General features: G+C 42.6%; 49 protein-coding genes and 2 tRNA genes (2 of these 51 cut by a window edge). 30 read left to right on the plus strand and 21 right to left on the minus strand.

What is annotated here, in order from left to right; translation table 11 throughout:
* The 3 genes from uvrA to ABDW33_RS10180 form a co-directional block, all read right to left on the minus strand.
* A protein-coding gene (gene uvrA / locus ABDW33_RS10170) for an excinuclease ABC subunit UvrA (protein WP_343689951.1) crosses the window boundary here: on the minus strand, positions 1-661 show its 5' portion. 2,216 nt of this gene lie to the left of the window's left edge; only the first 661 of its 2,877 coding nucleotides appear in the window; its start codon is at positions 659-661; its stop codon lies off the left edge, out of view.
* Positions 662-1,232: 571 nt separating this feature from the next.
* Positions 1,233-2,495 (minus strand): beta-ketoacyl-ACP synthase II, encoded by a 1,263-nt coding sequence (gene fabF, locus ABDW33_RS10175; RefSeq protein WP_343689952.1) that lies wholly within the window; start codon positions 2,493-2,495, stop codon positions 1,233-1,235.
* Positions 2,496-2,780: 285 nt separating this feature from the next.
* Positions 2,781-3,863 carry a fatty acid desaturase gene (locus ABDW33_RS10180; RefSeq protein WP_343689953.1) on the minus strand — a complete coding sequence of 361 codons (1,083 nt, stop codon included), beginning with the start codon at positions 3,861-3,863 and terminating at the stop codon, positions 2,781-2,783.
* 195 nt (positions 3,864-4,058) lie between these two features.
* Here ABDW33_RS10180 and ABDW33_RS10185 point away from each other — a divergent pair.
* Positions 4,059-4,147 (plus strand) — tRNA-Ser (locus tag ABDW33_RS10185).
* A 77-nt stretch (positions 4,148-4,224) separates the two neighbouring features.
* Here ABDW33_RS10185 and ABDW33_RS10190 read toward each other — a convergent pair.
* Positions 4,225-4,893, minus strand: coding sequence for a transposase (locus ABDW33_RS10190; RefSeq protein ID WP_343689954.1), 669 nt, complete (start codon positions 4,891-4,893; stop codon positions 4,225-4,227).
* A 303-nt stretch (positions 4,894-5,196) separates the two neighbouring features.
* On the opposite strand from ABDW33_RS10190, the gene ABDW33_RS10195 reads away from it, so the two are divergent.
* From ABDW33_RS10195 to ABDW33_RS10210, 4 genes are all read left to right on the plus strand, one after another.
* Entirely contained in the window at positions 5,197-5,682 is a 486-nt protein-coding gene (locus tag ABDW33_RS10195) for a hypothetical protein (RefSeq protein WP_343689955.1), read from the plus strand.
* A 633-nt stretch (positions 5,683-6,315) separates the two neighbouring features.
* Entirely contained in the window at positions 6,316-6,543 is a 228-nt protein-coding gene (locus ABDW33_RS10200) for a hypothetical protein (RefSeq protein ID WP_343689956.1), read from the plus strand.
* A gap of 738 nt (positions 6,544-7,281) precedes the next feature.
* Positions 7,282-7,725 carry a hypothetical protein gene (locus tag ABDW33_RS10205; protein ID WP_343689957.1) on the plus strand — a complete coding sequence of 148 codons (444 nt, stop codon included), beginning with the start codon at positions 7,282-7,284 and terminating at the stop codon, positions 7,723-7,725.
* A gap of 10 nt (positions 7,726-7,735) precedes the next feature.
* On the plus strand, positions 7,736-7,894 hold the full coding sequence (locus tag ABDW33_RS10210) for a hypothetical protein (RefSeq protein ID WP_343689958.1): 159 nt from the start codon (positions 7,736-7,738) through the stop codon (positions 7,892-7,894).
* A 1,468-nt stretch (positions 7,895-9,362) separates the two neighbouring features.
* On the opposite strand, the gene ABDW33_RS10215 is transcribed toward ABDW33_RS10210, so the two are convergent.
* Complete coding sequence (locus ABDW33_RS10215; protein ID WP_343689959.1) at positions 9,363-11,141, minus strand: hypothetical protein; 1,779 nt, start codon at positions 11,139-11,141, stop codon at positions 9,363-9,365.
* Positions 11,142-11,317: 176 nt separating this feature from the next.
* Here ABDW33_RS10215 and ABDW33_RS10220 point away from each other — a divergent pair, with 176 nt between their 5' ends.
* Positions 11,318-12,058 carry a DNRLRE domain-containing protein gene (locus ABDW33_RS10220; protein ID WP_343689960.1) on the plus strand — a complete coding sequence of 247 codons (741 nt, stop codon included), beginning with the start codon at positions 11,318-11,320 and terminating at the stop codon, positions 12,056-12,058.
* Positions 12,059-12,361: 303 nt separating this feature from the next.
* Positions 12,362-13,381 carry a beta-eliminating lyase-related protein gene (locus tag ABDW33_RS10225; protein ID WP_343689961.1) on the plus strand — a complete coding sequence of 340 codons (1,020 nt, stop codon included), beginning with the start codon at positions 12,362-12,364 and terminating at the stop codon, positions 13,379-13,381.
* A 189-nt stretch (positions 13,382-13,570) separates the two neighbouring features.
* Here ABDW33_RS10225 and ABDW33_RS10230 read toward each other — a convergent pair whose 3' ends face one another.
* The 3 genes from ABDW33_RS10230 to ABDW33_RS10240 all read right to left on the minus strand — a co-directional run bounded on the left by ABDW33_RS10230 (position 13,571) and on the right by ABDW33_RS10240 (position 15,672).
* On the minus strand, positions 13,571-14,014 hold the full coding sequence (locus ABDW33_RS10230) for a DUF1772 domain-containing protein (protein WP_343689962.1): 444 nt from the start codon (positions 14,012-14,014) through the stop codon (positions 13,571-13,573).
* A gap of 96 nt (positions 14,015-14,110) precedes the next feature.
* Positions 14,111-14,866, minus strand: a complete 756-nt coding sequence (locus ABDW33_RS10235) for a hypothetical protein (protein ID WP_343689963.1) — start codon at positions 14,864-14,866, stop codon at positions 14,111-14,113.
* 26 nt (positions 14,867-14,892) lie between these two features.
* The gene (locus tag ABDW33_RS10240; protein WP_343689964.1) at positions 14,893-15,672 is read right to left on the minus strand and encodes a helix-turn-helix transcriptional regulator; all 780 of its coding nucleotides are present in this window, start codon (positions 15,670-15,672) and stop codon (positions 14,893-14,895) included.
* Between the two features lie 70 nt (positions 15,673-15,742).
* On the opposite strand from ABDW33_RS10240, the gene ABDW33_RS10245 reads away from it, so the two are divergent.
* Positions 15,743-15,816: transfer RNA gene (locus ABDW33_RS10245), tRNA-Asp, on the plus strand.
* 179 nt (positions 15,817-15,995) lie between these two features.
* Here the strand turns inward: ABDW33_RS10245 and ABDW33_RS10250 are convergent.
* The gene (locus ABDW33_RS10250; RefSeq protein ID WP_343689965.1) at positions 15,996-17,537 is read right to left on the minus strand and encodes a P-loop NTPase fold protein; all 1,542 of its coding nucleotides are present in this window, start codon (positions 17,535-17,537) and stop codon (positions 15,996-15,998) included.
* A 42-nt stretch (positions 17,538-17,579) separates the two neighbouring features.
* On the opposite strand from ABDW33_RS10250, the gene ABDW33_RS10255 reads away from it, so the two are divergent.
* Positions 17,580-18,287: a hypothetical protein gene (locus ABDW33_RS10255; protein WP_343689966.1), complete on the plus strand. Its 708-nt coding sequence runs from the start codon at positions 17,580-17,582 to the stop codon at positions 18,285-18,287.
* A gap of 527 nt (positions 18,288-18,814) precedes the next feature.
* Here ABDW33_RS10255 and ABDW33_RS10260 read toward each other — a convergent pair.
* From ABDW33_RS10260 to ABDW33_RS10270, 3 genes are read right to left on the minus strand one after another with little or no spacing between them, the layout of a single operon-like run.
* Complete coding sequence (locus tag ABDW33_RS10260; RefSeq protein ID WP_343689967.1) at positions 18,815-19,390, minus strand: hypothetical protein; 576 nt, start codon at positions 19,388-19,390, stop codon at positions 18,815-18,817.
* Positions 19,387-19,872 (minus strand): sigma-70 family RNA polymerase sigma factor, encoded by a 486-nt coding sequence (locus ABDW33_RS10265; RefSeq protein WP_343689968.1) that lies wholly within the window; start codon positions 19,870-19,872, stop codon positions 19,387-19,389. Before ABDW33_RS10265 ends, ABDW33_RS10260 begins: the two co-directional genes overlap by 4 nt.
* A 1-nt stretch (position 19,873) precedes the next feature.
* Positions 19,874-20,710, minus strand: a complete 837-nt coding sequence (locus ABDW33_RS10270) for an alpha/beta hydrolase (RefSeq protein ID WP_343689969.1) — start codon at positions 20,708-20,710, stop codon at positions 19,874-19,876.
* A 542-nt stretch (positions 20,711-21,252) separates the two neighbouring features.
* Here ABDW33_RS10270 and ABDW33_RS10275 point away from each other — a divergent pair.
* On the plus strand, positions 21,253-21,480 hold the full coding sequence (locus ABDW33_RS10275) for a hypothetical protein (RefSeq protein ID WP_343689970.1): 228 nt from the start codon (positions 21,253-21,255) through the stop codon (positions 21,478-21,480).
* A gap of 599 nt (positions 21,481-22,079) precedes the next feature.
* Here ABDW33_RS10275 and ABDW33_RS10280 read toward each other — a convergent pair.
* Positions 22,080-22,829: a glycosyltransferase family 2 protein gene (locus tag ABDW33_RS10280; RefSeq protein ID WP_343689971.1), complete on the minus strand. Its 750-nt coding sequence runs from the start codon at positions 22,827-22,829 to the stop codon at positions 22,080-22,082.
* A 329-nt stretch (positions 22,830-23,158) separates the two neighbouring features.
* Here ABDW33_RS10280 and ABDW33_RS10285 point away from each other — a divergent pair, with 329 nt between their 5' ends.
* The 14 genes from ABDW33_RS10285 (at position 23,159) to ABDW33_RS10350 (ending at position 39,837) form a co-directional block, all read left to right on the plus strand.
* The gene (locus tag ABDW33_RS10285; protein ID WP_343689972.1) at positions 23,159-23,971 is read left to right on the plus strand and encodes a lanthionine synthetase LanC family protein; all 813 of its coding nucleotides are present in this window, start codon (positions 23,159-23,161) and stop codon (positions 23,969-23,971) included.
* 34 nt (positions 23,972-24,005) lie between these two features.
* The gene (locus ABDW33_RS10290) at positions 24,006-26,411 is read left to right on the plus strand and encodes an outer membrane beta-barrel protein (RefSeq protein ID WP_343689973.1); all 2,406 of its coding nucleotides are present in this window, start codon (positions 24,006-24,008) and stop codon (positions 26,409-26,411) included.
* Between the two features lie 108 nt (positions 26,412-26,519).
* The gene (locus tag ABDW33_RS10295) at positions 26,520-26,825 is read left to right on the plus strand and encodes a class I lanthipeptide (protein ID WP_343689974.1); all 306 of its coding nucleotides are present in this window, start codon (positions 26,520-26,522) and stop codon (positions 26,823-26,825) included.
* Positions 26,826-26,857: 32 nt separating this feature from the next.
* Complete coding sequence (locus ABDW33_RS10300; protein WP_343689975.1) at positions 26,858-27,076, plus strand: class I lanthipeptide; 219 nt, start codon at positions 26,858-26,860, stop codon at positions 27,074-27,076.
* A gap of 59 nt (positions 27,077-27,135) precedes the next feature.
* Positions 27,136-27,360 carry a class I lanthipeptide gene (locus tag ABDW33_RS10305; RefSeq protein ID WP_343689976.1) on the plus strand — a complete coding sequence of 75 codons (225 nt, stop codon included), beginning with the start codon at positions 27,136-27,138 and terminating at the stop codon, positions 27,358-27,360.
* A 23-nt stretch (positions 27,361-27,383) separates the two neighbouring features.
* On the plus strand, positions 27,384-28,541 hold the full coding sequence (locus tag ABDW33_RS10310) for a lanthionine synthetase LanC family protein (protein ID WP_343689977.1): 1,158 nt from the start codon (positions 27,384-27,386) through the stop codon (positions 28,539-28,541).
* Between the two features lie 11 nt (positions 28,542-28,552).
* Positions 28,553-29,713: a lanthionine synthetase LanC family protein gene (locus ABDW33_RS10315; protein ID WP_343689978.1), complete on the plus strand. Its 1,161-nt coding sequence runs from the start codon at positions 28,553-28,555 to the stop codon at positions 29,711-29,713.
* 12 nt (positions 29,714-29,725) lie between these two features.
* Positions 29,726-30,661 carry an LLM class flavin-dependent oxidoreductase gene (locus ABDW33_RS10320; RefSeq protein WP_343689979.1) on the plus strand — a complete coding sequence of 312 codons (936 nt, stop codon included), beginning with the start codon at positions 29,726-29,728 and terminating at the stop codon, positions 30,659-30,661.
* Positions 30,639-33,716, plus strand: a complete 3,078-nt coding sequence (locus tag ABDW33_RS10325) for a lantibiotic dehydratase (RefSeq protein WP_343689980.1) — start codon at positions 30,639-30,641, stop codon at positions 33,714-33,716. The genes ABDW33_RS10320 and ABDW33_RS10325 overlap by 23 nt, the downstream gene beginning before the upstream one ends.
* Positions 33,717-33,729: 13 nt before the next feature.
* Positions 33,730-35,010: a glycosyltransferase gene (locus ABDW33_RS10330; RefSeq protein ID WP_343689981.1), complete on the plus strand. Its 1,281-nt coding sequence runs from the start codon at positions 33,730-33,732 to the stop codon at positions 35,008-35,010.
* A complete protein-coding gene (locus tag ABDW33_RS10335) occupies positions 34,979-35,812 on the plus strand; it encodes a beta-1,6-N-acetylglucosaminyltransferase (protein ID WP_343689982.1) in 834 nt (277 codons plus the stop codon). The genes ABDW33_RS10330 and ABDW33_RS10335 overlap by 32 nt, the downstream gene beginning before the upstream one ends.
* Positions 35,790-37,973: a peptidase domain-containing ABC transporter gene (locus ABDW33_RS10340; protein ID WP_343689983.1), complete on the plus strand. Its 2,184-nt coding sequence runs from the start codon at positions 35,790-35,792 to the stop codon at positions 37,971-37,973. The genes ABDW33_RS10335 and ABDW33_RS10340 overlap by 23 nt, the downstream gene beginning before the upstream one ends.
* 12 nt (positions 37,974-37,985) lie before the next feature.
* A complete protein-coding gene (locus ABDW33_RS10345; protein WP_343689984.1) occupies positions 37,986-38,672 on the plus strand; it encodes a hypothetical protein in 687 nt (228 codons plus the stop codon).
* Positions 38,673-38,991: 319 nt separating this feature from the next.
* Entirely contained in the window at positions 38,992-39,837 is an 846-nt protein-coding gene (locus ABDW33_RS10350; protein WP_343689985.1) for a hypothetical protein, read from the plus strand.
* Positions 39,838-39,929: 92 nt separating this feature from the next.
* On the opposite strand, the gene ABDW33_RS10355 is transcribed toward ABDW33_RS10350, so the two are convergent.
* From ABDW33_RS10355 to ABDW33_RS10365, 3 genes are all read right to left on the minus strand, one after another.
* Positions 39,930-40,745, minus strand: a complete 816-nt coding sequence (locus ABDW33_RS10355; protein ID WP_343689986.1) for a helix-turn-helix domain-containing protein — start codon at positions 40,743-40,745, stop codon at positions 39,930-39,932.
* 84 nt (positions 40,746-40,829) lie between these two features.
* The gene (locus tag ABDW33_RS10360; RefSeq protein ID WP_343689987.1) at positions 40,830-41,567 is read right to left on the minus strand and encodes an SDR family oxidoreductase; all 738 of its coding nucleotides are present in this window, start codon (positions 41,565-41,567) and stop codon (positions 40,830-40,832) included.
* A gap of 1 nt (position 41,568) precedes the next feature.
* Positions 41,569-42,615, minus strand: a complete 1,047-nt coding sequence (locus tag ABDW33_RS10365; protein ID WP_343689988.1) for an SDR family NAD(P)-dependent oxidoreductase — start codon at positions 42,613-42,615, stop codon at positions 41,569-41,571.
* A 698-nt stretch (positions 42,616-43,313) separates the two neighbouring features.
* Between ABDW33_RS10365 and ABDW33_RS10370 the strand changes: the two genes are divergently transcribed.
* The 5 genes from ABDW33_RS10370 to ABDW33_RS10390 all read left to right on the plus strand — a co-directional run bounded on the left by ABDW33_RS10370 (position 43,314) and on the right by ABDW33_RS10390 (position 50,195).
* Positions 43,314-43,910, plus strand: coding sequence for a sigma-70 family RNA polymerase sigma factor (locus tag ABDW33_RS10370; protein ID WP_343689989.1), 597 nt, complete (start codon positions 43,314-43,316; stop codon positions 43,908-43,910).
* A 207-nt stretch (positions 43,911-44,117) separates the two neighbouring features.
* The gene (locus tag ABDW33_RS10375; RefSeq protein WP_343689990.1) at positions 44,118-44,396 is read left to right on the plus strand and encodes a hypothetical protein; all 279 of its coding nucleotides are present in this window, start codon (positions 44,118-44,120) and stop codon (positions 44,394-44,396) included.
* A gap of 51 nt (positions 44,397-44,447) precedes the next feature.
* Positions 44,448-45,407: a FecR domain-containing protein gene (locus ABDW33_RS10380; RefSeq protein WP_343689991.1), complete on the plus strand. Its 960-nt coding sequence runs from the start codon at positions 44,448-44,450 to the stop codon at positions 45,405-45,407.
* Between the two features lie 117 nt (positions 45,408-45,524).
* On the plus strand, positions 45,525-48,746 hold the full coding sequence (locus ABDW33_RS10385) for a SusC/RagA family TonB-linked outer membrane protein (RefSeq protein WP_343689992.1): 3,222 nt from the start codon (positions 45,525-45,527) through the stop codon (positions 48,744-48,746).
* Positions 48,747-48,764: 18 nt separating this feature from the next.
* On the plus strand, positions 48,765-50,195 hold the full coding sequence (locus tag ABDW33_RS10390) for a RagB/SusD family nutrient uptake outer membrane protein (RefSeq protein ID WP_343689993.1): 1,431 nt from the start codon (positions 48,765-48,767) through the stop codon (positions 50,193-50,195).
* Positions 50,196-50,246: 51 nt separating this feature from the next.
* Here ABDW33_RS10390 and ABDW33_RS10395 read toward each other — a convergent pair whose 3' ends face one another.
* The 4 genes from ABDW33_RS10395 to ABDW33_RS10410 form a co-directional block, all read right to left on the minus strand.
* A complete protein-coding gene (locus ABDW33_RS10395) occupies positions 50,247-50,486 on the minus strand; it encodes a DUF6520 family protein (RefSeq protein WP_343689994.1) in 240 nt (79 codons plus the stop codon).
* Positions 50,487-50,514: 28 nt separating this feature from the next.
* Positions 50,515-50,967: a MauE/DoxX family redox-associated membrane protein gene (locus ABDW33_RS10400; protein WP_343689995.1), complete on the minus strand. Its 453-nt coding sequence runs from the start codon at positions 50,965-50,967 to the stop codon at positions 50,515-50,517.
* A 404-nt stretch (positions 50,968-51,371) separates the two neighbouring features.
* Positions 51,372-51,596, minus strand: a complete 225-nt coding sequence (locus ABDW33_RS10405) for a ferredoxin (protein WP_343689996.1) — start codon at positions 51,594-51,596, stop codon at positions 51,372-51,374.
* Positions 51,589-52,827 carry a peptidase U32 family protein gene (locus tag ABDW33_RS10410; RefSeq protein ID WP_343689997.1) on the minus strand — a complete coding sequence of 413 codons (1,239 nt, stop codon included), beginning with the start codon at positions 52,825-52,827 and terminating at the stop codon, positions 51,589-51,591. The genes ABDW33_RS10405 and ABDW33_RS10410 overlap by 8 nt, the downstream gene beginning before the upstream one ends.
* Before the next feature lie 309 nt (positions 52,828-53,136).
* Between ABDW33_RS10410 and ABDW33_RS10415 the strand changes: the two genes are divergently transcribed.
* Positions 53,137-55,200, plus strand: coding sequence for a beta-galactosidase (locus ABDW33_RS10415; protein ID WP_343689998.1), 2,064 nt, complete (start codon positions 53,137-53,139; stop codon positions 55,198-55,200).
* Between the two features lie 106 nt (positions 55,201-55,306).
* On the opposite strand, the gene lanM is transcribed toward ABDW33_RS10415, so the two are convergent.
* Positions 55,307-57,671 carry the 3' portion of a type 2 lanthipeptide synthetase LanM gene (gene lanM, locus ABDW33_RS10420; protein ID WP_343689999.1) on the minus strand. 458 nt of this gene lie beyond the right edge of the window, so only the last 2,365 of its 2,823 coding nucleotides appear in the window; its start codon lies off the right edge, out of view; its stop codon occupies positions 55,307-55,309.

The raw sequence follows: 57,671 nt of genomic DNA on the forward strand, positions 1-57,671 counted from the left end.
CGAGTTCGATGTCGTGGATTTTGTAGCGGTCCACCTGCATTCTTTCTTTGAGGTCCAGGATTTCTCCATTTACGCGGACTTTGAGGTAGCCTTGTTTACGGAGCTGTTCAAAGAGTTCGCGGTAGTGACCTTTACGTCCACGAATGAGTGGGGCGAGGATGACGAGTTTCTTTTTCGGGTAGTTCTTAAATACGTGGTCCATGATCTCTTCTTCGGAGAAGCGGGTCATGCGTTTACCGGTATTATAGGAGTATGCGATACCTACGCGGGCATAGAGCAGGCGGAGGAAGTCATAAATTTCGGTGATGGTCCCTACGGTAGAGCGGGGATTTTTGTTGGTGGTTTTTTGTTCGATGGAGATCACTGGCGACAAGCCTGTGATTTTGTCAACATCGGGGCGTTCCATATCCCCTATGAACTGGCGGGCGTAGGCAGAAAAGCTTTCCATGTAGCGGCGTTGCCCTTCTGCGTAGATGGTATCGAATGCCAGGGAGGATTTTCCGCTGCCACTGATGCCAGTGATGACTACCAGTTTGTTTTTAGGTAATGTGAGGTCCAGGTTTTTGAGATTGTGAACCCGGGCGCCAAACACAGCTATTTGATCATCTGCCGTTGCCGGTGTGAGGACCGGCGTCGATGCATTCTCTTTCTTCTTGGCCATATTTGATTTGCGAGTATCCATGGGTCATTTTGAAGGGAACCATGGGTGTTTAATTTACTACTAAGCTACGTCATAATTTGCTGTTTTGCTAAAATTTTTAGTGAAGAGTTTGGAGATGGGGGGAGGAGGTAGTTGGAGTTCGGGTTGGAAATAGTAATAAAATAGCATTATAACGGTACTAGATTAGCACCATAAGGGCATCTCAATATCGGATGGATATAGAGGTGGTATTTTGGTGAGCTTTTGGTGGTATGTTGGTGTTGGGGATGTATTGGAATAGGGGAACAGTCGAAGAAGCGTCGAAGAAGCATCGAAGAAGCGTCGAACAACGGTCGAAGAACAGTCGAAGAGCAGTCGAACAACGGTCGAAGAATGAGCGAAGAACGGTCGAAGAATGAGCGAGGGACAGTCGGGGAAGTGTGCGAAGAACAGTCAGGGAAAGATCAGAGAGTGGTCGAAGTACAAACGAACGATGGTCAATTACAGGCGAATATTTCCCCAATGTTACATATGGTTATTAAAAAAGGCCGCATCTGGCAAGATGCAGCCTTTTAAATTATATATGCTTGAATTACGCTTTGTATTTCTTGAACACAACGATCGCATTGTGACCGCCGAAGCCAAAAGTATTACTCATAGCCACATTCACTTCGCGTTCCTGTGCTTTACCAATTGTCAGGTTCAGGTCAGTTGGGATACCTTCGCCGAGGTTAGTGGTATTGATGGTTGGCGGAACCAGGTTGTGCTGGGTTGCTTTGATACTGGCGATCGCTTCGATAGCGCCGGCAGCACCGAGCAGGTGACCAGTCATGGACTTGGTTGCACTGATGTTCAGTTTAGTCACGTGATCACCGAATACGCCCATGATACCTTTCAGTTCGCTGGCGTCACCGAGGGGAGTTGAAGTAGCGTGTGCGTTGATATAATCAACATCTTCAGGTTTCAGCTCTGCATCTTCCAATGCGCGGGTCATACCCAGGCGTGCACCCAGGCCTTCAGGGTGGGTAGCAGTCAGGTGATAAGCATCGGCAGACATGGCGCCACCTACCATTTCAGCGTAGATTTTCGCGCCTCTTGCTACAGCGTGTTCATATTCTTCGAGGATGATAGCACCGGCGCCTTCGCCCATTACGAAACCATCACGGTCAGCGTCGAAAGGACGGGAAGCAGTGGTAGGATCATCGTTACGGGTAGAAAGGGCTTTCAGTGCGTTGAAACCTGCGATACCTGCGCGGGTTACAGGTGCTTCAGAACCACCAGCTACGATTGCGTTGGCTTTACCCAGGCGGATAAAGTTGAAGGCGTCTACCAGTGCACTGCTGGAAGAAGCACACGCAGAAACTGTACAATAGTTCACGCCCATGAATCCATATTTCATGGAGATCTGACCGGCAGCGATGTCGGAGATCAGCTTGGGAATGAAGAAAGGATTGAACTTAGGAACGAAGTTAGCCTGAGCGAATTCCACGATCTGGTCTTCGAAGGTCTGCATACCACCGTTACCGGAAGCCCAGATTACACCGACCATTGTTTTGTCAATGCCTTCAGCATTCAGGCCGGCGTCTTCAACAGCTTCCTGAGCTGCCACCATTGCGTACTGGGTGAACATGTCCATTTTACGGGCATCTTTCTTATCCATGTACTTTTCTATGTCAAAACCTTTCAGTTCGCATGCGAATTTGGTTTTAAACTCTGTAGTGTCGAATCGTGTAATAGGACCGGCACCGCTGGTCCCTGTTTTAAGGCTGTTCCAGAAAGTGTTTACATCATTTCCGATAGGCGTCAAGGCCCCAAGCCCGGTAACCACAACCCTTTTTAACGTAACAGTGCGCATATTGCTTTGAACTTTAAAATCGAAAGTTAGAGCGCAAATTTAGGCACTTATTCTTATGATTACGCATAATCATAAGATTTATATAATATAAAGCGGAAAGAAAGACGGAAAGTTAGGCGTTAGGAGGCGCCGGATGGCCTCCCATATTGAGTTTGTCAGGAATGATTTGATAAAAATTTGTCAGGTGGGTGATGAATATCAGGCTGTTCAGGCCGGTATCGGGGTAGGATTTGTGGCCGGAATGATCACTTTTTGGATGTCTGGCAGGCAGTTTCCCTCCTACTTTCAGGCTGCCGCCACTCTGCCTGCGGGGTCGGCCGTCGCCAGGTCTATTTTCTTTGTCCGCTGTTGCAGGAAAGCCATGATCTCTTCATCCGAGCTAAACCTATTCCCGATATTGACAAAGTGTTTTGCCAGCAGGTCATACCTTTTGGTCATCAGCCACAACCACACATGCAGAAAATGGATGCCATCAAATACGATTGCTTCATTCTCAATATATTCATGCAGGGTTTTCCTGAAATAATCAGGGTGTTCGGTCCAGTGCATGCTGGGTTTAATATGATGACTGATGTGGTAGCCATCGTTCCAACACTTATGGTTATACTTGGTATTGATACAGGTAATACTGTTTTTGTAGGCATTATCCGGGTCTGAAGGACAAATAAAGGCATGTTGTGCCCAGTTGCCCAACATCATGATGATCCTTGAAATCACGAATGGCAGGATAAATACTACCAATGTAGCCGGGAAGTTGATAAAAGAGAGTCCTACACACATTAATATATATAGTATCTCCCCTCTCACTGAGCGTACCAATAGCTTTTTCCGGTTCTTTCTAATGAAGTACCGGGCGAGGTGTATAATACCTGCAAAGAAGAAACTGCCCAGGTACCGGCTAAACCCGCGGAATGAGTCCCGCTGAAAGGGCATGGTACAGCTGTCATCGTCTGGCATGTTGTTTTCAGGATGGTGCATGCCGATGTGGTGACTGTAGTATGTTTCAGGTGTCTGGCCAAAGAGGGGGCCGATCACCCAGGGGAGGTAATGATTGAGTAGCTGGTATTTTTTTACAAAGAATACCCGGTGACTGGTGCAATGGAGCATGAGGCCAAAGGGGCCTTTATACCTGAAATTGTTCAAAAAGGTAAATGCTATAGCTGCGGTCCACCATATCCAGCCTGATACAGGCAGGAATAAGAGGATGGCCAGTGGCAGCAGAGTGAGGGTGAGCTCGATGGTCAGGTAAAGAAATGGAAGGTCGCGCTCGTCACGGATCATCGATTTCAGGAATTTCCGGAATGCGGAATCTGGCTTGTCTGACTTTATGTAAACAGGGTCAGTAAGTATGTCAGTGAATACTTTCATTAGTTGTAGGTTTAAGTCGTTGGCGCAATCAGTTCGCAAATGGTCTTAACAAGTTAAAGTATTAATCCGGGATAAGAACAGGGGCTGGATAATTTGTGATTTTGATAACGGATGAAAAAAAATCTACTTTTTTTCAAATGCTTTTGGAGAATTAAGAATTATTATTATTTTTGCAACCCCTAACGGGGAAGTTTCGGTGAGATGCCTGAGTGGCCGAAAGGAACGGTTTGCTAAACCGTCGTACGGGTCAAACTGTACCGAGGGTTCGAATCCCTCTCTCACCGCAAGTAATTAGAAAGCTCACGCATAGCGTGGGCTTTTTTATTTATACTTACTATATGATGAACATCTCAAACTCCTCTCATCGCGTTTCTAAACGCTTTGATCTTCGCATTAAATGACTCTGCGGCTGCATTGGTAGCTCTGTTGTTGAAGAAGTTGAGAATGCCCGGATAATGATGTTGGATAATCCTGGCAAGGGTTTTAAACGATGGCAAACCTGCTTCCTCCACATCGTTGTACCATAATGCCAGCTTCTTGAATGCCTGTTCTTTACTCGTACAATGCGAAATACTTCTCCTAAACGTAATGATAACTGATATCCTTTATGGATGACAGGATATCTGGTGAACAATAGCTCTGCTCTTTGTCGCTGTTCGCGTGTCCAGGCTCCAGGGTGTTTAAATAACAGATAACGGCTTCGTGCCAGCAATCGTTTAGCGCTATCTCCATTAGGCAAAATATCAGGTTGATAAGCACGGCCTTGTCTTTTGGCCTGATCTATCGCGGTATTTTCTTCCTCCAACGCCTGCCAGCGATGAATGATACGGATTTCCTGTACGGCTTCAAATGCCAGTTTCTGTACATGAAATCTGTCTATTACACGATGAGCGTTAGGAAAGCATCTTTGCACTGTAGCGTTCATACTCGCGGCCATATCTAAGGTCACTTCCTCTACCAGTCTGCGTAATCGTTTCGGTATTTTCTTCAGGATTTCAGTTAGCTGATCTGCCTGCGTACCCCTGATCATCGCTATTGTTGAGCCTTTGCGCCCTTTGGCCTCCTTATTGGTAACAATGGTATAAAGTTCTCCGCTGGCAATTTAGGACACAATCCAAGGTTAACTGGGAAGAATACAATGCGACCTATTCCAGCAATGCATGTCAATAAGCATCCCAATCTTGTCCAAATCAGCCCCAAAAGGGTCGAAAGTTGTTGCCAGTTCTCCGCACTTTCCAGATTGGAAGGATTAAGCTGAATTTTGCTTAGTTCTTCCTTTTTTTGTTGGGTTATTCCAAGTTTGTCTTAGTTTCGATTCCACAATTTTGTTTAAATGTGGTCTCATAAAAACACCTATGCCATTGGAGGTCTTGAAAATGTAGGATATGCAGATAACTCTGATAACCTAATTGTATTATCCAGCCAGGGAAGAGGAGTTTTTAGCTGTGTAACAGGAGAGAAAATTGATAGGGATTCACTTGATTGGTGGTCGCAATTTGATGAATCGACAAGTGCCATCAGGGGATTTGGTTTATTAGCAGGTGCTATAATCAAAACAAGCGGGCTTTATGGTAAATATTTCCTACCAACGGAAACAAACGATGGATGGACCCTTATTAAACGAGAAAATGAGGTCGACGATCCTCCGTTTGAAAAATATCGCGTAACCAAAATTTTTCTTACTTCTCCTAACAACGAGAAAATCATTTTTATTTCGAAGGACGGGCCATGTGAATTAAGATCTTTTGGCTTTTCGCCTACTGGAAATTCGTTCGTTGTTGCATTAAGCTGCGAGCTTGCAATTTGGAGCAGAGACTGATAGGGGAATATATAAGCACCCCTGTTGTTATTTCTGACATAATCCGGCAATAACCAAACTGTTGCAAAAAAAAGGTCGAAAACTGTCCCCCTTGCCTCGCTAAGTAATTAGGAAGTGCTCATAGATTAAAGTCTATGGGCATTTTGTTTTAGGAAAGTTCTGTGCTGGTGAGGGTTGGATCCTATTTACTGTTTTATCTGTTTTTAGTGTCTCTTATTTTACGAGGTATCATTGGAGTTAGCAGTACATCTTTTTGGAGGTAGTATAGATACATGCTTTACACACTTATCAATCAAATACATATCTGCTGCTTTGGCCCATTTTTCACAAAAGCAACTAACCCAACTTTAAGAAATGGAAGGCAATAGAATTTTTATTACCTATTTCCTGTATAAGTTGAAGAAAACATCTAAATGACAGATACCCATTTTGGTTAGAATAACTTATGAGGGCAATAGGCTGAATCATAATACAGGACTGTTTATAGAGGAGAAGTCTTGGGATGGCAGGAAGTACCAGCTTAAGGGGAATAAACGGGAAGTTTCTTTTGGATATTTAAAGACACTAAGATGGGAACAAGTTAGCTGTATAGATTTGCAATAAAATTTATTATTAATTCTAAACATTCATTGTATGGAAAAAAGACTTCAAGAACTTATTATGGCTATTCCCATGAATGAACTATTCTTGGTTGAAAACCCTTCAGAAGATCATCCTGACAATCAAAATTATTACAGATTGAAGGATATGGGGGTTGTAAAACTACATGATACTGAGGATAGTGGAATCATTGCAGTGGGATTAACAGCACGAGGTATTTTGTTGCAGAAAAAAAATCAAGATTATAGAAGAGAGGAATAATCGATATTATTAATAAGCATTACGACTAATTAGGCCATCTAATTGGCCTTTTATGTAACCTTCTATAATGATAAAGACTCTACTAGTTTACATTTGCGACTAGTAGAGCTTTTATTAAGATGGAGGTAATGATTCACTATAAATTCCTGTTTTATCAATTTAAATTATCCTACCTAGCCAACAATACTATGATCAAATTAATAGGCTTGGTTCAGAATATAGAAGTCTTCAAGCTAAAATGCAGGAAATAGCTGATGATAATGAAGATACCTCAGAAGTTGAGGCAGAAATAGAATCTGTATACTCACTGTTACTGGAATGAAGAGGCTGAATATAAGAAAAGGAATATGTATGAATGGAGATTAATTCCATTCTGGATAGCTGAACGACTTATTCAGAAGGGAGAAACTGTATTCAGGCATAGGGTAAATAATTGGTGAGGGATTAAAGATATTATGTACACAGGTATCCTGAATTATAAAATATTATCAAAGCTATAACAAGGCTTTAAGGTTTTACAATGGAGCAGTATATGGGGCTGAGTTTTTACTCATTGCCCCACTCTATTTTATCACCATAAAACTTATGCATGCTATGTGTTAAGAGTTCTTTTTATATTAAAATGACAACTGGTTTATTGATATAAGTATTTGATAATCAATTGATAGTTAAGTTCTTGTTTACTTATATTTGCGATCTGAAATACCATTAATAATTATTCATCTTTAATAAGACACAATGCAATATGAAGTATACAAAAACCTTTACATAAAGGATGCATATAGTATTTTTGATTTCTTCAGTATAGGCCCAAGAGGTATAATTTTAAAGAGGATTGCATTTATTCCCACTACTAATGATATAGTTTATAACCTATCATTTGGTGATGTTACACTAGATGGAGAAATGAGCAGTTATTCTGTCAGTGACAATGGTGATAGAAATAAAATTCTGGCAACAGTTGCTTATGCTGTAGATATTTATCTCGAAGAATATCCTGACAGATATATTTTCTTCACTGGTAGTACTGATGGTAGAACCAGACTTTACAGAATGGCAGTGGCATTGAATTTTGATGAGCTTTCCTTTAAATTTGACATTTATTGTCAAACAGATATGGGGATCATTCCATTTCAAAAGAATATTCCTACCACTGGGATATTAGTAAAGAGAAAATCTTAAATTTACAGTCATGAAAAAAAAGGTAGTAAAATATAAAAGCACTTTGTTTAACAAGGAGATCAGACTGATCATTGATGAAAAACCAAGTGGTATAGATTTAAAAAAACAGTGCCCAGCAAAGCAAGCAAAGGTTAATGAGCTGCTGAAAGGGGTAAAATTACCATCCTGATTAATTTTTTGAAATCATATTGAAGCCATCTGATTCATCCCAGATGGCTTTTTTGTTCCGGGTTAGTAATAGTTGAGGTTGCTGGAAAGTAGCCTTTTCTTTTTAATACAATCAGCTTACCCATGTTACCATAGTAAGCTAAGTAAGTGTCTACATAAACCTTAACTGTATTCTTTCCTGCTTTCTTACACAGTAACAGACAATACAAGTAAGCAGGACTTGCGTAAAATCTATTAAATCAAACAATCTTTAATCAAATGAAAACATCGCATCCTTTATTAATCAAGGGGTAAAATATCCTGATGCTATTGAATACATGATTAATAACATGAGCATAGATAAAGTGTCCAGAACGGGAGTTACTGGGGACCTTCGGGATTTATGGAGCTTAAAGGTTCGCCTGGACCGGCAGCCATTCCCAAACAAGCAAAAGATTTGACTGCAGCAAGCAGGTTATGGGAGCTGGGAGAAAAACTGACTGGGGTGAAATATCCATTTTAAGCCCGGTCGCAATTGCGATCTGTACGGATGAATGTGTGTGTGAACTACCAGGTAGACCTGAACGCTTTAACAAGCCTCAATCGATCTACACAAAAAGTTGCCTCCTCTACATATCACCGATATTTGTATCAGCATTTAATCGAAAGAACGGTATTAGTTACAGATGGTATAAGAAAATAACACTTGTACTTTATTCAATAGAAAGTACATCTTTATAATGTTTCATTTCTCCTGGAGCAGAAGAACGCGTTACTTTTGCTTTCCTCCAAACTATCGAACTGCTTTAATCTGGCTGTTCATCTTTTCTGATGTTCCGGGTTTTACCTGTTCAATGCATAATACTTTTCAATAACTACCTTTCTAAGAGATTACATCCGGCTATCAGTAACACAACATTGATTCAATAGCGCTCAAATAGTTCGTGCATCTTTTTTAAATCCGTACATTTAGTAAAATTTAGCAGGTACCCTTATGAGAAATTTGGTGACGCCTTTTATATGTTTTACTGTATTCTTATTGATGGCCTGTACCTCCTCGCGTCATTTTGAGAATACATTTACATCCAAAGGATGTAACATTGACTCAGTAAGGAAACAAAGTGAGATAGCTTTTGCAAAACTGGATAAGAAACGTAAAACACCCAAAGGGTATTTTAAAACACAGGTCTATGAAAATGATACATCTATCTTTGTATCACGTTCTCATGCTGATGGAAATATTAGAAACGGTGGAGGTATGTTTTTTGAGATTTCGAAAAGAACATGTAAAATAATAGATGGTTACTTGTTTCAATAGCTGATGTGACTATTGCACTGATAAAGGCATAAATATTTCACAATACCTCCAAAAGCAGATAAAACCTGATCCGTTAACCCACAAAAAAAGGCCTTCAAAATCGAAAAGATTTGAAGGCCTTTTAATTATTCTCCAAGTGCCGATGCCTGCACCGCAATCCGCACTTGTATACCTACTTCACCGATATCTTCCCAACCGCAATCCTGGTCTTTCCAAACACCCTATCTGCACGCCCTACCATATAAAAATCATTCCCAAACGCTGCACCTTTCTTTGGCATAGCCGCAGGAATTTCCCGGTTACTAAAAATCATTTTGCGACTGATCTTACCTGTCAGCTCATCAACTGTAATAACAAAGCAATCTGATTTACCAAACCGGCTTACAGACTTTACCTTCTGGCCTGTTTGCGTTACCCCTGCATTTCTGGGATTATCATTCAGCACGAGGTGAATGTTATTACCTGATCTGATCACTCCAAACCCTGAATAGAATGGCATAGTCAATGCTGTAAAGAAGCTGAACCCGCTGAACGTCGCACCACTTCCGTATGTACTGTATGAAACTGCATATCGTTCTTCCTGGGATTTAGGAACTACCTCCAACCAGTCAAGGTCACCTTTCGCTGCAACTTTACACATCAGCAAGTCTCCGCTGGAATATACGCGATAGGTAGTGGATGACCAGTGACCGGGTGCACCATTCACACCTGGTGTGTAACTTGATGTGCTATAAGTATATGTATTAAAAGATTCTGCCAGGATCGTAAGACCTCCGTCTGATGCATAAAAGATCTTTCTGAACCGCATGTACCTGGAGAAACCTTCTCCTTCTTCCTTCGCATCTTTGCTTTCCTGTGCTGCCTTTGCAGTCTTATCGTCTTTATCTTCTTTGCCGTTTTTGCCTTTCTTACCTGATGTAGTTTCCTTGCTATCTTCCTTATCATCGTCTTCCTCATAATCACCGTCAGACAACATGGCATCGTTGATTGTCTTATCAATAGTTGAAATTACCTGCCCGGTATTGGCATCAATTCTCTGCACCAGTAAACCATTTACTTTCCGGCTTTTCTTTTCATTGCTGTAGAATGCAGCCAGTACCAGGTCCTGGTTCCTCTCCTGCAGCAGTTTGGTGCTGCTCAGCCATTTACCATTGATGGTGGTGTTGATCTCAGATTCCTGTTTACCGCCTTCATTATACATGCGAATATTGTAGTGGTTAAAGTCCAGGAACTTCGCCTTCTTCTTTTTACCTTCTTCATATTCATAAGTACGACCTACCAGGATGATCTTCCTGTTGATAGTATATATCACATCTTCCAGCTGGTATTTTTTTGTTTCAAATTCATTTGAGATAACAACAGGTGCAGCTCCCTTCAGTTTATTATCAAACTCCTGCACCCTGTACTCATTTCTTTCTTTCCCCTGCACACTACTTACAATCACCATCTTTGAACTGTCTGTATTGTAGGTCAGTCTGAACTCAATCTTGTCTTTCTTTGACTCCTGCTGGAAGGATGCTAGTCTTTGCCATCTTATGGACAGGTCGCCGGATGCCTTATTCACTTTGGCAGCGAATAGTTCAAGCATCCTGTCCCTTCTGTTATAATTGGATGCAAAAATGAAGAGGTCATTACCCAAAGGGAAGAATTGTTCAAATTCTTTACCCCGCAGGTCCTTATCATAGTTACGACGGTAGGTTTCTGAAAGGTTGGCGTTCATTTTTATGAGCGTGCCTGAACCTCTGAAAGTAGCGCCAATTACATAGTAGGCTTTCATTTTAATGTGGGCTTCTTCCAGGTAGATGCCGGTGTTGTCAGTACAAATCACTTTAAGGTCTGTGGAGCCTTTTTTTAGTTTGATGTCCTCCCCCCATTTTACGGAGGTTTTTTGTTGGGCCAGGCAGGAAATGCTGATAGCAAGTGTTAACAGATAGAGATAAATAGATTTCATGAAAGGTTAATTATAATGAAGGTGCAATGATATGCCAACAAATGACATTAAAAAATGATTTTGCATTATATTTTTCCACTGTCGTCGAGGGTCAGTTGACTACCACTAAATTTAAACTGAAAGGATCCTCCGCACTCCTATAAGGTTTTCCCTATTAAAACATAAAAAATCCCATCATGAAAATCAAAACAATGTTCATTGGTATGTTCGTAATGACATGCCTGTCTATTGCCGGCTGCCGTAAGGGTAATGATGTCAGTACGCTGGCTGGACAATCCGCGCAGAAGTTAAACCTTGCACCTGGTGTACACTCTTTGGAGATTTCCCTGTTATCCAGTAGTGTTCAGTATGATTGTTTAGTTAACAGTTATACGAGTTATGCAGGCGTCAACCTGGTAGGTAACCCGGATCTTGCTGCCTCTGCCTGGACTTATTCTGGCACCCCGGGCATTGGAAGAGACTTTTTTGGGTTTTCAGGCATCAGTTTCCTGCCTCCAGGCACTACGGTAACCTCCGCTACCCTAAACCTGTATGAAATGGCTTCCGGTACTGCGGTAGCCAACCCGTCAGGGAATTCCTATTATCCCGGATCGCCTTATAACAGTTATGGCACAAATGCCTGTTATATAAAAAGGGTAACCGGTACATGGAGTGAATCGACAATCACATGGAATAATCAACCTTCCACTACCACTGTCAATCAGGCGACTGTACCAGCTTCCACCTCACAGTGGAATTATAATGTTACTGTGGACGTGACTGCGCTCGTACAGGATATAGTGAACAGCGGTCAGAATAATGGATTTTGTTTACAACTACAATCGGAGAGCTACTACCGTAATTTAAATTTTGCGGGCCATAGAAACAGTGATGCTACTAAATGGCCAAAACTAAGTATTACCTATTCTATTCCTTGACCAGTTTACTATAAAGCAGCATTTGATATATTGCCCCTTCCATGCTGCCAGAATTGCACTCCTTCAAAGATGACATTTTGTAATACCCCAAAAGAGTCCAACTCATTTGGGGTATTATTTTAACCGGTTTCCTGCCGCGGTGGCAGTCGCTATCGGTGAGGGCTTCAATTGTTTACCGGCAAAAGTGTTCACGCTATGGCTAGGTATTCGTGCGTTTGCGTACTATATTTACAGCGCCCCGGACTGGCCATGCCATGCTGAATTATTTACATGTCCCCACCCGGGCGATTATACTTTTACATTATGATAAGTTTTAAAAGTGATTATAGCGAGGGTGCTCTCCCTGCTATTTTAAAGGCCCTGGCCGATACAAACGAGATCCAGCAAGGAGGTTACGGTGATGATGATTACACACGCGAAGCCATTGACCTGATCCGTGAAAAGATCAATCATCCGCAGGCTACAGTGCACCTGGTATCTGGTGGTACACAAGCCAATCTGACGTTTATTTCATCGGTGCTGCGGCCTTATGAGTCTGTCATTGCTGCTACTACCGGGCATATATTTCATCATGAAACCGGTGCTATCGAAGCTACCGGGCATAAGATAGAAACAGTGTTTGCCCAGGATGGGAAATTATCGCCGGCATTGCTGGCTACCTTTATTGACAAAGTAGCCTACTTACATATGCCACTGCCAAGGCTGGTGTATATTTCCAATTCTACAGAATTGGGTACGCATTATCTGAGAGCAGAACTGATCGCGCTTTGGGAGTATTGTCAAAGTAAAGGGTTATTGCTCTTTCTGGATGGCGCACGACTCGCTTCAGGTATGCAGGCAGGTGACCTGCGTTATGAAGACCTGGCGAAATACACAGATGCATTTTACATGGGAGGAACGAAGAACGGCGCATTGATTGGTGAGGCCATCGTGATTAACAATCCATCATTGCAGGAGTATTTTGTGTACAACCTGAAAATGAGAGGGGCATTACTGGCAAAGGGACGGTTGTTAGGAATTCAGTTTAGAGAATTATTCAGGGGAGATACTTACTTGTCAATAGGTGCCTATATGAATGAATTGGCGGGGAAGTTATCGGCAGGCATCCGTGAAGCGGGATATGAATTTCTGATTGAATCAAAGACGAACCAGATCTTTCCTATTCTACCCAGGACGATAATTGCCCGGTTGGAGCAGAAATATGCATTCTATGTATGGCAGCCGGTCGATCGTGAACGGGCAGCTATCAGGTTGGTGACCAGCTGGAATACGGCGACCAAAGCGGTAGAGGCGTTTGTAGAAGATCTGAGGGCCTGCAGGTAGATGATGTAGACCTATCCGTCATAATTTGCACAGACATATACGATTTGTCAATCGATGGGTGATATTTCCTGTTCCATTTAGATGATCCATTATTCTTTCATCCGGCTGTTTATGGATCCTGGTAATAAGAATAGTGCTCACATGCAGATGAGCCGGCACCGGCCATGTTAAAATCCACGAACGCGGTTGCTAATCCAGAGATATGAGTGTTAATATAAATGCAGCCAGGCTACAAAGTGTTCTGATGTGATTGAGTATGTTCCATTTCATTTCAAACTGTGCACGCATAGCACGAAGCTCTTCTATACCTGCTCCCTGAACAGAGAATGCTTCCAGCATATTGTTCAGCGGAATATTACCAGCTATTGTTACGCCCATTACGCCGATATAATAACTGAGGGTAGCCAGTAGCAAGCAGATACTGTAATTACGCCACATACATACTGGTAACAGGAATACCGGGCCAAAGAAGCAGATAAAAAATAATGGATTTTGAATGGCCTGATTCAGTTTTTGAAAAGCCAGCAGATATTCCTTATCGGGGAGTAATGCCAATCCTTTTGTTACAGATATCGACCAGCAATAGAAGATGCCAGCAATTAAACCGAGGAGGATGGTGGTGCATATTTTCATTGTAATGATTTTATTGAATTGCGTAAGGTTTTATTTGAGAACCGGCTCTTATCTTCATTGCCAAAGGGTGCTTGTTTGGAAATTTGAGCATGCCGTTTATTTAAGGGAGGCGAGATAATTCGCGATAAGCGCCACTCCTTCTTTGTGGATGATGTGTGTACCTATCAGTGGCATTTTACCGGTTTGCATGTATTTTAAAATGCGCTGTTTGTATTTGGGATCCAGGTAGGCATCATATGCCAGGCGTAGATCTGATTGGTGGCACATGCCAGTTGGATGGTGGCAATGTGCACAGTTTACATCCAGGTAGGCGCGGGCACGTTTTTCCAGTGACCATGTGGTATCCTGCCAGTTGGGAAGTGGTGATACGTTTGTGAGATCAGGAGCTTCCAGCAGGCCTGCCTGTATAAAAGAAGGGATCTGGTGGTATATATTCCGGGCTTTAACTCCAATGGGTTGAAGGTCTTTGCCGTGGCAGGAATGGCATTGTCTGATAGTCGGAATGGTATAACCACTTGGGCGTTTTTCTCTGCCTTTGGTTAAATATGCGTCCTGTTGCGCGACATCCCATATGTAAGTACCGGCTTCCCAGTTTTGCGCGGTTTTTATCAATACCCTTGTTTCTATCTTGATACCTTGTTGTGAAAAGGTCTTAAAAAGTATCGTTCCTTCCGGAAATTGGGGCAATCCATTATCTATGATGATGATTTTTTGGTGGGGAGGTATATGGATACTTCTTGCTTTATCTGTATAATCGGAAAATAAGGAAGTCGCCACCTCGTATGGAATGGAGGATGGATAGTCTGATAGTCTAGGCAGGAGGGCTGTTAATAAGAGCAGGAAATGTGTCATTTGCTTGTGTTATTACAACACAAAACTCAGCAACCAGTCATTTTTAAAATAGAATGATTCCGACAATGTTCGAGCGGGGTGACACCGGTGAACTTTTTAAACCAGCGGATAAAGTGGGATTGGTCGGCATAGCCGTTAGCGTAGGCGATGTCGGAGAGCTTTGAAAACTGGCCATTATCCAGCATGTACAGGGCTGCCTGGAACTGGGCGATGTTGGAGAATAAGCGGGGGGAGATGCCAACATATTGTTCAAATCGTCTTTCAAAGGTGCGCTCTGTGAGGTTGAGTTGGTAGTGTAGGTATTTTAAAGAGGTTTTGCCTTTACTGGCCAGGATTTGACGGGTAGCATATTGCATGGTGAGGTCTATAGGGGTGATGATCTTTTCGAGGTAGGAAAAGAGGATTTCGAATTGCCGTTGGGGTGAGGAGGTATGCCATAATTGTTCGTTCAGATTGACCTGTGGCAGGGCGGGCAGCAGGGATATATCCATGCATTCATCGGTCAGTTCTTTGGCATGGAGCCGGAAAATGGAAGGGAGTACATGGGGATGAAAGATGAGGCCAAGGATCCGGCAGTTGGGTTGGGTGTGTAAAATAATCGGGTCGAGTGTCTGGCCGAATACAAAGGAGTGGGCGAGTTTTTTTCCCTGGCTTCCCAATGTCATTCCGGATTGCTGGAAGATGAGGCCTGTCCGGCCATCGGCAAAGATGGGGAAGGCATTTTCAGCGGGTCCTTCTGCGTACCAGACACGGGAAATGTAGGGTTGCAGGTGGGAAGGGATTTGTATGTCGGGGGGAAAAATCATCAGAATAAAGTTAAGAAAAATTTGGTGATTCAGATGAAATGCGTACATTCGCGTCCCGATCAGGGAAAAAGGATCAGTAGTTCAGTTGGTTAGAATGCCGCCCTGTCACGGCGGAGGTCGCGGGTTCGAGTCCCGTCTGGTCCGCAAGGAAAATAAGAAGCTCACGTTAGGCGTGGGCTTTTTTATTTTAGTCGAGTGGATAGTCGAGTTCCGATATTTGGAATGTTTCTTTTTCACCTAACCTTATATAGGTTGACTAGGCTATTTAAATTTTATTTTAAAGTCTCGAAATTAAATTTGATTTATTTTGACACTCCACTTGGTCATTTTATAAAGTAACGTACAATCGAGGACAATTCATCTGCAAGTAACGAATAAGAATTAATCTCCTTCATATTATCTAAAGAATCCCTGTTAAATATAAATTCATAATTAATTCCTTCAAAATAATCCCCTTTATTATAGGGATTTCTGGGTGACCATTTTAGCGGAATCTCAAATTGGTTTTTACCTATCATTCCATAAGGATTACTTTGAGAAACCAAATTATATCCATTACTTCCTACTCCTTGCCAATGAAAAAAAGATTCTGCGACATTATTACTTTTCATTTTAGATATATGACTAGGAATAAGTATTGAAGAATATATTGTTAATACTTCTTCCATGGGAAAATTAAATTTTTGATTCTTTAATTTATTAAATCCATCCAGCATTTCATTCACTCCTCCAAAAGCAATCTTAAGTAAATTTAGAACATACAATAGATCCTTTTCAATCCTGACGTTAATATTGAAATTTTTCACAAACGTTTCATGAATACGTAATCCAGGACTTGTACTGATTTTAAAATCTAAATAGGTATCATCAACATTCATCTCTTTTAAGGAAAAATTATTAATCTTCCGTAAGTTTCTAATTTTAAGGATTTCAGCTTTAAATAGTCCGATTAACAATGTTTTTAACAATGACTTATTCTTGTCATCTAATGAATTAAAAAAATGATTATTCTCGCAATATGTGATAATTGAATCAGATAAAGAATAATGGAAAGGTTCAAATGAATAAAATTTTTCAATATACCCCTCAAAGTCAGCACGATCCCCATATCGATGCTTAAATAGACTTTCTAGATTATTTTTATCACAGACAATTATGACCTTATCAAACCCAAATTTATCATTATCCAAGTGATCATTATGCGCACTTAAAATATTTAATATTCTAAAAATATGTTCAGGATCAAGTCGATCAAGGTCATCTATTATTAAAATATTTTCTTGATTATTTGCATTCTTAATTCTTTGTAAACATTCACAAATAATATGAGTAGTCAAATCTCTCTCATAAATAGACCCCTTAAATTGTAAAGAGTCAGTGATATATTTCTCAATTTTACTAAGCTCAGTTCCAATTCTATTGTGTTCATTCGAGTTTTTGTACTCCTCAATTTCTTCTGTTACAATATCCTCAATGTTAATTCCTGTCTTTTCTTCGAGTTTTTTGGATAATGCTTTTATTGTTGTTTTGCGAAGCAACCTAACAAATATTTTCCCAGCATTGTTAAATACATAGGTATTTATTGCCAATTGTTCTGTTGTTGGGGGCTCTTGTTGGTCGTAAATTATTTCAATTAATAACTTAGCAATATCAATTTTGATCCATTCGAAAATATCCTGATTTGCTCCAACTACATAATTTATGGGAGAAATATAAAATACTGAGCTATTATTATTCTCATAGTATTTTTTTAGAAAATAGGATTTCCCGATACCGAACCTTCCGGAAAATAATATCCGCTTATTATTATTAATATCTAGATGTTTACTAAACTTTTCGGAAGGAGTAGCAATATTAATTTCCATCAAAAAATTATTTTCAGTAATTTAAATAAAAAGAAACTGTGTATGAAAAAGAAATTGATGAGTTTGGTTCTTTTTGCGACCTTTAGTACTCCTGAAAATTTTGAATATATCGAGTTATTACTTAATAACACCCATCTCCATTTTTCCAAAGCAATTCCAGCTTGGAGCATACAAGCATCTAAAAGAAAACTGATTACATACTATTGGTATTCACATGTTCTTCCACATTTTATTAGCCTTTTGGTTTTATCCACCTTAATTATGTTAATGATTGACTTTAGTGCGTTTCATATACTACCTATTCTTTTAACAGGGATTCTATCATGGCCAATTTTAATATTTTGTCTTTATGGGCCATTATTTTATAGTGATTTCTTACTGAAACTAGATACTGCTATTTCCATATATGAAGGAGACCATATAAAGGCTCTTAAAAAATGTCAACAAAAACAAATGAGTAATTTGGCACTAGCTATAATTTACTATTCGTTTGCCAAAGGTTTAAACTTATCAATTGGGAATATAAATCATAAATATGGAGAAATCTTAATGGTTTTATTCGGCAAATACCCGGATGATATGCAGAAAAATCTGAAAATGCTTACTTGCAGGATTTCTAATGTATCAACTCATAAAATCACAGAAATAGAAAAAAGTATTAAGGAAGTTCAGGAATTCTTTTCTTCTATAGAGTATAATAATGGCTTAGAAATATTAGAGCAACTTGATAGAAAATTCAAAAAATTGTAATAATCTATACACCGCATGCCAAATGCTATCAAGGCCTGAAAAAGTATACTTTACTTTTTCAGGCCTTGACTTTTCCCTAACATTGAGGAAAATGTAAAGTGATGGAAGGTAATGTGAAAAATGAACTTACATGATAATGTAAGGCAGTGATTTACAACTTCACAAATCATCTTCTTTTGATTCACTTTATAAAGTTATTTTATTGATGTTTGATTAACAAATCAAATATTGAGCCCTCCTTTCAGGACAGCTTTAGGATGATTCGGCAGGTTCGTATTTGCACATCTAATTTTTTATAGCGCGCAACTCAAAAACAGAGATGTAATCAATTGAATTATCTCTGTCTTGACAATTTTGCGGACGGTGTCCGCAAAATGTTAGAACATGCTTTGTAAAAGCCTTTACATAAATAGAGATGTCTTTCCCGTATGGAGTTAATACCTGCTTTATTTAGATTTGAAGCAATTTCCTTGTAAAGTTGGTGAATTGCAACCATTGGTAATCAAGACATATAATTGATACATCCATTAGATATCAATGTCACGCAGGAATGTCAACATCTTTATTTCTTTTTTTATCTCCCGTATCATAAAAAATGTAAAAACAACCAGAAAGCAGCCTCCTGAAATAACGATGTACACAAAAAACGCTGTTGAAAAAGATTTTTTAAAAGCCGGTAGCAATAATAAGAATCCGGTAGTATAAGCTGATAGGATTAGAGGTGTTGCTACGTAATGTATCATTTTTCGGCTTTTATAAAACCGGGTAATGTGTCTGGTGTAATTCCTAAAGTCAGTACGAATATCTATTCGATTCAGGGTAACAAGGCTCCAGGTTTCTATTACCACCCGCAATACCAGCGACAGTAACATGAGGAGTATGCCGGCATGAAACCAGCTTGCCCTTAGTCCCGTAAAAACAGCTATATACCAGACAAAGAGCAGGATGCTTATACCCAGTATAGCTGTATTCCAATATTGCCTGATTTTAATTTTACGTGTTTTTTTCTCTGCCAGCTCAATCAGTTCTTCCAGGCGGGAAGAAACTTTAATTGCATGGCTTTGCTGGTTCCAGAGATACTGAATAGTGTCGAATGAAGTCATAATTGTACACAATTAGTTAGTTTCTTTTTAATACGATGTATTCTTACCCTCAATGTATCACCGGTAATGCCTATTATATCAGCAATTTCCCCGTAATCCATTCCTTCCAGAATCATGGTAATAATTAATCTATCTGTGGCCTCCAACTGTCCGATACAGGTATACATTTTTTTCAACTGCTCTTCCCTGATGGGGTTGTAATCTACCTGTATTGCATCAGGCAGTTCCGGCATAGGAATTTCTTTTTTTACGGCCGGTTTTCGTTTGTGTAGCAAACAACAATTAAGAGTAATCCGGTATATCCAGGTGCTTATCCGGGATTCATTGCGGAAGCTTTCCAAGTGTTGCCATATTTTAATAAATACCTCCTGGACTGTGTCGTTGGCGGTATGTTCGTCTCCCTTGAAATAGCCTTTACATATCCTGAATACCTTTGCCTGGTGTTCTTCGTAAATGATAGCAAACTGTTCTTTTTTATTCACGTTATCGTAGGCTTTCAGTTATTTTAGATAAGAACCACTCCGGTTGGTCATACATAATAAAATGGGCGGCATTGTCTGCATAATAGATTGTTTTCTCATTAAGATTCGCATATTGTTCGTTATAGTTTTTTTCAATTGCGGCTTTATTGGGATAGGTAGCTGCCAGGATAACAACCGGTATTTTTATTTTTGTAAGGTCAGCCCTAAGATCCAGTTTCAGTAAATCAACATAACCGTCTACGTACGTGGACCTGTCTGCCTTCATTATCCATTCAACAACCTGACTTTTCTTATCTTTGTTTAACATGATATAGGCTGTCTGTTGTTTCGCCATTTCCAGGAAAGCCGTACTATCCATTTCACGTATCTTTTTGCTGTAAGGATTATCATACCCTATATTTTCCGACTTATAGCCAGGCATCATCAATACTCCTGTACATGGTAAGGCATCAACAACTATGATCTTTTTAAACATTGCGGGCTCTGTAGCTGCCAACCACAACCCCAGCGTACCACCCAGGCTATGTCCAATAATAGTGGCGCCCTGAATTTTATGATTATTCACATATTTAATTACTGAGTCCTTAATATTCGGCAGCCATGGTTTCCCGATAGGGGGCACATCTCCAAAACCTGCAAACGTGAAAATGTGGCACTCATAATGTTTGGATAATTCACCGGTAACGCCTTGCCATAGGTCGCCCGTACAGGCAAATCCCGGGAATAACAGGATGGGACTTCCTTTTCCTACAACCTTTACATTGAACGCTGACTGCGCCTGCCCCTGGAAGCAGCACAAAATAAACAAGAAACTGAAAAATATTGATCTGCATTTCATATTGATGGTTTTTACTGTTTCTTATTTGATGCAGCCTCACTCAAATTGTTACCGGATTTTGAATAAAAATTATTGGCAATGCCAACAAATTTTAGGAGAGGTATATCCGGGAGCGAAGGGAAATGGCAAAAGAGTGGTCATATGGTCAGAATATATATCGATATTTGGCTAATACAATTTTTTATAACCTTATGGGTTAAATGAATGAAACGAGGCCAGTAGGTAGTTAGCCAGCACCAGGCTGGTAAAGTCAATATCCACGCGCTTTGCCCTGCTACTGTTTACTATTGGGATAAATGATAAAGCTAATAACGGTATGTAATAGGATACGCATCAGCAGGTATATGATAGGTATGGGGTATCGGCGTATCAGCAGTAAACAACCGAATCTGTTACATTACCTTAATTTAGAAAAGGACATATCCCTTTTATCGGAAAATAGATGTCGTGGTCATTAATTCGCCTGGCTGGTTCTCAACAACCCGGCGATATTGTATAGGGATAAATTCCACTAGTAAATCTATGAATTGCAGATAAATAACATGGAAAAAGTATTAACAATCACTATTACTATATTGTTGGGGATTTATGCAATAAGTAAAAAAGGATTTTCAAATGGTAATACACATTTTGCGGCAGGCAATATTGTGGATTCAAATGACTATTATATCTACCATATAGATAGCGTTAGTAATACCTATATCATATCTGCTAAAAATGGAGGTCACCAGTATAAAATCTTAACGAGTAAAAAAAAACGGGTTATGTGATAATAAAATAAAAATAGGAACAACTTATCATTTAAACATTGAAGGGGTTTTTCATAAATTTATTCCACGAGACGGAGTAATGCCTGCAGCTGGCTTACTAGTCGATTCCGTAATATATCTCGAATTTGAAGACGGTTTTGTAAAAGACTTCTATACAACGAAGGATTTACGAGGGTTGTGTATTATAACTAAGTAAACGAGAAAAATATATTGAAAGTTTACAACTAAAAACGAAACTATTGAAGTAGGTAAATGATGAAAACTCAAATTATAAGTTGATTATGCAATAACAATAAATTGTAGGGTTAAGTAGTGGTGTGTTGACATTTACATGTTACGTTTCCACTACTTGACCTTACAATCAAAAAACGAATGAAGAAGTTGTAAAGGGAATAAGTCAGCAATGAATATGAATCCTGTAGCAATTCCTTTCGGGAACTTTTAGAAATGATACTAATGAATAAATAGTTTCAATGCTATACCAGGTCCGCAATAAAGCAAAGACGCAGTAACACCGCTGAACAATGCATTAATGGATAGGCTTTTATAAAAAAATATATGTCGTACTAACAAAGCACAGTACTAAGTACTGTGCCGGATCAGCTGATGATACTTACTAAACGTTGCATCGGCAGGCGTTGGCGTATGTGCGCTTCTGCATCATATTGCAGTTGTCTGGTATGAGGTTTTGCATGATCATTGTTATCATGAAAACGGTAGACATATACAATGTTAGGCAGACATGCGATATGTTCATGCCCTGCGATCTCGATCAGGGGAAACATGACAGCCATATCACTGGAAGCCATATAGTAGCCGCCGGTAGCATCCCTGAGTGCATTTAACTCAGGGTCCTGTGCCATCAATTCCTGCCACAGACTGAACTTAAATGTTTTGAGGTGTGATGATTTCCATGGTGCCTGGCGGAGATTATTAACTTCGTCTTCGGTGTAAGCTGTGCAATGACCAATATTTCCGAACTGGTCCATATATTGACCGTATGTTAATAACTTGCCTCCATTATAATAACGATCCAGGATCTGAAATACATAGTGACCGTTGAGATAATCATCTCCATCCAGTAATACAATCACATCTTCCGGTGCAAAAGTATGAGTAGTTAAAAAGTTAGCGATGTTTCCGGTGGGGCCAAGTCTGACAGGATTACGTTGCTTGTGTACTTTATCTTCGTCGTCAGGAATTAAGTCGAGACATCCATCAGTGGATTCATCATCTACAAAATAAACTTCGAAGTTGTCGTAAGTCTGTGCTGCCAGAGAGTTGTAGCATTCTTCAATGAAATTTTTAACATTGCGGAAGGTAACGAGGACAATAAATTTTGTTTGCATTTTGTGGAATTGGGTTTGATGATGTGGGTTAATTTCTAACCATTAATTTAATGATTACGCAGTTAAAAAAGTGAAATTATTTTTTGAGTGTTCATTATTGAACGATTTTTAAAAAATCAGAAAAATTATTTTGACGGAAGAAAAAATAACACTTACTTTACAACACACGGAAACAGTTAGAACTGTTTGGACCTATATTCACCTGTCATTATCCAATTGTAATTCCAGTGTTATGTTAAGAATCCTATTAAAATAATCAGAAGACATATTGGCTATCGAAAAAATTATATAGTAACCCAATTTTTTTGGTACTCTAATTCCACAATCAAATGACCATTGCCACTACAATTGATTGGAGGCAGGAACTTGTTGCCCATTGCGCAGATTACTTGCTTATCAATGCCGGTTTCATCAATGATCCTGGTTTATGGACGGGGAAGCTTGGTATAGCATCCGCTTTACTAGCTTATAGTGAGACGAATGGATCGACTATTTATAATGATTTTGCCGCAGATCTGCTGGAGGATATGTATATGCAGGTGGACCGTCAAACAGGCATAGGATATGCAAATGGCCTCACAGGTATTGTTGCTGGCCTGAGTTATCTGCAGCGCGCAGACTATATTTCTCTTGATCTGACAGAAAGTATGATGGAAGCGGAAGCTGCGATTACTGCTGCCATTGAATATCCGGATCTATCTTCCCTGACAGATGTTGCAGGTATGCTTTATTATCTGCACAGGCGTTACCAGGATGAAATAAATGCAGGGAGAACGTTGGTAGCAGCTGGTTTCCAGGCACAGTTACAACGCCTGCAGGAACGAATTGCCACCTTATCGTTAGCAGAGGCCACAAATGAAGAACGTTTATTACTCTCACATATAACGGGAATTCCGACAACAGCTAAGCTGCAACTGAAGGAAGAACAGTATGTTTATCGCTTTTATTTATTGCACAAAGCAGGACAAAATACCGACCAGCTGGCAGACCAGTTACGTGCGGGGGAAAAGTGGAAAACACTGTTAAAGGCGAATGCGATGGGATTAAAAGACGGGGTAGCAGGCTTGCTGTTAATGATGCTGGCTGATCAGAATAAAAAAGCACTGGATATGTATCAGCAACTATGCTGGTTCGATATCTAGCCTTCCATAATACTATTTATGTCTGTACTTTAATATGAAGATATCATCACTTATCATTTTCTTTTTAACGTTCGTTATTAAGGTAAATGCACTCTCAATCATCATCAGGGGGATTTTGCAGGATGCAGATACCAAAGAAGCCATTCCGGGAGTAACCATGCAGGTCCATATCAAGGGCAGACTGCTGACGCAGGCAATGAGTGATGCGCAGGGGAGGTTTACAGTTACTGCAAACGCAGATAGTGGGGATACACTTTATATACAATTAAGCCATACAGCCTATACTGTCACTACAATCAAACATGTGGTGAGTGGAGATGAAGCTGACCTGGGGATTGTGTATTTGAAAAGCGGATCGCGCCAGCTAAATGTCGTAGATGTTAAAGATTCCAGATTGGTACAATCAGTAGCAGGCGGATATAAAGTGAATACATCTGCGTTATTGATCGGACAGGCCGGTGATGCGACCATGTTATTAAACCAGGTGCCTGGTGTACAGGTAGATGAGAATGGTGGTGTTACTGCCAGAGGTGCTAATATGGCTGTATACATAGATGGCAGACCTACCAACCTGACAGGGCCTATGCTGCAGAGCTTTCTGCGTTCTACACAAGGACAAAATATAGAATCTGTTACCGTATATACTGATCCTCCTGCGAGGTTTGAAGCGGCAGGCGGTGGGGGCATCATCGATATCCGTATGCGTAAGGACCGCCGTAAAGGCTTTACTGGTAACTTTGGTGCCGGATATTCAGATCTGCCGGCCGCAGAAGGTTCCCTTGGACTGAATTACGTGACCAGCAAACTGCGGATCTATATGAATGGCAGTATCAATTATAGAGAAGGTCGTACACATAATGAAAACCGGCTGATCTATAAAAACGCAAAACCCGATTCCACTTACTTCCGGCAGGAAGAGCAAACCCACCAATATACGCATAGTAATTTTGTAAGTATTGGTGTTGATTATGACCTGGACAGTCTGCAGACACTGGGGATGAACTTTAAAAATATTTATTACTATGGTGGTTATCCCAAACAGCTGGTCAATGATCGTACGGATGCAAAGGAGCAGGTGTTTGACTTTTACAGGCAGACGAATGATAACGTTGTTAATAATAAATTCTGGCTGGCAGATATTAACTATCGTAAACAATCAAAGAAAAGGGATAAGGAACTGACCGTTGACGTGAACTATGGTAAGTATCATCCTTATACCCTGATAGATTTTGCACAGCAGTATTCAGGACAGGATACGGTAAGAAAACAACAGAATACGACCGGACAGTATTTTAACCTGTTCACATTCGCCACTGATTATAGCTGGAAGATCAATGACAGAACGCGATTTGAAGCAGGTGCGAAAGCAGGTATTACAAAGACAGATAACCGGTATAACGTCATTGAATATAATAATAGCATGGATACTTACCTGCGAAATGAGATGCTGTCAGATTCGCTGTTGTATAAAGAACAAATAGCAGGTGTGTATGCCACGATCAGCAGAAGTAGTAAAAAGATATATTATTCACTGGCAATGCGGTTAGAAGATACGCATTACCGGCTGAATAGTAAGGATGGCAGATCATTCTCCAGAAATTACCTGAGCTTATTTCCGAACCTCTATTTGCGGTTTAACCTGCGTGAATCACAAGAGCTGGAGTTCTATGTGAACAGGAGAATAGAGCGGCCATCATATATGTATCTGAACCCGTTTATCAATAATGTAAATCCACAGGAGATCAGTTTTGGTAATCCCTATTTATTGCCGGCATATACCTATAAATTCCAGACGTACTATAACCGGTATTTCAATAATAATCAGAGCATCACTTTATCTGCATATGTTCGGTACATTGATCAGATCATCAGTGAAACGGTATTGCCAGACCCGGTGAACCCTACAATTATGAACCGGAGTTATGGTAATTTTCAGAAAGGGATAGCTGTAGGTGCGGACCTTAGCCTGGAGAAGCAGATTATGAAGGGGGTAACCAGCAGCTGGTATGCAAGTGTGCGCAGGACGCAATATTCATTTGAGAAGTCTACTACGACGTTAGGTGTGCCTGCACCAATTACAACATTTAACGGGTCTGGACGGATCACGTGGAAGATTAATAAAATGTTGACAACACAGGTATCGGGCAATTATAATTCGCCGTACAATTCATTTCAGACGAAATTATTCAGCAGTGCTTCGGTGAATGCGCTTTTGCAGGCGCAGGTGGCAAAGCCCCTATCCGTGACTGTTTCAATATATGATATTTTTAGGACCACCAGGGGATATAGTGAGTTAAATAATAATTCGCTCTATGCAATGTATAGGGGGACTTGGGCATCAAGATTCATCGCGCTAAAGGTAAACTATAGTTTTGGGACATCTCCGTTCCGGTACAAAAAGAGAGTCGAAGTGCAGTCCAATGACCGGATAGGTATATAATCCAGGAATCACCAGATTGACCAGCTTGTTAACTTAAAAAAAACGATCACTCCGCTATCGTAAGGCCATTTCTTTGCCCTTTGCAAAGAGGAAAAAATGGCCGGGGAAATGGAAATTTCCCCGGAAGGGCCGCTATTACTGAAAAATCAGCAACATGAGCCATATAACCAAATCTTTCTTTTCATTCTTAATCCAAATCAATTTATGAAAAAGATAAACATCGGGAAAAAACTTTCCCTCGACAAGGAGACAATTGCCAAGCTGAACGAACAGCAAATGCAGCATGTTCAGGGCGGTGACTCTGCTGTCGCCTGCACTGTCAGCTACTTCTCCTGCGCCGGACAATGCCCTGGTTCACAGCAAGGTGGTGGCGGATTTGCCAGCTGCTGCGAGGATTCTTGCCATAAATATTAGTACAATTACTCATCTTAATTTAAGCACTAGTTATGAAGAAAATTAACCTCGGGAAAAAACTTTCCCTCGACAAAGAAACAATTGCCAAACTGAATGAGCAACAAATGCAAAATGTTCAGGGTGGTGACTCTGAAATCGCTTGTACTGTGAGTTACAACTCCTGTGGCGGTGGATGTCCAACATCTGTACACTACAATGCACTGGTTGCCGAGGTGATGCCGTTCGGTAGCTGCTGTAAAGGCTCCTGCTAATTACTGAAGCTCGTGTTGCTGATTTTTATAACATGCGTTTCACCTAAAAATTAACCCACATGAAAAAAATTAACCTCGGTAAGAAGCTCAAACTCGATAAGGAAACCATTACCCGTCTTAATGAACAAGCCATGGTACAGGTTTCCGGAGAAGGTATTGTCGCCATCAGCTATGTCTCCTGCCTCGGTAGCTGCCCGGCTTCCGGCGTTGATTACACCGTCCCGGCCCTTGCCCAGATAGCGCCTATGTGCAACTCCTGCTGTTACCATTCCTGTAATGGTTGATTGTTTGTAAATAATTTAACTATATGCAAGCCTCATTACTAAAAAATATCGCTGACAGCCTTGAGCAGAATGTGGATAGAGTGATGTCTATTGATTTGAAGAGAGGTAAACTGGGACTTTCACTCTTCTATATGTTATATGGTGAATATACCGGCGAGCAACATTATCTCGATAAGGCAGGTAGCTTTATTGAAGATGCACTGGGTGCATTGAGCAGTAATTACAGCAGTTTTAAGCTGAACCTTGAACTGTCTGAGCTAGGGCGCTATGTCGCCTATCTCAACAGGGTACACCAGTTGGACCTGGAAGTTGCTGATCTGTATGACTTTCTGGATGATTTCCATACCACGAATCTGAATGATAATATTGACCGGAGGGATTATGACCCATTCACCGGATCGTTGTTGAACGGGTATTATTTCCTGTCTCGTCTGCCTGACGCACATGCTGCAAAGCAGGTGGAAAAGGTTGTGCAGCAATTGGACTCACTGGCTGTGCCGACAGACGATGGAGGTTTGTACTGGATATCGTCATTGCATCAGAAAAATGAAGTGTTCCTGGGACTTAGCCATGGTAGTGCGGCTGTTATACTCTTTCTCGAAAAGGCCATGCGGGCAGGAATTGCGCCGGATGTTTGCCGACGGGTGATGAAAGGTGCGATCACGTATATAATGGCCAACCGCTTTACCCAGCCTGGCATGCACAGCCTGTTCCCCACTATTGTAGGTGAGCAGGAAGAAACACCTCTTTGCTGGTGTTATGGAGACCTGGGTGTTGGTATTGCGTTGGAAAGAGCTGGCATCCTGCTGGGCGAGCCTGTATACCGTGTTTACGCAGAACAAATATTTCGAAATGCGCTGAACAGGCGCAGTTTTGAGACTACCAGGATGGGAGACGCAAGCCTTTGCTACGGTGCTGCGGGTACTCATGTTTTGTTCCTGCAATATGCTGCTACCAATAGTGACCCGGTCTTTAAGGAAGCAGCTGATTACTGGTATGAACGGATATTTACCTATCAGCAGGATAACGTTGATACGTGTGGATTTAAGGCCATGTTCAATCAGCATTATCCCGAAACAAATGTTTGTTTTATCGAAGGTATCTCCGGCATTGGAATCACAATCATTGCCCGGATGACGGGTAAATATGATTGTCTGCAGGAATTTCTTTACCTCAATTAACACTGTCATTTATGGAACTATTGCAGGTCAGCAGCATCAAAGATAAGCTGCTGGAATTGGAAGGGTATTTCCCTGAATTTAAAAGGGACCATGACTATCTGTTGAATGGGGAAACCGGTATGGCACTGTATTACTTTTACCTGGGTCGTTTGCTGGATGAGCCAGTGTTTACAGCGCGCGCGCTGCAATTGACAGATGCTGTCATTGATAATGTGCATACTCCAGGCCGCTTTTATGGGGGGGCTTTCAGCCTTGGGATCACAGGCCTTGCCAGTGCATTATGGGTCATGAAAGGAGAAGGGTTTATTGATTTTGAAGAAGAGGAACTGGCAGCGCTGGATGAGGGTATTTTTTCATGGGCACAATTCCAGGTGCAAATTCATAATACTGATTATCTGCATGGTGCGGCCGGTGCATTATATTATTTTATTCTGCGGAATAAAGCGGAACTGGCAGCTGTATTGATGAAGGCTATCTTTTCCGGTGCTGTTGAAGATGAAAATGGTATCCGCTTATTTAACCGTTTTGAACACAATCCCCGCCCTGAGGATATAAACCTGAGTTTATCACACGGACTTAGTGGCTTGCTGCTGATCCTGATTGAAGCTTTTCATAAGGGTATAGAACCTGCATGGTGCCGTGAAATAATCAGCAAAGGGTTACAATATATTGAACACCTGCATCAGCGTTTCCCGGTTATCAATGGCATTTCCGAATATCCCGTGGCGTATACGGATGCCACTGATACCATTCATGGAAGTGAGCGTTTGGCCTGGTGTTATGGCGACCTGAATATTATATTGTTAATGTATCGTGCCAGCCCTGTATTAGAGGATCCTTCATTAATAGAAAAAGCTACAGCGCTGGGTAAATTAGCCTGTACCCGTCGAGCGGAACAGAATACTAAAATTGTCACACCTTTTTATTGTCATGGTTCCAGTGGCACTGCCTCTTTCTTTGAAGCTCTTTATAATATCAGTGGGGAGCGCTGTTACCAGGAAGCATATACATACTGGAAAGATGTGACGATCCGGATGTTCACTACAGATAATGTGAGGACAATGAGTGATGGCCCGTTCTCCATGCTGGATGGTCCTATAGGCGCCGCTTACTTTCTGATGGATGTGGCAGCAGGCAAGCGTATGCTTTGGAATAAGCTGTTTTTACTTTAATCCCGATCAGTTATGAAAATTGGATTATTAGACTTTGGTGCTGGCAAGTGGGAGGTCTCCTGGATGCTGGAAAACACGATCAATTATGCAGTGAAAGCGGATGAACTGGGCTTTAGCCGCTTTTGGCTGGGGGAGCATTATACTCCTAATCATTTCTGGTGCTCACCGGAAACGATGATCCCGATTATTGCCGGTATGACTTCCAATATCAAAGTCGGAGCAGCGGGTATATTACTGTCAATCCATTCCCCATACAGGGTGGCATTGACTTTTAAATTGCTGGGTACCCTATTCCCTGGGCGCATAGATCTCGGCCTGGCCAACGGTTCTCCTTCCACGCATGTCGCACAGCTGATGCTTGGAATGGAAGACGTCAACGGGTATAAAGATAAATTTCATGAAAAGACTAACCAGCTGCTGCGTTTTCTGCGTAATGAAAAGGAGAACTGGGCCGAGAATACTTTGGTCCCTCCTTATGGTGGTGGTATTCCTGATATCTGGGGATTAGGCCGATCCTACAATGGCTTGCGGAATGCCTTGGAGCAAAAAACACACTTTAGCCGTTCGCTGTTTCATGATGGAGCAGATCGCACGTATCATAAGGAAGCGCTGCAGGAATTTCGTGAAAATTATTATACCACACATGGTGAATATCCACAGATCAATCTCTCCTTCGCAGGTGTCTGTGCTAAAACCAGCCAGGGGGCAAAGCGTATTCTTGAAAAATTGGGGCCTGATGAATTACAGCAGCTCCAGTCAGTCATATACGGTTGTCCAAATAAAGTATACGATGAGTTGCATGAAATGCAGGAAAATTTTGGTGTAGATGAATTCATCATGCAGAACCTTATTTATGAAAATCGCGCAAAGATGAAAAGCATAGAGCTGATAGGTGAAAAGTTTTCATTATCAAATAAACGTACATATGCCAGTTCAGTTTCCTTATAAGTTCACAGAGCAGGTGATGTTGCGTATCCCTGCATTGCCTTACCGGTCGATTGATGCAGCTGCACTAGAGCAGCTGAAACAGCACCCTGCTGTTATGGAAGCCGTATACCTTGCGTCACCATCTTTATATGATGAGTTTATCAGAACGGCAGAGGTGCCGGGAAAGAAGATGTTGCAATCCCTGTATAAATATATCTCACGTATGTGCAGCCGCTGTACACCATTTGGTTTATTTGCCGGGATAGGCATGATAGGATGGAGTGATAAGCTGGATATTAATGTAAGCAATGCCAAACAACAGCGATATACCCGGCTGGATATGTATTACCTCTGTCAGCTGGCGTATAAGTTATCCTTTCATCCATTGTTAAGAAATCAATTGCGCTATTATCCGAATAATACAATTGTACGGATAAATGGACAGTTACGATATATAGAATCTATATACAGGCAGGATCAGCGGCATTACCAGGTGACTGCAGTAGGACAGTCAGACTATGTCGAGATGATATTGACAAAAGCGGCAACAGGCGCCAGTCTAAATGAGATGGCCACCGTGCTGACAGGGGATGATGTTAGTATAGAAGAAGCCACCGAATTTGTACTTGAATTGATAGATGCACAATTATTGTTAAGTGAAATAGAGCCTCGTGTAACTGGTGATTTAAAATATGCGCATCGGCTGCTGGGGGTGATTGCTCAATTCCCCGAAGATACTTACCTCTCAGAATTTACGAAAGCCCTGGAAGAAGTATTGCCTGCCATTGATGAGCTAGACAGTACAGGCGTATGTTCACCAGCGCAATATAAGGCGATCATGCAACGCCTGCAGGTATTACCAATACCTGTAAAAGAGAACCACCTTTTTCAGGTGGATTATATGGTACAGCAAATTGCCGGCGGGCTTTCCCGCGACTTACAGCCTGCGTTGACAGATGCCCTGGAAGTACTGGCATGTCTTAGTGAAAAGAATACCAATACCTATCTACAAACATTCAAGGAAAAGTTCTATGAACGGTATGAAGACCAGGAGGTATCATTGTTAGAATGCTTAGATCCCGATTGTGGTATTGTTTATGGCCTGAATACACATAGTGATGGTGCGCCACTGATAGACGATCTCGTTTTGCCTTCACCAGCACAAGGTGGGCAAAAGCTTAACTGGACAATGGTACAGGCCTTCCTGCACAATATACTGGTGGAAACGCAGCGGGAAGGGTTCTATGAAGTAGAGATCGATAAAAAAGCATTGGATAAATTAAAGGTAGAAGTAAACTGGAATGATTTTCCTGATACCCTGAATGTCGTTTGCAAGATGGGTACATCCCTGGTCATTGAAAATGCTGGTGGTTCCAGCGCCGCTAATATGCTAGGGCGTTTCGTATACATGGATGAGCGCATTCAGGAGGTTGTCAATACGATTACACAACAGGAAGAAGCCAATTTGCCGGAAGGGCATATCGTTGCAGAAATTGTGCATCTGCCACAGGACCGTATTGGTAATATCTCACTACGCCCGGTTTTACGCAGGTATGAGTTACCCTATTTATGTCAGTCTGATCCAGGGGCCCACAGCATACCGCTGGATGACCTGCTGGTCAGCATCCGGAATAATCAAGTTTACCTGCGCTCCCGTCAACTAAATAAATACATACATCCACATTTATCAACAGCTCATAATTATTCTCTGCGTCCCCTGCCGGTATACCAATTTCTTTGTGATCTGCAACACCAGGATAGTATAGGGGGAATGAATTTTTCATGGGGTACATTAAATACGTCGCAGTTCCGATTTTTCCCCAGGGTCAAATGTGGGGATATCGTTTTATCACCTGCCAGCTGGCTTCTCAATAAAACAGAACTGCCGTCTTTGCCCGAGAAAATCGATGAGTTCAGAAATAAATGGCGTATCCCTGATCTTGTTCTGATTGTGGATGGTGATAATGAATTATTGATTGATTTCTCGAATCCTTTATCACGGGAGGTATTTTTACAATTTGTACAAAAACGGAATAGCCTCAATATTAAAGAGTTCATGTTTGATCCGGCTACTGCTATTGTAAAGGATGATAAGGGCAATAGCTGGGTCAGCCAGCTGGTGATGCCATTGATAAAGCAGCAGGTCGCAGGCTCGCGTCGTCAGCCATGGCATGTAGATAATGGCAGTACCCAGCGCGAATTTTTACCTGGCAGCAACTGGATTTACTATAAAATCTATTGTGGCAGCCGCTATGTAGACCGCCTGCTGGTGAAAGACCTGAAACCTATTCTGACCCAAATGCAGCAGCACGGGCTAATACAGCAGTTCTTTTTTATTCGTTACGGCGATCCCGAATGGCACCTGCGCCTACGTATGCTGGTCAATGATCCTAATAAAACAGGTCCCGTTATGTACCACCTGCAACAACTGCTGGCGCCACATTTAAACGGCGGTGTTAGCCAGATAGAGCTTAGCACTTATAGGCGTGAACTCGAACGATATGGTGCATCTAATATAGAACTAACGGAATCTTTCTTCTATAATGATAGTTTGTTTGTACTGGAACTACTGGAGGAATTACAAACATTTAATGACCCGGACGAAGTGCGCTGGATGGCGGCTGTGCTGTCCACGGATTATCTGCTTAATGATTTTGAACTGCCATATGCTGACAAGATACAGCTCACAGATCACCTGCAACAGGCTTTCTGTGATGAATTTCATGCCAACAAAGGCCTGCGGGGGCAACTGAATGATAAGTTCCGGGTATACAAAGATCATATCAATAAATTGCTGCAGGAACAGGAAACAGACTTTGCAGGCATCCATGCCTTGCTGAAGAAAAGAAGTGAGATGAACCGTCCTTTGTTTAACCGCATGCTGGAAGCAGCCCGTAACAAAACACTGGAGGTGCCAATACAAAGCCTGATCAGCAGCTATCTCCATATGAACATCAATCGCATCATGCGTAGTCGTCAGCGTGCCAATGAGCTGGTGATCTATTACATGTTGCATAAATTGTACAAGTCGAACCACGCACGCATGATACAGGAAACAACTGTTAAGATGTCCTAAAAAAACCGGAATTATGCAATTGTTTATTATTGATTTTAATACACGGGCGTCTATTTATGGCATTGGTACCTATCGTAAGACATTTCTGAAAGCTATCAGTGCACATGATGATGTGGAAGTCTTCCTGGTGAATGTATTTGACGCTGCGAACAAGCTGCTGAAAATACAGGTAAATGAGCAGTATACAGAGATCTGGATACCATTGCCAGAGACAACCTGGATCTCCGCATTCTCTGACAAAAATCATGCAAATAAGCGCAAGTACTGTCAGCGTATTTCGGATGTCCTGCATCGTTTTATACACCCGTACACCTCTCCAGTCGTGCATTTCAATCATTCTAATTTTTCAATACTCGCAAATGAATTGAAGACTCGCCTGCAGGCTAACATTGTCTTTGCGGTCCACTCCTTAAACTGGTATTTCCAGTATGAAAATGAGCCTGCCAAGTTTGCTGCCTCGTGGAAAGAGCTGGAAGAACCGGGCAATACCATCTTTAAACATTGTGCAGACCCGGAAGAACAACGTATGTGTGATGCTGCCGATAAAATCATTTGTCTTTCAGAGCGCACCTATGGCTTTGTACAGCGGGTTTACCAGATAGACGCCGATAAAATTATTAAGATACAGAATGGGCTGCAGGTACCTGTATTACATTCAGACCCTATTCAGCTACGTCCACGTTATGGTCTTTCCCCGGATACTTTTGTATTGCTTTTTGCCGGCCGTATTGCGAAAAGCAAAGGACTTGATTTTATGCTGAAAGGTGTAGAGCGGTTTATCGCCACTTACCCTGATAGGAAAATAAAGATGCTGATGGCAGGAAATGGGGATTACGACCCTTTTATGTCCAATTACAAATCCCTGTGGCAGCATATCATCTGGGCAGGTGTCTTGCCCAGAGAAGAACTGAATGAGTTATATCAATTATCAGATGTGGGAATCACACTGTCTTTATTTGAGCAATGCAGTTATACTGCCATTGAGATGATGCAGTTTGGTCTGCCGGTGATCTATGCAAAATGCTCCGGCCTCGATGAAATGTTTGAAGATGGGACAACCGGGCTGGGTGTAACAGTGGAGTACGGTGAAGATTTTAGAATGAGCGAAGAACAGATATGCCAGCATATATCATTGTTGTACGAACAACCTGCTTTTAGAAAAGCATTAGGCGCGCGGGGACGCAGCGCGGCATTGATAAATTACAACCTGTCCGCTAGGGTTGCAGATACCAAACAAGTTTATCAGGTTTTAAATGAACATTATGAAAATCGGCTTTATCATACTTGCGCATAAAAATCCTTTACAACTAGAAAGGTTGATGAACAGGCTGTGGCATCCTGACAGCTATTTCCTGGTCCATATTGATATGACGAGAGATGCTTCGCCATTTTGGCCAGTGTTTGCCAAATTTCCCAATGACCGGTTACTACTTGTAGAGAGGGAGGCCTCGCAGTGGGGTACATTCGGGCTGGTAAAAGCTCCGCTGAATGCTATCCGCGAAGGGCTGGACCAGTGGCCGCTGGACTATTTTGTTCTGATAAGTGCACAGGATTATCCACTGGTAACTGTAGAAGCATTGCATGCTTATTTTGAGACGCATCGGAATAAGGTTTTCCTCGAAAGCTTTCCATTGCCGGATGCACGCTGGCAACTAGGTGGGGCCTCTCGTTTCCCCTATTTTGATCATATGAATACGCTGTTGCCATTACATGGTGGTTCTCAATGGTGGTCAATGCCAGCTACCTGCGGGCGTTTCCTGCTTGACTTCCTCGACTATAATCCTGACCTGCTGGAATATTTCCGTTTTGTATTTATAGCAGATGAAACCTTTTTCCACAGCGTATTGCATAACTGTGAAGAGGATTTTATTGTCGACAATATTGTGAATAACAATCTTCGTCATATCGTCTGGTCAAATGCCGGCGATTGTAATCCCAAAACATTTACAATAGCGGATTTTGAAGAACTGTCAACCAGTGATAAGCTGATCGCCAGGAAGTTTGATATCGAAAAAGATGTGGCTATCCTGGATGCCATTGACCGCGACCTGTTAAAACTCTCAAGCAGTAGATATGGGAAAATTTCCGCATTATAAACAGTTAGAAGAAAAGGACTGTGGGCCTGCCTGTATCAAAATGATTTGTAAATATTATGGCAAGTTCTACAGCATCCGGCATATACATGAACTGGCGCATACTAATCGTTCTGGCAGTAACCTTTTAGGTTTAAGCAGGGCCTGTAATCAGCTGCGTTTGAAGGCAACAGGCGTGCGGGTGAATTTTCAGACGCTGGCAGAAGATATCCAGTTGCCCTGTATTGCTCATTGGCAGCATAGTCATTTTGTGGTTGTCTATCATATCGGAAAAGGTAAAGTGACAGTGGGCGATCCGGCACATGGGGTGATTACTTATACATACAATGAATTTCAACGGGGTTGGAATGGAAAGGGGCAGGGCGGGATTGCACTGGTTATAGAGCCGACGGCTGATTTTTTCAATGAGCGGGCAGACCAGACAAAAGATGAGAAGCATAACAATTGGGGCTTTCTCCTCAAGTATGTGGTGATGCATAAAAAGTATTTTTTACAGATCATATTTGGTTTGCTAATCTCCAGTTTCTTCCAGATGTTATTTCCCTTCCTTACAAAGAATATAGTGGATGTGGGGATTGCGGGAAAGGATATTTCTTTCATTTACCTGGTGCTGGGAGCCCAGCTCGCTTTGTTTTTGGGCCGTGCAGTGATTGATGTGATCCGAAGCTGGACATTGATTTACATCAGTGCGCGGATTAATATTTCACTGATATCAGAATATTTTATGAAGCTTATGAATCTTCCCATTGCGTTTTTCGACAAGCGCCTGACGGGAGATCTGACACAACGCATTAATGATCATAACAGGATAGAGCAGTTCCTGACCAGCAGTATTTTGAACATGATGTTGTCCTTATTTACACTAGTGGTAATGGGGGTGGTATTGTGTATTTATAGTGTTCCGATTTTTACCATTTTCTTTATTGGCTCAGCTCTCTATTTGGGGTGGATCCTGGTTTTTCTAAAACGACGTGCAGAGATTGATTACAAGCGATTCTCTCAGCAAAGCCATAACCAGAGCAAGATCTTTGAAATCATCAATGGCATGCAGGAGATCAAGTTAAATAACGCAGAGCAATCTAAAAGATGGGAATGGGAAAAAATCCAAATTAAGTTATACAAAATCAGTATGAGCTCCTTGTCGCTGGCGCAGGTACAGAATGTGGGTTCCGGCTTGATCAATGAGTTGAAAAATATTTTAATTACTGTTTTCTCCGCCGGGCTGGTGATCAAAGGTGAGCTTACACTCGGTATGATGTTATCTGTCACTTATATCGTGGGACAGTTAAACGGCCCTGTGATGCAGATACTGGGTTTTATCCAAACCATGCAGGATGCAGGTATCAGCCTCGAAAGGCTAAAGGAAATTCATAACCGGGAGGATGAAGAAAAGGACCAGATCATACCAAGCATCAGTACAGGAAGAGATGCCATTCATCTTCAAAATGTATCCTTTAGCTATGATGCGACCATGTCGAAGCCAGTTTTTACAAACCTGAATCTACATATTCCTGCGAACAAAATCACAGCGATTGTAGGCAGTAGCGGCAGTGGTAAAACTACTTTATTAAAACTGTTATTGAAGTTTTATAGCCCGGAGGAAGGCGAGATTCGGGTAGGCGACCAGCAGCTGGAGAGGGTTTCAGCCCAGCAATGGCGGGCAAGATGTGGGGTCGTGATGCAGGAAGGATATATTTTTAACGATACCATTGCCCGGAATATAGCCCTGGGTGTGGAGGAGATTGATCACGACCTGCTGGAGTATGCTATCCGCATTGCCAATATCCAGGACATGGTGGCGTCGTTGCCATTAGGTGTGGATACCATGATAGGACAGGAAGGTCAGGGGCTGAGCACAGGCCAGAAACAGCGGGTACTGATTGCCCGTGCGGTATATAAAGAACCAGAGTTTATTTTCTTTGACGAAGCGACAAGTGCATTGGATGCTAACAACGAAAAAAAGATCATCGAAAACCTACAATCCTTCTTCAAAGGCAAAACAGTCGTGATCATTGCACATCGCCTGAGTACTGTTAAAAATGCAGACCAGATTGTCGTGATTGAGGAAGGTAAAATCATTGAAACAGGTAATCATGAAACCCTGGTATCGCAACGTAAAAATTATTTTGAGTTGATTAAAAACCAACTGGCTTTAGGCAATTAAAACAAAGAAGTAATGGAACCTACAAATAATATTGAATTGTATGAAGAGCTGGATGAGGTGCTGAGCCGCTCACCTATAAAAGCGGTAGAGCATGCTGGTACCTGGTTTGCGGTGATATTCATAGTGATCATTTGTTGCTTCTGGAAAGTGCAATACAATGAGCGGTTACATCTGCCTGCCGTATTCAATGGGGTTAATGCGGTGCCTGACAGCATCAGAGGTATAGTAGGTACGCATATCCAGTCCCTGGTGACCGCTGATCGACAGATAGTAGAAAAAGGCGCTGTGTTATTCATAACAGACAGAAAGGACACTGTTACAGCATCAAAAAGCGGGATGATCTATTTTGAACGTCCATTGAATACTGGAATGCAGGTGCCGGACGCCCTGCTTTGCCAGATTGTGCCTCAAACGGGCATGGCAGAAGGAGTGATACGTGCACAGGCAGCAGATATTAATCATGTGCCTGTGGGCGCTGATGTAAAACTCATATTTGACCATTATCCGGAGGATGATTGGGGCTATGTGGATGCGCGTGTGGATTTTGTATCACCTGGGGACAACAGCGGCGAGTACCTGTTGTATATTAAGGTACCATTGCCTGTCAAAACCAGCCGCCAGAAAGAGGTGCATTTTTATCCAGGTATGAAAGCTGCCGCTTCCATCGTCACCGCAACAAGGAAGTTATTTGTTTTTTGATATTTTACCGGGGGCTGACAATTTAAAGAAGGGGCATTGCTTACAATTTGATGTGAATCATTTTGAGCCGGAGGCTAAAAAAAGGATTGTTTAGCAAAATATTGAGGGTGAGGGTATCCTCCAGGGATAGCGCGGGTTTACATGAGATTAAAATATTGTTTCTCATAAATAAACATAGGCCGACTTTATTCAAACTACCACTACCACCTAAAAATACAAACTAGTTGGTATTGTTTTATTTATCCAATTGAACCAACTTGCATGAATATTAATCCCAAATCAGGAGCACCACCAAAACTTCATCATCAACCCCAGTTTTATGTTCGAAAATACAGGAGCAGTTTCATTCACACTTTACGGTGTATTCATTGTAATTACGCTGATCGCATTGGTCATTTCGTTTTATCTTATTTTGAAAGGATCTATCGATCCGGTTAAGTTGGATAAAATGATAGATCTTTTTAAGTATTCGGTTGTATCCGTCGCCATCGCTACTGTTACCCTCATCGTTTCTGACTTATTCAAGGAGAGAGAGCAGGATGTGAAAGAACTGGACTATTTTGACAAATATGTAGATGATGTAAAGAAAGCCGATGGCATTGTCGAACGGTACAAATTGTCGGAATACCTGGCAATAGTAGCACCCAGCGGAGAATTGAAAAGATCCTGGGTAAATTACCATAAAATAACCCAGGTTGAATATGATGAATTCTTGAAAGAGCAAAAAGAAAAAGCAAGATTAGACACCATAAAGAATCCTACCAAAGAGGAAATTCAGCAGAAGGCGCAGTTAATAGAAAAAATAGAATTGAAGAATTCTCCTTTAGTCTCTTCCTCTGCCACTACGATTAATCCAAGAGTATATATCCAGATTGCCAACGAAAGTCAACGAGCAGACGCCGGCAAATTACAGACTGTCTTAAATAATGATAACTTTATTACGCCAGGCATAGAGAATGTAGGGAAGAATCCAGGTATCATGATTCCGAACATGACAGAGGTGAGATATTATCGGGATGAGGAGTTGCCTTTGGCGCTCAGATTAATTGCTGACTTAAAAACGATGAACCTGGGGCTGAAGATAAATGAAGCACCTCAAAGAGTTCCTGGAAATGGTAGAGGCACCCGACCAGGACATTATGAGATATGGTTTTCAAAACCATAGTTGCTGCCTGGTAGCCGGGCGCTTGTTTTTTGACGGGAGTTGGTAACCTGCTAACTTACTCAACAGGTGGTTGTGCTGGTAGTGCCCGTTTGTCAGCTACCTTTCAGCGTCACGAATTCCGTCGGGGCATAGCCAAACTGCTTTTTAAATGCAAAAGAAAAGTGAGACAGGTTCTCAAACCCTACTTCATAACATACTTCGACCGGTTTCCGCTTTTTTTCCAGGAGTTCATAGCGTGCCAGATCCAGGCGTTTCTTAGTCAGCCATCGTTGTGGGGTTATATTGAACGCTTTCTTGAAGTCACGTTTAAACGTGGTCAGACTCCTCCCCGTTAAATAGCCGAATTTTTCCAGCGGCATATTGAACATGAAGTTCCGTTCCATATAGCTGGCGAGGTCTATCTTTCCGGGTTCTTCAAAATTAGCGAGGATGTTATCAATACCCGGATCGATGGTACGCAGGATTGTAATGGCTTCCGTGATTTTCAGATCGGCAATAGCCGCCGGTAATTCCTTCATATCGAAATAAGGAATCAGTGATGATAGACAACTTTCCAGTAATGGATGCCGGGCATAATGCCTTAAACGGTCTGTTTCATCTGCCACCGGGCGCACGTCCAGCCGGGAATAGAAGTTCCTGAGCCGGTCGGTAGTCAGGTGCATGACGACCGTTTGGTGCGGCAAACCATCTTTGGGATAATTGATGATCGTGGCCAGCTCATTTCTCGGGATTAAGAAAATATCCCCTTTTTGAAACAAATAAGCTCCCTCGGGGCGAACGATCTTCGTTTCGCCGGAAATAAACCAGATCAGCATGTGGTGCTCGAACATAATGTCTGATTTAAAGAAATTATCCTGGTAGCACGACAGCTTAATGTCGTCTGTGATATATTTTGCCTGATACTCCATATAATAGTATTTATCGCACCTGCCAACAAATTTAAACAATTGTTATTCCTTTATTTTGTTAAAAAGTAATCGTGCGGCAGCCCCTTATTGGTTAAGGGACTGGCCGCCATCGATCATATATTCTGCACCCGTAATAAAAACGGCATCCTCTCCGGCGAGGAAGCAGATCAGTTTACCAGCTTCTGCTGGAATGCCTAATCTGCCGAGTGGTACGCGGGCTACAATATAGTCCTGCATTCCAGGTGCTGATAACCCGGTTTTTTCCATGATGGCTGTGCTGAACGGCCCGGGACTAACAGCATTGATCCTGATCTTTCTTGGCGCCAACTCGACCGCCGCAATCTTTACAACCGTGTTGACAGCCATTTTGCCGGATGCGTAAATGGATGTCTGCGGTGTTGCTTTTGACGCTGAGGAAGAAGAAATGACGATAATTGAACTACCATCATTTAATACCGGAATAAACCTGCTAATTGTGAAATATGCCCCTTTTAAGTTTACGTTCATCACTTCGTCGTATACCTCCTCTGTGGCATTCTCAATAGTGGTTAACTTAGATATGCCGGCATTGATCACCAGGATATCGATCCTGCCATACTTTTGGGCCACCAGGGCTGCCAGTGTTTCGATGTCTGTAAGTTTAGACTGATCGGCCAGCAACCCATCTACGCCCAACAAGGTTGCGGCTTCTTCTACCGCCTCTTTTCTTCTGCCCGTGATAATTACCCGTGCGCCTGCCTGAGCCAGTTCCTGGGCAGCTGCCAAGCCGATACCGCTATTGCCTCCGGTTACCAGCGCCACTTTGCCAGTTAGATTTGTCATCTTAATGAATGGTTGTGTGAACGTTGCTTGTTTCTACCGGGAAATAGATACCCGTCATTTCTTCTGTGACTGCCCACAGCTCTTCGGCATTGTGTTTGTCGAGGGAGTAGGGCATAACACCGCTTTGATGTAGCCGTGGATCAGTTGCCGCATCAGTCCCGGAAGGAAGTAAGGTGGCTATATCACAATCTTCGCAGTACACGCCACCGATTTGGTCAAGAGCGGGACTGGTGGCAGTCCAGATAGTGGTGGCGGCACCTTGTGGGATGGTCTTTAGAGATGCCAGGACTTCTGCTTTCAGCTGCCCTTGCTCATCAAGAAATCCCATTTGCTGGAACAGTTCTACAGAGGCTTCCCTGGCTAGTTCTGTACCGGCTATTGATCCGGGATGTACGGAATACGCCCTGATATGATGTGCCTGAGCGCGATTATCAAGTGCTACAGTAAAGAGATTGCTGGCGGTCTTAGACTGGCCATATGCCTGCAGGGTTTCGTATGCGCGATGTTCGAAATTGGGATCTTCAAAATTGAAGGGTGCCATGTGGTGGCCGAGGGAAGATACATTGATGACCCTTGCACCATTTGCTTGTTTTAATGCAGGCCAGAGTTTGGCCGTCAGGTGAAACTGACCGATATAATTAGTGGCCAGTTGCGATTCAATACCCCTCATATCTCTGCGCAAAGGTACCCACATGATGCCGGCATTGTTGATCAGCAAATGCAATGGCCTGTGAGAAGCCAGGAACTTTTCTGAAAATGCGTCGATAGAGACAGGATCCATTATGTCCATTACTTCGATCTCGACACCGGCAATGCCTTCCAGGTTTCGACGTGCTTTTTCGACATCCCGGGCCGGCACGATCACGGTAGCGCCTGCTGCGGCCAGTGTCTTTGTAGTTTCAAGACCGATGCCTGCGTTGCCGCCTGTAACAATGGCAATCCTGCCTGTAAGGTCAATTCCTTTGATCACCTCAGCTGCGGTAGAAGCGGCATTGAAACCTGTTTGCAAAGGTTGTTGTAATGCGCCCTGATAGTTGTTCTGTATCATTTCTATTTCATTTTGTTGATACAAAAGTAGCGGAGGGATTGTTAGGCGACTTTGTTCAAAAGGCCGAAGTTGTTTTGTTTAAAAGGTCATTCTTTTCATATCATTGTTTTATCCATTCACCAGGATACATTTTGCAGATGAAGAACACACCATCGAAAATATTATTCCAGGAAGCTTTATAGTTCCTGTGATACATGTTATCCTTTACTGCGCCAGACATATCAAATTCTGGTGATATCCCCGGTGTGCGGCATTGAATTGTTTGAAATCTGTAAATGAGAAGTTGTAGGTATTATTTACCCAGTTTTCAATACTATTGATTAACGCTGATTACTGAAGAATGAACATGTAAAAATAATTAGCGATTGGAGGATCAGGTTGAACCATGGAGCAAACCTTATGACTTCCGGCGAAAAATTGTCTGTAAAGAATGTAACAAGCAGGGCACCCGGTCGTTTTTTTTCATAAACATATTGGGGCTTAGCAAAATAAATCTCCTTGCATTCACGCAGAAAAAGTAACATGATTTTGGCTGATTTTTTTGATAAATATTTCCACAACTCTTTATAGACAAAGCCTTAGTTAATAACCTGTTAATGGGTGATAATTTCCATATCAGTTTCAAATAAATCACCTTAATTGTGCCCGTTTTTTAACCAAAAAATTCAATCAGTCAATTTAAAGCAATATTATAATTTATGACCCACTTAAAAGATGAAGAACTATTGAACCAGCGTAATAGTTCAGATGATGCCGCCTTTACGAAAGTATATCTACGTTACTGGAAACCGGTAAGGGCATTTGGTTTAAGAATGACAGGGAATGACGAAGTGTTTGTTGACGATATGGTACAGGACACTTTTGTATCGTTGCATGCTGTGCAAAAAGTACATAGTGCAGGAGCTAATCTTGAGGGCTATCTATTTACAATCATGAAAAACAAAGTCATTGACCACCTTAGAAAGAGTAAGCGAGATAACAAAGCCATTGCGCATTTTGCAGCTTTTAAAAATGAGTTCTCGGACGAAGTTGATGAACAATTGATCATGAAAGAATTTCAGGCGCTCATTATAGAAGGTGTTGATCAGATGCCTGAAGGAATGAAGCAGGTCTTTAAAATGAGCGAAGAACAGTTCCTATCAAGGGCCGAAATCGCTGCTGCACTTAATCGCTCAGAAGAAACCGTGAAAAACCAACTATATAAGAGCAGGAAACTTCTTCGCTCTATGTTGAAGTTAGTGCTGACTTACTACTTTGTCCTGCTTTTAAATAAAATTTTAAATATTTTTCTCTAACCGATCACCCTCCCCCCTATTTTTCACGTTATATAATTGTACGCATCAGCAATCAATGATGCAACAGAGGGAAAACATCGTAGTGGCAAGATCTTTTGTCCGATTATAACGCACATACAGTTATAACCAACCCCAGAGATAACCTCCGAATAGCGGAGGATAGCCAATGCTATGCTTGATATTAACTATATAACACCAAGACATATTATGAAAGATTTATTGACAAGAGGCGTTTTCTGGATGGCTATTATGTGTGCCACTATGTATATGCTGACAATGATGGCAAACGGCCATTTCAGCTGGTATCATTATGTGTTTATCATGATCTCACTTCCGGGACTATTGATCATAATCAGCTGCATTATACTGGTCCGCCCAGACTCCTTATCCGGACATGACTTGATCGACCTGTTGAAGCATATTTCTAAAGTGATCTATGGCTCTATTCTAGCCTTCGTTAATAAAAGAAACCGGGAAGTAGATTGAGCTACATGCCGATTTACTATTCCGCTATAAAAACCAATAAAATCCTCAAAGATGACCCCTCAGGAAGCAGAAAATTTAATCACCAGGTATCTTGCCCATCAATGTACCCAGGATGAAGAAAACCTGGTAAACGCATGGCTCAATAAAGTGATCAGAGAAACGGACTACGTGGAGCCCGTTCAGCTGAATGTAAATGCGATGTCTGACGATTGGGACAGGATAATGGCCGAAAGACGCAAATGGATATCAGCACATCAGCATAAAGGCAGGAAAGTTGTCCGTTCAGTAGCTGTTGCCGCTGCTGTCGCTATTATTGTGATGGCAATGGGCGGACTGTTCTTTTATAATCCTTTTAGCCGGATGAAAGATGTAAACATTGCAGCTATTCAGGATACGACTGTCAGCCATCAAAAGCAGAATTTTAAAACAGTATTGCCTGACGGCACTGTAGTGTATCTCAATGGTGCGAGTAGCATCACATATGCGAAAGAACTGAAAGGAAAAGAGAGAAGCGTAACACTGAATGGCGAGGCTTATTTTGAAGTCAGTCCTGACAAGGCGCGACCGTTTGTTGTTTGCTGCAGGGAACAGCGGGTGCAGGTACTGGGTACGCATTTTAATATCAACAGTTATGATGGAGAACCGGTTAAAACTACCTTACTGGAAGGTGCTGTAAGGCTTACCAATACCAGGTATGAAAGCCAGGATGTGCTGCTGCGACCGGGATACCAGGCGATATCAGATACCCGGGGATTTGCAGTGAAAAAGGTGAATGCTGACAGTGCTATTATCTGGAGAAGTGATTTCGTCTTTAAGCAAACACCATTAAGAAATGCACTCAAGGCATTGGGCCGCTGGTATCATGTAACTGTTGATTCCAGCCGGGTGACTACTACCACGCTGGAAGCGGTGTATAGTAAGAAGGAACCACTCCTCAAACTGTTAAATGAAATATCACAATCCACTAACGTAAAACTAGTACTTAAGAATAATGTTATCACTGTAGAGTAGCCTGTCTTTCTCCGCCATGTTTACTTCATCCCTCATCGACAAATAACCAGGTGCAATCACGTATTGAGCTGGTTTGTTGGTGAGGGATTTTAAATGAAAATGATAAATCCCCAAGACATGAAGTCTATTTTTATTTTTTCTTTTTTAATCATCACCCATCAATTGAGCGCCCAGTTGGTTAACCTGGACTTACATGGACAGGATCTGCTGGATGTATCCCAAATACTCCTTGCACAGACAGGGTTTAATTTCACCATTCAACCCGGAATTACCAATGCAAGAGGACCTATCTATTACAAATGTTCCCAGATACCATTGCAAAGAGCACTTAAAGATATGCTCAATGAGAATATTTATTCTTTCAGTATAAAAGATAATTGCGTTCAGATAAAGTACAAAGAGCCTGTGCCTGGTCAGGTGATAGATAGTATCCCCGCATTCGATTTGGCGGGTATGGTGGTAGATGCTACAGGGGCGCCACTCGCAAGGGCGACTATCTCTCTTAAAAGATTTAATAAAGCCTGGTCTGCCGACAATAAAGGACGATTCCGGATACCTGATGTGACTGTTAAAGACACGATCACCATTAGTTATATAGGGTACGAAACCAGGAAATTTGCGTGTAATAAGCGTGATTTTCGCCAGTATATGCTACAGCTCACGGAGCAGCACCTGGAGTTATTTGTCAGCAAGGGATATTACAAGGTGCCCAGACATGCCAATACAGGACGGATAAGTATCATCTCCGGACATGAAATCGCCCGGCAACCTGTATCTGATCCTTTAATGGCCCTGGCGGGAAGAGCGACTGGTGTTGTCGTTAACCAGGAGTCTGGCATAAGCGGGTCCGCCGTAGACGTTAGTATCCAGGGACTCAATAGTATGGCTAATGGCAATGCGCCCTTATACATTGTAGATGGGGTACCACTGGCAATGGCAACGTCAATACCTAATCAGCTGGAAAATGCGGCAGGTCATTTAAGCACCATGCAATTACCACAACCAGAGAGTATAGAAAGTATAGAAATCCTGAAAGATGCTGACGCGTCGGCGATTTATGGCAGCAAAGGTGCGAATGGCGTCATATTGATAAAGACCAAAAGACCCTCTCCTGGTAAGACAACATTGAATATATCTGTTTATTCCGGGCAGGGGAAAATTACCAGGGGATTGAAGCTGATGAATACACAGCAGTACCTGGCAATGAGACGGGAGGCGCTTAGTAATGACCAGCAGGTACCGGGCATGACGGATTATGATTTGACAAAATGGGACACCACGAGATACACCGATTGGCAAAAAGAATTCATCGGAGGTCATTCTAACATTATGAATGCCAGTGGCAGTGTGAGCGGAGGGAATGAGCAAACCCGGTTTAGCCTTGGTGGTGTCTACAGGCGGGAAAGTGCCTTGTTTTCACATGCGTTTGCAAGTACCACATTGTCGGCAGATCTGGCAGTCGTGCATACCTCTGAAAATAAGAAGGCCAATATCGACATCGGGTTACACTATTTGAATAATGATAACCAATTGCCCATTAGCGACATTACCCCCAAGATCTTAATCGCTCCTAATGCACCCGCTTTGTTCACCAGTACCGGCGAATTGAACTGGGAGGATACTACGTTTCAAAACCCTTATGGGGAACGTCGCCAGCGATATCAAGCGCTCTTTAACCATTTTCTGGGAAGTTGTAAGTTCTCGTATGAATTATTGCCTAAGCTAAAGCTGAGTACCAATATTGGTTATAACTATACACAACTGGATGAGGACTTAGTCGTTCCACTGAACTCAATGAGTCCGGCGCTGAGCTCTTTTTCTTTACTGCGGGCGCATAGTCAGGGCGTAAATGCCATTCAATCATGGATTGTAGAACCGCAGGCCAACTACTCGCTGCAACTAAAGAGTATACATTCTTTTGACGTACTGACCGGGTTGACCTTACAGCAAAGCAAGCAACACCAGATATTGAACACTGGTAAGGATTTTCAAAGTGACGCGCTTGTGGAGAATATTTCAATGGCAGGTGTGAAGGATTTTACTACAGATGAAAATCTATATCGTTATTATGGTATTTATGCCCGCCTGGGATACAATTTCAACGAAGAGTTCTACCTGAATTTTACAGGTAGAAGTGATGGAAGCAGCCGGTTTAGCAAAGAGAGAAGAACAGAATATTTTGGTAGTGCGGGTGTCGCGTGGATCTTTTCAAAAGCGCCGGTTTTTCAGCGCATCCCCTTGCTGACTTTCGGTAAAGTACACGCCAATATTGGCAGAACCGGTAATGACCAGTTTTCAGATTATCAATTCTATGATACTTATACCGTATCGACAGGATATGGCGGTGTATTGGGACTTGAGCGGACACAGTTAACCAATTACCTGTACAAGTGGGAAATCTTAATTAAGTCATCTTTAGGCCTTGAACTTTGTTTCAACAACAAGTATACAATTGCTGCAAATTATTCCTGGAACCATACCAGGAACCAGTTGCTCAAATACAATTTGCCGGCAGTAACGGGGTATAAATACACTACTGAAAATCTGCCTGCGGTGGTGCAGAATCATTTGTTGGAACTGGAGCTGAATATTAAGCAATTCCAGGGCGTCAATTTTCAATGGGAGCATTCTTTTAATTTGACTGTTCCTAATAACAAGTTGATCTCCTTCCCTAATATTTCGTCTTCTCTTTATTCTTCTATTTACCAGGTGGGGCAGCCACTTGACATCCGGTTCGTGTATCAATTTAAAGGCATCAACCCGGATAACGGCATTGCGGAATATAAAGACTTAAATGGGGATCATAAAATAGATATACAGGACAGATCGGCCAGATATATTGGTCCTGCATTCTATGCCGGCTGGGGCCATACGTTGACATACAAGCGATTTTCCCTCTCCTTATTTCTGCAGCTGGTCAGGCAATCGGGGTACTACGTACCGAGCATGGATGTGCCGGGCAATTTTGTACCATCAGGGGGGAATCAGCCTTTGACGGATGACACCAGGTGGAAGAAGCCCGGCGACATAGCGCAGGTACAGCGTTATGCTGCCAATAACCAGGATGCAGCGCATGCCACTGTGCTGCTTACGCAAAGTGATCGTAGCATTGTAGATGCTTCATACATCCGTCTAAAAAATGTGTCGATATCCCATGAACTACCTCAACTATTATGTACCCGTGTGAAAATTAAATCGGCGAGTTTATTCCTGAACTCGCAAAATCTTGCTACATGGACCCACTTTAAAGGGATGGATCCTGAAACGCAACGTTATCTGATTAACTACAGGCTGCCACCCCAGCGGGTGATTGTTGTAGGGTGTCGTATCAGTTTATAAACATATAATTGTGAAACTATGCGTGATCGCAGAATGCGGTGTTTTATCCTCATACTTTGGTTGCCGGGGGCTGTAAGCTGTGGTAAATTCTTAGATGTGGTTGCCCCTGGTTCGAAAATAGAAGCATCAAAAATCTACGAAGACAATACAACTGCTATGATGGCTTTGTATAGTATTTATGGAAGTATGTTTAACCAGGGTGCTTCTCCTGCAAAAATTGCCCGTTATACCGGGTTATGTAGTGACGAATTGAAGCTTACGTGGAGTTCGGATGACGACGGGTTGTATAGTAATAATATTTCAACCGGGAATGTCTATGTAACAGGGATGTGGAATACCGGCTATTTATATATCCGGGATGCCAACGACGTCTATTGGGGATGTGCCGGTGCTGAAAAACTGGATCCGTTGATACGAAAACAGTTAATGGCAGAAGCGCTTTTCATCAGGGCCTACTGGTTGTTTTACCTCACGAATTTATATGGAGACATTCCATTGCCTGTTACCACGGATGTGCAGGTAAATGCGTTGCTTCCCCGAAGTCTGCAGCGTGACGTGTATCAACAGATCATTTCAGATCTGCTGACAGTGCAAAATGAGCTTGGAGATAATTATATCGGTCCTGATTGTGTTAGTCCCAGCAGTGAACGTACCCGTCCGAATAAAGCTGCTGCTACGGCCTTATTAGCCCGGGTGTATCTTTTTATGGGAAGGTATGAGGATGCTGCAGCGCAGGCCAGTACCATTATTGACATGACTGATACCTATGCACTGGTTCCCCTTGACCAGGTATTTTTAAAGAATAGTACGGAAGCCATCTGGCAGTTAATGCCTGGTACACCGAATGTCACTAAGATCAATACCACAGAAGGCAATGAATTTATCATCAACGTACCGCCAAAATATAAAACACAGCAGGCCATCAGTAATGCTTTACTGGGTGCTTTTGGGCAGTATGACCAGCGGAAGAAGAGTTGGATCAACTCCTTTACAGACCGAAGTGTTGCGCCTGCTATTACGTACTATTTCCCATATAAGTATAAAGTACGTATAGGAGATGACTTGAAGGAGTATTCAATGATTTTCAGGCTGGCTGAAATGTACCTGATCCGCGCGGAGTGTAGGGCGCAGTTGGGTGAGATCGCTGCAGCGCTTGCAGATTTAAATATGATCAGACAACGGGCCGGATTACCTGTGCTTTCGGCCGATCAACAGGATAAGTACACCTTGTTGAATGCTATTTTAAAAGAGCGGCAGGTGGAATTTTTTACAGAACAGGGGCACCGGTGGTTTGATCTGAAGCGAATGGGCGCTATTGATACCGTTATGACTATCGAAACCCCTGCCAAGGGTGGCGGAATATGGAATGCAACAAAGCGATTGTGGCCGATACCTAAAGAGGAAATTGTACAAGATCCCAACCTGTATCAAAACCCGGGATATCCATAAAGCTAAAGAGATCCGGAAACCTCACTGATCAGTTCCCGGATCTCTTTTTGATTACGGCCTGATAGGATAGAAGGTTAATCCTGACTGAAGATATACCTGGTAGATAATGCCATCATAAAAGGTGTAAGTACAGCCCCAACCTGTAAATGGGCATTCATAGGGAATATAGATCTGTGTCCAGGCTCCCTGGAAATAAATATACCCAAGAAAATCCCTGGCTTTGGTAGCCTTGGCTGCGCCAGCAGCGCCCATGATCAGCAGGAGTGCGATCAGTAACTTTTTCTTTTTCATAAGGATGATTGAAGATGGATAATATTGCCTACTCTATTGGTTTTTCGGCGTCCCCCGTGTGAATATAAGCAGGTGCGGACCTGCGTTGTAAATACAGTCCCAGGATGGAAAGCGTAACAAAAAAGAGATTGAAAACGAGGTGCTGCGGCCATGTCAGGTTACGGATGATGCCGCCGCAGGAGCATGGTTTGTAAGCGGCAAAAAAGACGACGTAACTAACGTACAGGGTAAATACTACCATGAGTGCCAGTGAGCCCAGCAGCCCGCCTTTGATGGTTTTTTCCAGTAGTAAAAGGCCAGCTACCAATAGCTCTGCGGCAGGAATGAGGATGGCGATAATGGTGGCGTAGTGGCCTAAAACAGGTGATCTTTTGAGATCATACAGATAATAATCATAAGCCATCAGCTTGTTGAAGCTGGTGTACAGGAATAGGAAACATAACGCATATCGGATGCCGGACAGAGTTGTGCTGCTTTTCATGGGTGAAAAGGTTTTATTTTGAGGAAAATGGTTTTTTGAGACAAAACTACCGTGTGCGGTCGCTGTCGCAACCGGATGCAATTCAAAATAATGCTGTATTTATCCCGGATCTGCGGGATGATAGATTGTGCTTTCTAGCTATCCATGGCTATTTTCATAACTAAGGAGGATTTAATGACAATCTGGTTTTGAAAATTAATTATCTCCTTTTTTCTGGTCTCTTGATCTTGGTTAGTGTCCCTGAAATAAATGCTGATATAAGGAGGTCGAGTAAAAACGTGTTATACTAAGATAATGAAATCTGGATAAATATTGATATTGGTGTTTATAATTTAAATTAATCCTACAGGTTAGTCTGCATTATTTTTAGCACAGGCCGGATGAGGACAGCTTATCTTTATTGATTAACCTGCCGTCTTGATTATCTTCACCGGACAAGCTGCTGCTACTGCTTTCGTATCCTGCAGCAGCTGGTTATTCACTAACAATACGTCGGTCTCCCGTTTCTCTTCTGCGCCCAGCAATACTGCTTTCCCGTCTTTCCTGCTCATTCTCCACAGCTCCGGTTGCATCTCAAAGCAAATGCCGCAGCCAATGCATTTATCCCTGTAATGTATGATCTTAGGCATTGGCAGACGGTATCAGTTTATACAATTTATCTGTTGCGGTCACCTTATGCGGGAAAGGAAAAGTAATGCTATCTCCTTTCACTGCTTTGTCTTTCTTCTCTCCATTCACCAGCACACTGTCAAAACTGATCTTCTCCATGCCAAACGCATTGCCCGTTAAGAGCAATTCGTCTCCTTCCTGCAAGGTGCCCTTCTCTATAAGGAACTCTCCCACTTTAATCTGGGGATAGAAACGCACTCCCTTACCTGCATAGATCTTCTTCTCTGTCGCAATAGAATCAGGTTTATTGGTCCACTGTCCCATCTCTCTGCCCAGGTAGTAGCCTTCCCAGAATCCACGGTTGTATACAGTCGACAAACGTGTCATCCATGCTGCTACGAGCGTGGAATTGTAGGTGCCTTGTTCGATAGCGGTTATTGCTTCGCGATAGCAGGCCGTTACGGTATGGACATAGTCTGCCCCTTTACTGCGGCCTTCTATTTTCAGCACTGTCACGCCGGACTGTAATACCTCGTCCAATATGTTGATCGTACACAGATCCTGCGGAGACATGATGTATTCATGATCGATCTCCAGCGCCTCCCCTGTTTCTGCATCTGATACCTTGTACTTACGCCGGCAGTTTTGCAAACAGGCGCCACGATTGGCAGATGCATTCTGACTGTGAAGGCTTAGGTAACATTTACCGGAGACAGCCATACATAATGCCCCATGTACGAAGATCTCTATCTTCACCAGCGCGCCGTTAGGTCCTTTGATCTGCTTACGTTTGATTTCATTACAGATAAAAGCGATCTGCTTCAGCGTCAGTTCACGTGCCAGCACAATGGTATCTGCAAACCGGGCGAAGAACTGCACAGACTCCAGGTTACTCACATTGGCCTGGGTAGAAATATGTAAAGGGATGCCCATGACAGCGCATGACTGAATCACGGCAAAGTCAGACGCAATCACCGCATCTACACCATGCTCTTTCACTGCTTTCAACACCGACTGCAATAACTGCATATCATATTCATACATCACCGTATTCAAGGTGAGGTAACACTTTTTCCCTGCTGCATGGCAACGTTCACTTACTTCCGCAATATCATTGATGGTAAACCCGCCGGAGGACCGGCTGCGCATGTTGAGTTGTTCTACACCGAAATAAATGGCGTCTGCACCGGCATTGATAGCTGCCTGCATCGCCTCGAATGAGCCGGCGGGCGATAATAGTTCTGTGTCCATATGTGTGTGTCCCGTTGGCATGACGGGGCCGCAAAGGTACTTTTTCAGATCAATGCAAACCCTGACGAAGATCAGTGCTGACTGTTAATGGAACTGACGAAGATCAGGATTTTATACCTGCCGATATATGGAAGAAAAAATGAAAGTGTCAATTATACAGTTAATAAACCTTTGAATTTAGGAATGACTGCCGTACATTTCCTCCTCCAGGCACGTTTAACGCCGCTGTTTCCCTGCTACTATAATTGCCTTGTGGGTTACATATGCCCGCTATGCAGGAAGTGTTATTCAATTTTAAATGCTGATGTTATGAAAAAACTATTGTTAACAGTATGTTGTATTGCCGCCCTTACGTCGTTTGCGCAGGTAAAGGATAAGTTGCTCTACGGCGTGGCCTATTATGATGAATATATGCCCTATGACCGCTTAGACAAGGACATTGCTATGATGAAGGCTGCGCATATCAACGTGGTGCGTATAGCGGAATCGACCTGGGCGACGGAAGAACCTGCTGATAGTGTGTATAACTTCTCTCATATCGACAGGGTGCTCAATGCTATGCACAAAGCAGGGATCAGCGTGATTATCGGCACCCCTACCTATGCTGTGCCGGCGTGGCTGGTGAAAAAGTATCCTGATGTACTGGCCACCACACCATGGGGACAAAATCAGTTTGGTCCAAGACAGAATATGGACATTACGAATCCTCATTACCGCTACTATGCAGAACGCATTATCCGGAAAATAATGGAGCATGTGAAAGATCATCCTGCCATCATCGGTTACCAGGTGGATAATGAAACGAAGGCCTATAATACAGCAGGCCCAAATGTGCAGCAGGCTTTTGTGGAGTACCTGCGTAAGAAGTTCGTCACACTGGACAGCGTGAACAGTGCATTTGGCTTGAACTATTGGAGTAACCGTATCAGTTCATGGGATGATTTCCCGTCAGTAAATGGTTCTGTGAATGCCAGTGTGAAAGCCGCGTTTGCTGGTTTTCAACGGCAGCTGGTGACGGAGTTCCTGGCATGGCAGGCAAAGATAGTGAGGGAATACAAACGTCCGGACCAGTTTATTACACAAAACTTCGATCTCAGCTGGAAAGGGCATTCTTATGGTATACAGGATGAGGTAGATCATTTTGCTGCAGCGAAAGCGATGGACATTGCCGGGGTAGATATCTATCATCCAAGTCAGCATGAGCTGACAGGTATAGAGATTTCATTGGGTGGTGATCTGGCCCGGTCTATGAAAGGAGGGAAAAATTACCTCGTGATAGAAACGGAAGCACAGGGATTTGCCAACTGGACACCTTATCCTGGTCAATTGCGGTTACAGGCATTCAGTCACCTGGCGAGCGGGGCGGATATGGTCAGCTATTGGCACTGGGCATCGATTCATAATAGTGCAGAGACTTACTGGAAAGGATTATTGAGTCATGACTTTGCGCCGAATCCTACTTATGAAGAAGCCATTACAATCGGGGCGGATTTCGATAGACTCAGTAAAGACTTACAGCATTTGCAAAAGAAGAATCAGGCAGCTATCTTTTTTAGTAATGAAGCCAACACGGCTTTCAATGCCTTTAGTTTCGGGTGGGGAACATCAGAGAAATACAATGACATCCTGCGTCCTTTTTACGATGCATTGTATCGCATGAACATAGAGGTTGACTTTATCGATCCTTCGAGCAGCAACTTAGACCAATATAAATTGATTGTGGTGCCAGCCTTGTATGCTGCTTCTGACGAGCTGCTGCAGCGTCTGAATAAGTATGTAGAGAATGGCGGACATATAGTGTATACATTTAAAAGTGGATTCTCCAACGAAAACGCACAGGTTCGCAGTACACCACAACCGGGTATCATCAATGCTGCGACGGGCAATTATTATAGTCAGTTTGTTGTACCTGAGCATGCAGGGCTGAAAGGAGATCCGTTTGGTGCGAAGGATAATGAGATCAGGTACTGGATGGAGTTAGTGACACCTTCGACAGCTAAGGTATTAGCCTATTATGACCATGCACAGTGGGGGAAGTATGCCGCTGTGACGCGTAATCAATATGGGAAAGGGACGGCAACTTACATCGCATTTATGCCTGGCAATACACTGTGTGAAAAGATCATGGAGAACTGTGTGAAGGATGCAGGGTTATGGGGAGATGCGCAAGCATTGCATTTCCCGGTTATTACAAAGACGGGAGTTAATGCTGCCGGGCGTACTGTTCATTATTTGTTTAATTATTCAGATACACAGCAGACCTTGAACTATCCATTTGAAACAGGGAGAGAGTTGTTGTCAGGTAAGGCAGTGAATCAGAAGGGTGTGGTGGTGTTGGCGCCGTGGGATGTGAAGGTGATAGTGAATAATTAAGTTGACAGGTATGGTTTCATTTTTTTAAGGCCGCTTCATTGGAACTACGCAGCAACCTGCTGCGTAATTCCAATGAAGCGTGTTGAAGGTATTTGCTGCAATTCCTTTACCCAAACCAAAGCATTGACTGCACCTGATCAGGATGTGCTGCCCGCATCATGCCAAAGGCTAGTCCTGCGCTACCGGTAAATAACGCAGGCATTAAATTGGAATAATGACTATCCGGTGTATGCGAAGTGATCAGGCGGGTTGCCTGGGCAATATGTGATTGCAAATGTTCAGAAGGGTGATACTCGTTGATCTTTAGCAGTGTATCCAATGCGCCGGCCGTACCACAGCATAGCCCTGGTGCTGTTTCATGCAGGATGTCAGTATGCGATGCACACAACGCATGCGCTGAATATTCATCTATGAAAGGTGTACCGATAGCTTGTGATACGGCTAACCTGGACAGCAACCCGCCGCTACGCCCGTTACACCATGTCCAGGTTGTTTTCTGATCATCCTGTAATCCCGCTACACGCATGTCTGCCCAGCCATTTTCAGCAGGCTCCCAGAATGAGTTGTCGTATTGCATAGCACCTAACAGCACCTCCCTGGCCTTTGCATCCCCTGATAATTCATACCACCGTGCCAGTGCCATTGCCATACCTGAAGTGCCGTGACTGATATTCGGTAACGAGTGTCCATCCATGACCTTCCAGCAGGTGCCCCGGTCATGAGAGACGGAACGTGCAATGAGTGTTTTCGCTGTCTCTTCTATAATGGTTTCCAGTAGGGAATCGGGTTGCCTTTTGTACAACGCGATCATGGCTAGTAAGAAACCTGCGCGACCATGAAGGATTTCATCCAGTTCCTCCCTGGCAAATACATCCTTGTAATAGCTGACGGCGATCTTCCTGGCCAGCTGCATATTCCCGGGGGTATTGGTGGCTGCTGCAATCCTGATAATGCCGTAGATCACCCCTCCTAATCCCCTGGCCAGGCCTCCACCTCTGCCTGCGCTGATAGACGCAGCGAGCGGGCGGATCGCTTTCAGTGCCGTGTCCATCCATCGTTGGTTATTAGCTAACTTACCAGCTTCTGCTATGGCTACCGCTGTGCCTAGCACACCATCATACAAGGCTCCCCGATCTGCATGTACCATGGTACAACCAAATCCGGGTGCATAGGCTGTATATGCCCATGAAGGTACATCGTCGATCCAGATGGCCGCATTAACTATTGAATCAATTATACCAAAGGCAGACTGGCCTCTTAGAGATTGTTCGGATATCTTTTCTTTTATAGTGGCGACCTGTAGTTCTAATTCTTTTTCATTGATACGTTCAAACCGTTGTTTCGCCATTTCGACCGGGGAGTATAATAAAGTTGTATTGTAGGCGCTGGCGCTACCGGCCAGTACATCGAACCGGGGAATATCTCCATCCATAATGCCGGCGACTTCTTCCATTTCTATATTGTCAATGGCGTCAATCCGTAGTTGCCCTAAGATCTTTAAATCCTGCAGGATCTTTTGTTTGCGCTGCTCATATGACTTAAGCAACTGTAAGCTGATACTCCGGATAAATACCACCCCATACTGTACTGTCGGTCTTAATAACAGGCGTAAATTTAAATGCCGCAACTGATCCAGCAGTGCATCCCTGTATAAGATCTGTTGTCTGTGTGTCAACAGGAACTGATGTGCTGTACGGAATCCTTTTTCTATCTCCGGCAGGTATGCTTTCGGTAATTGGGGCTCACCATGTAGAGAAGGCAGGTTTGGAATGGTCGCCGCTGTAAATTGCTTTTCCAGTAATTGCAGGTTGTCCGATCCTCTGCCACAAAACACATATTCTTTCATCGGTTCATTCCCAAACGCATGCAGGGCGCCGGCTATAAACTCTACATGCTTATTACCGTCTTTATCCAGCTGACTCAGAATGGTATGAGGTAACATACCAATGTCCATGACGGATTCATTTGATTCTATATTATCCAGCGAGATGTTTTTATCAAGTTTTAGTCGCTTTTCTCCACTTTCAGAATTTGCCAGCAGGCATCTGAAGAGCGGTTCTGCATCTATCACAACCGGGCTATCACCCTGCACTATGATGTTTTCATGATGCAGATCGTATGTGCCAAATGCATGTGCAATGGCCAGGATAGCGCCATACTTTTCATAACAATTCGCTACTTCATGGGGATGATGACAGGTAGATGGATCTACAAATTCCATGAACCCATAACCATCGAAATTTAGTACCTCCGGCAAAAAGAAGTTATAATTTAATCCCTGGTCCATTAAGTGATCCAGGATATAATTCCATCCATATTCACCATCCAGGGAGCGGGGTTTATACACCATCTTCATCTCCCCAAACGTTAAGATAGATGCTGTTCTACCATGATCATGGGGGTCGGAGATGCCAAATTCAATGGCGGTTAACTCTTCCAGGGCGGGTATCCCGTCTTTGGAATGGCGCTGG

Source organism: Chitinophaga sp. (assembly GCF_039596155.1).
Classification (GTDB): Bacteria; Bacteroidota; Bacteroidia; order Chitinophagales; family Chitinophagaceae; genus Chitinophaga.

Excerpts from the sequence above, each read along its gene's own strand:
- fabF (WP_343689952.1), bottom strand. The coding sequence starts at position 2,495 with ATGCGCACTGTTACGTTAAAAAGGGTTGTGGTTACCGGGCTTGGGGCC.
- ABDW33_RS10180 (WP_343689953.1), bottom strand. The coding sequence starts at position 3,863 with ATGAAAGTATTCACTGACATACTTACTGACCCTGTTTACATAAAGTCA.
- ABDW33_RS10190 (WP_343689954.1), bottom strand. The coding sequence starts at position 4,893 with ATGATCAGGGGTACGCAGGCAGATCAGCTAACTGAAATCCTGAAGAAA.
- ABDW33_RS10195 (WP_343689955.1), top strand. The coding sequence starts at position 5,197 with ATGTGGTCTCATAAAAACACCTATGCCATTGGAGGTCTTGAAAATGTA.
- ABDW33_RS10200 (WP_343689956.1), top strand. The coding sequence starts at position 6,316 with ATGGAAAAAAGACTTCAAGAACTTATTATGGCTATTCCCATGAATGAA.
- ABDW33_RS10205 (WP_343689957.1), top strand. The coding sequence starts at position 7,282 with ATGCAATATGAAGTATACAAAAACCTTTACATAAAGGATGCATATAGT.
- ABDW33_RS10210 (WP_343689958.1), top strand. The coding sequence starts at position 7,736 with ATGAAAAAAAAGGTAGTAAAATATAAAAGCACTTTGTTTAACAAGGAG.
- ABDW33_RS10215 (WP_343689959.1), bottom strand. The coding sequence starts at position 11,141 with ATGAAATCTATTTATCTCTATCTGTTAACACTTGCTATCAGCATTTCC.
- ABDW33_RS10220 (WP_343689960.1), top strand. The coding sequence starts at position 11,318 with ATGAAAATCAAAACAATGTTCATTGGTATGTTCGTAATGACATGCCTG.
- ABDW33_RS10225 (WP_343689961.1), top strand. The coding sequence starts at position 12,362 with ATGATAAGTTTTAAAAGTGATTATAGCGAGGGTGCTCTCCCTGCTATT.
- ABDW33_RS10230 (WP_343689962.1), bottom strand. The coding sequence starts at position 14,014 with ATGAAAATATGCACCACCATCCTCCTCGGTTTAATTGCTGGCATCTTC.
- ABDW33_RS10235 (WP_343689963.1), bottom strand. The coding sequence starts at position 14,866 with ATGACACATTTCCTGCTCTTATTAACAGCCCTCCTGCCTAGACTATCA.
- ABDW33_RS10240 (WP_343689964.1), bottom strand. The coding sequence starts at position 15,672 with ATGATTTTTCCCCCCGACATACAAATCCCTTCCCACCTGCAACCCTAC.
- ABDW33_RS10250 (WP_343689965.1), bottom strand. The coding sequence starts at position 17,537 with ATGGAAATTAATATTGCTACTCCTTCCGAAAAGTTTAGTAAACATCTA.
- ABDW33_RS10255 (WP_343689966.1), top strand. The coding sequence starts at position 17,580 with ATGAAAAAGAAATTGATGAGTTTGGTTCTTTTTGCGACCTTTAGTACT.
- ABDW33_RS10260 (WP_343689967.1), bottom strand. The coding sequence starts at position 19,390 with ATGACTTCATTCGACACTATTCAGTATCTCTGGAACCAGCAAAGCCAT.
- ABDW33_RS10270 (WP_343689969.1), bottom strand. The coding sequence starts at position 20,710 with ATGAAATGCAGATCAATATTTTTCAGTTTCTTGTTTATTTTGTGCTGC.
- ABDW33_RS10275 (WP_343689970.1), top strand. The coding sequence starts at position 21,253 with ATGGAAAAAGTATTAACAATCACTATTACTATATTGTTGGGGATTTAT.
- ABDW33_RS10280 (WP_343689971.1), bottom strand. The coding sequence starts at position 22,829 with ATGCAAACAAAATTTATTGTCCTCGTTACCTTCCGCAATGTTAAAAAT.
- ABDW33_RS10285 (WP_343689972.1), top strand. The coding sequence starts at position 23,159 with ATGACCATTGCCACTACAATTGATTGGAGGCAGGAACTTGTTGCCCAT.
- ABDW33_RS10290 (WP_343689973.1), top strand. The coding sequence starts at position 24,006 with ATGAAGATATCATCACTTATCATTTTCTTTTTAACGTTCGTTATTAAG.
- ABDW33_RS10295 (WP_343689974.1), top strand. The coding sequence starts at position 26,520 with ATGGAAATTTCCCCGGAAGGGCCGCTATTACTGAAAAATCAGCAACAT.
- ABDW33_RS10300 (WP_343689975.1), top strand. The coding sequence starts at position 26,858 with ATGAAGAAAATTAACCTCGGGAAAAAACTTTCCCTCGACAAAGAAACA.
- ABDW33_RS10305 (WP_343689976.1), top strand. The coding sequence starts at position 27,136 with ATGAAAAAAATTAACCTCGGTAAGAAGCTCAAACTCGATAAGGAAACC.
- ABDW33_RS10310 (WP_343689977.1), top strand. The coding sequence starts at position 27,384 with ATGCAAGCCTCATTACTAAAAAATATCGCTGACAGCCTTGAGCAGAAT.
- ABDW33_RS10315 (WP_343689978.1), top strand. The coding sequence starts at position 28,553 with ATGGAACTATTGCAGGTCAGCAGCATCAAAGATAAGCTGCTGGAATTG.
- ABDW33_RS10320 (WP_343689979.1), top strand. The coding sequence starts at position 29,726 with ATGAAAATTGGATTATTAGACTTTGGTGCTGGCAAGTGGGAGGTCTCC.
- ABDW33_RS10325 (WP_343689980.1), top strand. The coding sequence starts at position 30,639 with ATGCCAGTTCAGTTTCCTTATAAGTTCACAGAGCAGGTGATGTTGCGT.
- ABDW33_RS10330 (WP_343689981.1), top strand. The coding sequence starts at position 33,730 with ATGCAATTGTTTATTATTGATTTTAATACACGGGCGTCTATTTATGGC.
- ABDW33_RS10335 (WP_343689982.1), top strand. The coding sequence starts at position 34,979 with ATGAAAATCGGCTTTATCATACTTGCGCATAAAAATCCTTTACAACTA.
- ABDW33_RS10340 (WP_343689983.1), top strand. The coding sequence starts at position 35,790 with ATGGGAAAATTTCCGCATTATAAACAGTTAGAAGAAAAGGACTGTGGG.
- ABDW33_RS10345 (WP_343689984.1), top strand. The coding sequence starts at position 37,986 with ATGGAACCTACAAATAATATTGAATTGTATGAAGAGCTGGATGAGGTG.
- ABDW33_RS10350 (WP_343689985.1), top strand. The coding sequence starts at position 38,992 with ATGTTCGAAAATACAGGAGCAGTTTCATTCACACTTTACGGTGTATTC.
- ABDW33_RS10355 (WP_343689986.1), bottom strand. The coding sequence starts at position 40,745 with ATGGAGTATCAGGCAAAATATATCACAGACGACATTAAGCTGTCGTGC.
- ABDW33_RS10360 (WP_343689987.1), bottom strand. The coding sequence starts at position 41,567 with ATGACAAATCTAACTGGCAAAGTGGCGCTGGTAACCGGAGGCAATAGC.
- ABDW33_RS10365 (WP_343689988.1), bottom strand. The coding sequence starts at position 42,615 with ATGATACAGAACAACTATCAGGGCGCATTACAACAACCTTTGCAAACA.
- ABDW33_RS10370 (WP_343689989.1), top strand. The coding sequence starts at position 43,314 with ATGACCCACTTAAAAGATGAAGAACTATTGAACCAGCGTAATAGTTCA.
- ABDW33_RS10375 (WP_343689990.1), top strand. The coding sequence starts at position 44,118 with ATGAAAGATTTATTGACAAGAGGCGTTTTCTGGATGGCTATTATGTGT.
- ABDW33_RS10380 (WP_343689991.1), top strand. The coding sequence starts at position 44,448 with ATGACCCCTCAGGAAGCAGAAAATTTAATCACCAGGTATCTTGCCCAT.
- ABDW33_RS10385 (WP_343689992.1), top strand. The coding sequence starts at position 45,525 with ATGAAGTCTATTTTTATTTTTTCTTTTTTAATCATCACCCATCAATTG.
- ABDW33_RS10390 (WP_343689993.1), top strand. The coding sequence starts at position 48,765 with ATGCGTGATCGCAGAATGCGGTGTTTTATCCTCATACTTTGGTTGCCG.
- ABDW33_RS10395 (WP_343689994.1), bottom strand. The coding sequence starts at position 50,486 with ATGAAAAAGAAAAAGTTACTGATCGCACTCCTGCTGATCATGGGCGCT.
- ABDW33_RS10400 (WP_343689995.1), bottom strand. The coding sequence starts at position 50,967 with ATGAAAAGCAGCACAACTCTGTCCGGCATCCGATATGCGTTATGTTTC.
- ABDW33_RS10405 (WP_343689996.1), bottom strand. The coding sequence starts at position 51,596 with ATGCCTAAGATCATACATTACAGGGATAAATGCATTGGCTGCGGCATT.
- ABDW33_RS10410 (WP_343689997.1), bottom strand. The coding sequence starts at position 52,827 with ATGGACACAGAACTATTATCGCCCGCCGGCTCATTCGAGGCGATGCAG.
- ABDW33_RS10415 (WP_343689998.1), top strand. The coding sequence starts at position 53,137 with ATGAAAAAACTATTGTTAACAGTATGTTGTATTGCCGCCCTTACGTCG.